We start from the raw sequence: 57,671 nt of genomic DNA, 5'->3' as shown, positions 1-57,671 counted from the left end.
AATAAAAATAAGGCTGCCAATGTAATATGGAAGGTCAGTACAATAAATTTATCGAATCCTTTGTTAATACGCTGACTAACTAAATACGAAGCATAAGTAGAACCAATGACAATACTAAAAACCATGTCCATAATATTGGCATAGGATAAAAGCAAACAGCCGGAAACGCTTAATCCTACAGCCATCCATTGTGTTTTGCTTAGTTTTTCGTTCAAAATAAAGTACGCCAGTAAGGTGGTTAAAATTGGACACACTAAGTACGCCAAAGAAGTTGCTTTTACACTAACATGATTCATTACATAAATAAAGGTAAACCAGTTAGCCATTAAAAAGACACTTCCTCCAATATTCAGTAAAAGCGATCTGCGTCTCTCTAAGGCAGGTAATGCTTTAAAAGTCCCGATGGTTTCTTTGATTCTTTTTCTTTTAAAAATAAAAGCAATCAGTAACATGAGAATACTACAGCTGAAAACACGATAGAATAAAATATCTAAAGAAGGATACTCGTGAATAGGCTTTAACGCCAGGCTAAAAAATCCCCAGATGACGAAACAGGTAATGGCTGCTGCATAATATTTTGTTGTTTTCACAAGTAATTCTTTTTAGGTTCGTTATTGAATAAAGCAAATTTCTAAAAAATAAAACAGCAATACAGATACAGTTTTTGTAAATTGCACCATAACAGTTTCTTTTTTATGAAAAATTCCAACTACTTGTATCTACAGTTTGCTGACCGAATTGAAAAGCAGATAAAATCGGGGGTTTTAAATGTGGGCGATAAGCTGCCCTCAATACGGGAAGTCTGTGCCGAAACGGGTTACAGCATGAGTACGGTAAGTAAAGCCTATTATGAAATTGAAAGCAGGTCTCTTATCGAATCCAGACCGCAATCCGGTTATTATGTGACAAACATTTCGGCCAGAACCATTCCTGAGCCCACGCCCAGCAGTCCTGTTTTAAAATGCGTGAACATTGACCGGGAAGATTTAATTGATCAGGTTTACAAAAACATGACCGATCCGAGTATTACGATGCTTTCTCTGGGGTTTCCTTCGAACGAATTGCTTCCTATTGCTAAATTAAATAAGGGAATGATTCAGGCCATGCGTCAGCTTCCTAATAGCGGTACCAGTTATGAACAGGTACAGGGTAATCTTAATCTAAGAAAAGAAATTGCACGATGGTCTTTCACTTGGGGAGGTTCTTTAACGGAAAGAGACATTATTACCATGCCGGGCTGTACAAGTGCCATATCACATTGTTTGATGACACTAACCAAACCCGGAGACACCATTATTACCGAAAGTCCCGCTTATTTTGGCATACTCCAATTGGCTAAATCTCTGGGTTTATATATCATGGAACTGCCTACCAATATGACTACGGGAATAGAACTGGATGCGCTGAAAAAAGCACTTTCTACTAAAAAAGTAAAGCTCTGTTTACTGATGAGTAACTTCAGTAATCCGTCGGGAAGTATGATGCCCGTTGAACATAAAAAGGAAGTGGTGCGATTAATGGAGTTTTACAACGTTCCATTGATTGAAGACGATATTCACGGTGATTTGTACTTTGGCTCAAGCCGTCCAACCAATTGCAAAACCTATGACGAAAGCGGCATTGTACTTTGCTGCAGTTCGGTTTCAAAAACTTTGGCACCGGGATATCGTGTGGGCTGGGTTTCTCCGGGGAAATTCAAAAAAGAGATTCTACGCAACAAAATCTATCATACCCTCTCCACTCCTACTATCACACATCAGGTAGTTGGTGACTTTTTGAAAAATGGCCGATATGAAAATCATCTTCGAAAAATACGTCAGATATTGAATCACAACTGTACCAATTATATCAATACGGTTTTAGAGTCATTTCCCAAAGGAACTAAGGTAAGTCAGCCACAAGGAGGTTTTTTTCTTTGGATTGAATTGGATAAAAATATAGATACGGCCGCTTTTTATCAGTTAGCCATGCAACACAAAATCAGTTTTGCTCCTGGCAGAATTTTTACTTTTCAGAATCAGTTTTCAAATTGTATGCGATTGAGTTTTGGACTGCCGTGGACCAATGAATTAAGAGGGTCTATACAAACCTTGGGAAAATTGATTGGCCAATAAAACCAAGTCGCAGTTTGCAGTCACATCTCACATTTAACATCTCACATTTCACACCCAACTGGTCAAAGTACATAAAAAAACTGGACAGCCGCATTAACAAAGCGCTGTCCAGTTAACAAATTGAGAAACCAAAATCAATTCACATAATTATAAAACAAAATAAGCGTTGTTTTCCGCTTTCTTTAAATCGGGTTGAAGATCGAATTCTTTGATGATGTCAAACTCGCTTTGGTACTCGTTTAACATTTGCATCAAGTTCTTTTCGATGGTATTCGAAATTGCCGTAACAGGTGTATCTGTTGGTCTGTTTTCGAATGGATCCTGCAAATGGATGGCCATTTTTTCAATTAAGAAGAACGTTCCTCCGATAATTGTAATTAACGGAACGGCAAACCAGCTTAATAAACTGATCAATCCGAAAGGCAGCAATAGAATAAACAAACACAGCGTCATTCTGATGTACATGCTGTAAGTGGTTGGAAAAATGGTGTTTTTAATACGTTCGCATTTCCCCATTGCATCACATAATCTTGACAAAGTATTGTCTATTTCAACCTGTTGGTAAGGATTTAATCGTTTTTCTTTCTTGGCAATTCTAAGATCTCTACCATGAAGCAGTAATATGGCATTTGGAATATTCTGATGGTTTTTCACAAAATTCAGCTCTTCTTCACTGATCAAATCTTTAATTGGTTTTATTGCATCTTTATTACGCAGCGCCTGTCCTAAACTGTAACACCATGCGATTTGTCTTTTGGTGAAGTTTTCTTTGAACTCGTTTGCTTCTACAGAAAACCCCGGATCTTTATAAAAAGTAAGCATTTGTCGCACCAAAGTTCTGGACTCATTTACAATTGATCCCCAAATAATGCGTGCTTCCCACCATCTGTCATAAGCCTGATTGGACTTAAAAGCCAGTAATAAGGATATAATTGTACCTACCATGGTAGGAATTGCGATTGGTATTTCGATCGCAACATTGATGAAATAATGATGAAAAATTTCAAATAAAATGGTATAAGTCATTACAAGCGCCAATTCCACCTTAATTTTCCCGAGAACGTACCTCATTGGAATTCTTTTCTTTAATAACATATCTTTCCGTTTAAATTAAACTTGTTTTTTTTTTAGAAATTGGTTTTACACCAACTCTTCGTAGAGCGAAAGCACCGGTAGACCAGTTTTATCGTTTATACTCTCTTTTTTATTTTTCTTGAATTGAATTTTCTCTCCTTTGCGGGTTTCTACCAGCAAATCGATATCGTATTTTGAAATCGCTTCTGATAAGTAAGGAGCAAAATTCTCGTAGTTGTCTTCAAAACTGGAAGTCTGGCTTACAATTTCAAATGAAAAATTGTTGTTCAAAAACTGCTGAACATCTTTTACATGCATGTTGGCACGTCCGTTTTCAATATAAAGCGCTTTGTTGAAGTCTTCTTTGTATTGCTCTGAACCTAAATGCAGAATCGGGCATCTTTGATTTCCGGCTAATTGTACCAGGTATTGGTGAATTCGTTTTGTTTCCTGTTTGTACGAATTGGTAAGCACTACCAGTTTTATAGCAAAAACATCAATAATACGTTTAAAAATAGGAGAAGAAAGTCCGTATTGATTGTGTACCTTTATTTTACAATTGGGTGTATGTTCAATAATGTATCGGCAAGTGTCCAGCACTTCTTCCTGACTTGCAGTAAGTCCGGTGCGCATTTCACGTAAAAAATTAGAGGATGAAAAGGCATCAGGAGTCTCTGATACCATCATAAGAATAATTTCGCAATCTGAATCTTTTGCCTGACCAACAGCTGATTTTACAGCACAAATTGTATCGTCTTTTAAAGTAGTAGGTATAAGGAAATTTTTCATAAGTATACTCTTTTAGTTTATACTTACAAAGTAACTCCCGCCAAATTAGAAGGGTCTTAATATGAAATTAGAATTTTCTAAGATTCAACATTAGAAGTCTTAATGTTGCTTTTCCTTGAACTTGTTTTATTGAAGACAATGGTTACAATGGTACCTTTATTTTGCTCCGACTGTACCTGAATCTCTCCGTCGTGCATGCGGATGATTTTGGAAGCCAATGGAAGTCCCAAGCCGTATCCTATATATTTAGTCGCAATTTTACCCCTAAAGAAAGGCTCATACAAATGCGGGATATCTTCCGGTGGAATCCCGATTCCGATATCGTTGATGGCTACTTTTATCCAGTCCTGATTGGCGGAAAGGGTTACAAAAACCTCATTGTTATCAGAATATTTTACACCATTGGTAATAATATTATTGATAGCAAGCTCCAAAAGCGGTTTGTTACATGGAATTAAAAGCAAATTTGAATCTTTAGGTGCAAAGTTCAGCTTGATACTTACCCTGTTGTCCGGATAAATTTTGTCTAAATCCGACTTTACATCCATTAATACTTCGTCGATTCTGGCAATATCCAAAACTTGTTTTTTACCATCATAACCTGTTTGCGTAAGTTTCAGTAGACTTTCGGTCAAGTTTCCTAATCGGGAAGCCTGACTGTAAATATTTTCAAGGGACTGAATGTATTCCGGAACTTCTCTTTCTTTCAAAAGCATAATTTCGGATTCCGCAATGATTGTCGTTATAGGTGTTTTTAGTTCGTGTGAAGCATTATTGATAAAATTAGCCTGTATCTCGAATGAGGTTTCCAAGCGATCCAACATATCATTGAAGGTTTCCGTAAGATCGGAAATTTCATCTGAGTTTTTGACTTCCGGTAAACGATTGTGAAGGTTGGAAGCACTAATTCTGTTTACTTCTTTGGTAATTCTTGCCACAGGATTAATGACTCTTTTGGCCAGGAAACGTCCTAAAAAGAAGGCCAGAAATATGAAACCTATACCACCGAACAGCATGATTTTTAAAATATAAATGGTGGTGGTTGGCCCTTTTCGGTCACGAGCTCCCACAATTACAATATATTTTTGATTGTTCTCTGTAAAAACCTGTCCTAAATAATACTTGTTTTCGACCTCAAAATAGTCATTTCCGGTCCTTAAAACATTAGTATAAAACTCATTCGGTAAATTCAGCTTTGTATTGTAATCAAAGCTATTGGCACTGTTTATCTTAAGAACGAACTCTTCTTCTTCGATAAGTTCTTCCAGTCCGTTTTTTTTAAGATTACTGTAGTATTTTATTTTCTCCGGATCGTTCTGAAAATGAATAGATGCGACGATTTTAGCTCTGTCTCCCAGCCTTTTTAAGAAATGGTAACGATTATTTTCTTTGAATAGAACAAAAACAACAATACATAGAAGTAATGTACTAAAAGACGACAAGGCTACATAAGTATATGTTATTTTTTTTCTTATATCCATTTTATGGCTGTATCACATAACCCAGACCTTTCATGGTATGGATGAGTTTGGTTTCAAAAGGTTTATCGATTTTTTTTCTTAAATAAGTAATGTACACATCGACAACATTGGTATTCATATCAAAATTAATATCCCAGACGTTATCTAAAATCTGATCGCGGGAAACAATGCGGCCGCTGTTTTTAGCCAGATAGTACAACAGTTTAAACTCTTTTGCGGTCAGGACAATCGATTCTCCATCCCTTTTCACTGTCTTTGCCCGACCGTTTATTTCTAAGTCACCAATGGTTATGGTGTCTACTTTTTCGGTGTCCTGGTGGGCTCTACGGTGCAGTGCATTGACTCTGGCGTCCAATTCTCCAAACTTAAAAGGTTTTACCAGATAATCATCGGCTCCGGCATTAAGTCCGGTCACAATATTTTCTGACGTTCCAAGAGCGGTTAACAATAACACCGGAACAAAATTCTTACCGGCACGAAGTCTTCTGCAAATCTCAATTCCGTTAATATCCGGAAGCATTACATCCAAAACAACAACATCAAAATTGTAATTGTGAATCATCTCCAGAGCAGTTCTGCCATCCAGAGCCACACTAACTTCATTATTATTTTCGGCAAATCCTTTCCGCAAAATGGACAATAGATTTGGTTCGTCTTCGACTATAAGTAATTTCATCTTAGTTCAGGTATGAATAGCAAAAATAGGGATTGACTTTAAAAATATAAATCACACTCGTTATAAATTATGATTTAATTATGAACAATAAATCCGTTTCCATAAAAAAAGCCGACACTAAAAATAATGTCGGCTTTCTGTAAATAGAGAGTAACTCTCCTATTTTGTGATGAATTTTGGGTTGATTAAATTATCCAGTGAATAAATTTCGTCCCATTTTTCCTGTGTGATTAATTTTCTTTCGATCACCGCAATCTGGTGTACACTTTTGTTCAGTTTCAAAGCTTCACCTGCAATACTGGCACTTTCTTCATACCCTAAAATTGGGTTTAACTGAGTCACGATTCCAATACTGTTCATGACCATATTGTAGCAATGATCTTCATTTGCAGTGATTCCAATGATACATTTATCAATTAAAGTCTGAATTGCATTTGAAAGGTAATCTAATGAAGTAAACATGGCGAAAGCAATTACCGGCTCCATTACGTTCAATTGCAATTGTCCTGCTTCGGCTGCCATAGTTACAGTCAAATCCTGTCCGATTACATAAAAACAAGTCTGGTTTACCACTTCCGGAATTACCGGGTTTACTTTCCCCGGCATGATAGAAGATCCCGGCTGACGTGCAGGCAGATTGATTTCGTTGAAACCTGTTCTTGGCCCTGAGCTCAACAATCTTAAATCGTTACAGATTTTAGAAATTTTAACGGCTGTTCTTTTCAATGTTCCCATAATTTGAACATAAGCGCCGGTATCTACTGTAGCTTCAATTAAATCAGGAGAAAGAGTTAACGGAATTCCAACTTCTTTCGCTAAATAGTCTACACAGATTTCAGGATATCCTTCCGGTGCATTTACTCTTGTTCCGATAGCTGTTGCTCCCATGTTGATCTCTAAAACCAAACTCTGAGCATCTCTTAATCTTCTAACGTCCTCTCCAATAGTAGTAGCGTAAGAGTTAAATTCCTGCCCTAAAGTCATAGGAACTGCATCCTGCAGCTGTGTTCTACCCATTTTCAGAACATTCTTGAATTCTTCCCCTTTTGCAGCAAATGCCACTTCAAGACCTTCAAGAGTTTTAATGAAACTCTCCATTTTCAGGTAAAGTGCAATTCTAAAAGCTGATGGATAAGCGTCATTAGTAGACTGAGAACAGTTTACGTGATTGTTTGGGTGTAAGAAGTTGTAATCTCCTTTTTTATGTCCTAAATATTCTAAACCAATATTAGCGATTACTTCGTTAGCGTTCATGTTCACCGAAGTTCCGGCTCCACCCTGAATCAAATCGCTCACAAATTCCTGATCAAATTTACCGGCAATTACCTGGTCACTTCCATAGCAAATTGCTTCGGCTATTTTAGCGTCTAATGCACCGCAGTCTTTGTTGGCCAAAGCTGCCGCTTTTTTTACATAACCTAATGCTTTGATGAATAAAGGTTCTTTTGAAATAGGAATTCCTGTGATATTAAAATTCTCTACTGCTCTGAAGGTTTGGATACCATAATATAGATGATTTGGAATGTCTAATTCCCCTAAAAAATCATGCTCTTTTCTTGTTGATCCCATATAATTTAGATTGTTACGTTTTAACTTTAAAAAACAGTGTAAATCTACATCAAATTACCCTCATAGGAAAATATTTCAAATCAAATACTGCTAAGATTTTCTTAAATTTTACCTCTAAAATTAAGTACTTAACATTTTAAGGATCAAAAAATATCAAATTCACAAAAAAGAACCTTAAACAGAAATCCTTAACTCTATCAGACAAAAGGTCTTAAGTTTCTTTTTTATTCGATCCTAAAGTTATTCCTGAAATCGTAAATTATCTTTATTTCTCCTCTGCTTGTACTCCTATAATTAGTATCTTTTCACTCTGAAAATTATCCTTAAAAATCACCTTGAAAAAAGAATCTCAATATTTCCTTGATAAAGAATACGATACCATTATTTATGGTAAAGATGACGTCAATTTTAAAGATTTTGAGTGTTGTGTTTTTAACAATTGTAATTTTTCTGCCTGCACCTTTTTAGCGGTTACTTTTATCGATTGCACCTTTAATGATTGTATTTTCAATGAAGCCAAAATCAATTATGTTGCCTTTCGAACCGCCACTTTTAATCGCTGCGAAATTAAAGAGGTTAATTTTGCCATGTGCGACAAGCTGATCTTCGAAATTCATTTTTACGATTGCATTTTGGATTTTTCAAAATTCTACACCCTGAAGATTAAGGGGACTACTTTTACCAATTGCAGTTTAATTGCTGTAGATTTTATGGCTGCTGACCTCACCAGTGTCCTCTTTGACAATTGCGATTTGTTCCGCTCTGAGTTTGACAAGGCCATCGCCAATAAAGCTGATTTTAAGACGAGCTACAATTACACGATTGATCCCTCAAAAACTAAACTGAAAAAAGCCATTTTTACTTTGCCGGAACTGAAAGGCCTGTTATTCAAACATGATATTGTTGTGAGTTAAATATCAAAAGAGGCTTAAAACAACAAGAGAACATAGAAAACTCCTAATTAGATACTACTAAAGAATAACTCTTTTTCTAAAATTGTATGTAATATATTCTTTGTGGTTAGGCTTTCGCCCTTACAGGGCTAAACTTATACTCGATATTTTTCTCATAGCGCTTTGCACTATGCTGGTACTGGCGCTCTTTCAGAGCTTTACTTTTTTTATGCAGCTTCATTCTAAAGTTTTGACTGCATACTTTTTTAGATAATGATTACTTTTCTATAACAACTCACTAAATTTTCGAACAAATCCAAAAAAAAGCCGGTCAAAAAACCAGCTTATTCCTTACTATATTCTAATCCATATTGTCTAACTGAAAATAGTGTATCACTTTTAGTAAAACAGAATATCATAAAATAGAACATGTTTCTCTTACATCTACTTCACACATTTCACATTTCACAATTTACACTTCACTTCCTGGCTCTATGTCTTATTCTAATTATAATCAACAGTGGGTTCCGTTTTAGAACTTCTTCTCCATTACAAAATCTTCCATCAAATAACCGTTTCCAATATCAAGATCAGATTCTCCAATAACTTCGAAACCTATCTTTTTATAGAAACCAATAGCCGGATTGAATCGGTTTACATTTAAAGACAGTGCATTAGAATTGTTCTCAGCACCTAATCTTTCAATCTCTTCCATCACTTTTTTTCCAATTCCTTTTCCCTGAGTTTCCGGTAAAAGATAAATTTTATGAATTTTTGTTATCGCTTGTCCTTTATATTGATGTTCGATCCCGATAAACCCCACAGTAGATGCTCCTTCATCAACTCTGTAAAATAATTGTTCTCCTTTAGCAAACTGTTCGGTTAAAGCTTCTTCCGAGTAAAAAAGCGCTAACATATAGTCTAATTGTTCCTTACTTAAAATTTCACCGTATGTAATCGGCCATGTGATATCTACTATGTGCTGAATTTGTTTAATATCGCTAACTGTAGCTTCTGAAATTGCAATCATATTCTATTTTAAAATACTTTTATTACTTTGTAAAAACTTGATTTTCCTGTTCACTTACCCTAATAAACGTAGTTCGTTTGGTAAGCTCCTTTAGACGTGAAGCCCCCACATAGGTGCAGGTACTTCGCAAACCGCCTAAAATATCTAATATTGTATTGATAACCTCACCTTTAAAAGGTACCTGCACTGTTTTACCTTCACTTGCTCTGTACTCAGCCACTCCTCCAACATGTTTCTCCATGGCTGTTTTAGAACTCATTCCGTAAAACTGCTTGAATTTTTCTCCTTCTATTTCTATCACTTCTCCACCACTCTCTGTATGTCCGGCGAGCATTCCGCCTAACATTACAAAATCTGATCCCGCACCGAATGCTTTTGCAACATCTCCCGGTGTCTGACAGCCGCCATCACTAATAATATGTCCGCCTAAACCGTGAGCAGCGTCGGCACATTCAATAATAGCCGAAAGCTGCGGATATCCTACACCTGTTTTTACACGAGTAGTACAAACAGAACCACCGCCAATTCCTACTTTTACAATGTCGGCACCAGCCAAAAGCAATTCCTCAACCATTTCTCCCGTAACTACGTTTCCGGCAATGATAACCTTATCGGAATATTGTTTGCGGGTTTGCTTCAAAAACTGCACAAAATGCTCTGAATAGCCATTTGCAACATCGATACAAATGAATTTAAGCAATGGATTCTCTGCAATAATCCGGCTTATTTTTTCAAAATCTTCTACTCCTGTTCCCGTACTGATCGCAATATGATTATAAAAATCAGCTGTCTTATCTTTTAAAAACACCTTCCATTCTTGTGGCGAATAGTGTTTATGAATGGCTGTAAAGAGTTTTTCTTTCGCTAAAACTCTGGCCATTTCAAAAGTTCCTACCGTATCCATATTGGCCGCCATAATCGGAACTCCGGACCAGGTTGAAGTACTGTGCAAAAACTTAAAATCTTGCTTTAAAGAGACTTCTGATCTGCTTTTTAGCGTTGATCTCTTTGGACGAATCATTACATCTTTAAATCCCAGTTTCAAATCAGTTTCTATTCTCATAGGTTTCCGTTTTTGTGGCTCTCAAATATAATGAATTGTGAGTTGTGAAATGTGAAATGTTAGATGTAAACTGTTAAATATGAAATGCAAACTAAAAACTGTTCACTGAATACTGTAGACTGTAAACTTACCCGTGAATAGTTTCTCCTTTTCCGTAATTGGTAATAATCGATTCTTCGAAAGCTAACCACTCTCTCCAACGTTTTTCTACGTCAATTCCAACGCCGTACTTTCGGGCATAGGTGATAAAAGTAGTGTAATGTCCCGCTTCGCTTTCCATTAACTCTCTGTAAAAAACAGCCAGTTCTTCGTCCTGAATATTTTCAGATAATACCTTGAAACGCTCACAGCTTCTAGCCTCGATCATTGCAGAAAAAAGCAATCTTTCCACCAATCCGGAAACACGGCTTCCGTCTCCGCTTTTCTTCATGTACTGATACAATTCGTTTACGTAATCGTCTTTACGCTCACGTCCAAGTTTCAATCCTCTCTTAATGATGATATTATGAACCTGCTCAAAATGATCGATTTCTTCTTTGGCTAAAGCCAATAAATCCTGCACTAAATCCTGATGCTCAGAATTATTAGTGATAATCGTAATCGCATTTGTTGCTGCTTTTTGCTCACACCAAGCATGATCCGTCAGGATTTCTTCAATATTTTTCTCTACGATATTCACCCATCTCGGGTCTGTTGGCAGTTGTAATCTTAATACGCCCATATCTCTTTTAGTTTATTTTGTTTCAGGTTTTTCTTGTTTCAGGTTCCTTTAGGAACGAAAAAAAAGTTTAAAGTTCTGGCTCACGTTATTTCCGCATTACAAAACTTTAAACTTGAAACTTTAAACCTGAAACAATTAAGTTTCAAATTTTATTTTTAGTAAACGAAAATTGGTCTTTCGCTCATCATTTCATTTACTTCATCTGCTACCTCTTCGATAACCGCTTCATTTGTATGATCTGTAAGCACTTTATCGATTAAAGCAACAATCTTTTCCATATCTTCTTCCACTAAACCACGAGTAGTGATAGCAGCTGTTCCAATACGGATTCCTGAAGTTACAAATGGTGATTTATCATCAAATGGAACCATGTTTTTATTTACTGTAATTTCTGCTTTTACTAATGCATTTTCAGCTTCTTTACCAGAAATACCTTTATTTCTTAAGTCGATAAGCATCATGTGGTTATCTGTTCCGCCAGAGATAATGTTGTATCCTCTTTTTACGAAAGCATCAGCCATAGCGTTTGCATTTTTCTGCAATTGCATAGCATAAGTAAAGAAATCATCTTTAAGCGCTTCACCAAAAGCTACTGCTTTAGCAGCAATGATATGCATTAATGGTCCACCTTGATTTCCAGGGAAAACAGCAAGATCTAATAAAGAAGACATCATTCTGATTTCTCCTTTTGGAGTTTTTAAACCTTGTGGGTTTTCGAAATCTTTCCCCATTAAAATCAAACCTCCACGTGGTCCGCGTAATGTTTTATGAGTAGTAGTAGAAACAATATGACAATGTGGAATCGGGTCATTCATTAATCCTTTAGCAATAAGACCTGCAGGATGAGAAATATCAGCAAATAAGATCGCTCCTACGCTGTCAGCAATTTGTCTGAAACGAGCAAAATCCATATCACGTGAATAAGCCGAAGCTCCGGCGATGATTAATTTTGGCTGTTCTTTAGTGGCGATCTCCTGAATTTTATCATAGTCTAAACGACCCGTTTCAGCATCTACACCATAAAAAACAGGACGGTACAAACGACCTGAGAAATTCACGGGAGAACCGTGAGTTAAGTGACCTCCGTGAGATAAGTCGAAACCTAAAATAGTGTCTCCAGGATTTAAACATGCATGGTAAACTGATGTATTAGCCTGAGATCCAGAGTGTGGCTGAACGTTTGCATATTCAGCTCCAAATAATTCTTTGGCTCTGTCAATAGCAATCTGCTCAATTACGTCTACTACTTCGCATCCTCCGTAGTATCTTTTGCCAGGGTACCCCTCAGCATATTTGTTAGTTAAAACAGAACCAGCTGCTTTCATTACCTCATCACTTACAAAATTTTCTGAAGCGATAAGTTCTAATCCGTGAATTTGTCTGTCCTTTTCTTCTAGTATAAGGTCAAAAATTTGTTCGTCGCGTTGCATTTTTTCGTTTTTCGTTAATTTCCTGCAAAAATACAAAAAAACGTTTGTCAAACTGTTAGATTATGATATATTTGACATAGAATTTTTCAACAAATAATTAACATTCACATGCCAATAACCGCTAACGATACTAAGAGAAAATCATGGTTAGAAGTACCAGAAAATAGTGATTTCCCTATTCAAAATATTCCATTCGGTGTATTTCTTACCAAAGAAAATGTTGTTACTGTAGGAACGAGAATTGGCGACTATGCTATAGACTTAGGGGCTCTACAACAATTAAACTATTTTGCAGGAATTGATCTGACTGATGATATGTTCATGCAGGACACTCTTAATGATTTCATTTCTTATGGAAAAATAACCTGGAGACTAGTCCGCAACCGAATCGCTGATATTTTCGACGAGACCAATCCGCAATTAAGAGATTCCAAAAAAGACCGCGATATTGTTATTTTCAATATTGATGATGTCGAAATGCAATTGCCAGTTTTAATTGGTGATTATACGGATTTCTATTCCAGTAAAGAACACGCAACGAACGTTGGAAAAATGTTCCGTGATCCTGAAAATGCTTTATTACCAAACTGGTTACACATTCCGGTAGGATACCACGGAAGAAGTTCTACCATTGTTCCTTCAGGAATTCCGGTACACCGCCCGATGGGACAAACTTTACCTGCCGGTCATGATACCCCGGTATTTGGCGCGTCCCGTTTAGTAGACTTTGAATTAGAAACCGCTTTCATCACTACAGATGTAAATGTAATGGGCGAAAACATTTCAACTTACGAAGCGGAAGACTATATCTTCGGAATGGTTTTATTAAACGACTGGAGTGCGCGTGACATTCAAAAATGGGAATATGTACCACTTGGACCATTTTTAGCGAAAAACTTTGCTTCTTCAATCTCTCCATGGATTATTACAATGGATGCTTTGGAACCTTTTAGAACTAAAGGTCCTAAACAAGATCCTACCCCGCTTCCTTATTTACAAACAAAAGGAAAAAAGGCTTACGATATTCATTTAGAGGTTGCTTTAAAACCTGAAAATCAGGAAGAAACCGTAGTTTCAAAATCAAACTTCAAATACATGTACTGGTCTATGGCACAGCAGTTAACACATCATACCTCAAACGGATGTCGTGTAAACTCAGGTGACATGATGGGTTCAGGAACTATTTCCGGTCCAACTGAAGACAGCTTTGGTTCGATGTTAGAGCTAACATGGGGAGGAAAAAACCCAATAGCCTTAAATGGCGGAGGTGAACGTAAATTTATAGAAGATGGTGATACAGTAATCATCAGAGGTTACTGCGAAAGCAATGAAGTACGTATTGGTTTTGGAGAAGTTTCAAGCCAATTGTTACCTCCTTTTGTGAGACAATGAAGAGATCCTGCCATATCGGAAGATATATAAGTAAAAAACCTTGTTAGACAGCTAACAAGGTTTTTTTTTATTTGTTTTTTTTCACTACCGATTAATAGGATTCTCATGGATTTTTTAATCATTTCAATCCTATTAATCAGTGGCAAAAAATTATAACTATATAACTCGAAAATTAAGCCGGAATTTGCTGGCTCAAACAATGTAATGTTCCAAATCCCCAGATAAAATCAATACAGCTGATACCGATTACTTCTCTGTCAGGGAAACATTCTGCAAGTATATTCAAAGCCACACGATCGTTACTATCATTAAAAGTAGGAACCAGAACACAATTGTTCAGAATTAAGAAATTCGCATAGCTGGCCGGTAATCTTAACGTATCAAAATCTACACGTTTTGGCATTGGCAATGCGACAATAGTTGGCGACTTTCCATCTTCCAGTTTTGCATTTTGCAAACGTTTCAAATTGTCCTGTAATGGCTTATAATTAGAATCGTTTTTATCTGTTTCCACAATCGTTACAATCGTATCTTCGTTTACAAATCGACATAAATCGTCGATATGTCCGTGTGTATCATCTCCTTCTATTCCATCACCCAGCCATATTACATTGGTAACTCCTAAGTATTCCTTAAAAACAGCTTCGTAATCTTCTTTGGTGAAACCTGCGTTTCTAACCTGAATAGTCGGATGCATCAAGCACTCTTCAGAAGTCAGTAAAGTTCCTTTTCCGTTTACATCAATTGCACCGCCTTCTACAATTACCGGTTTTCCTTTGTACATTACCTGTGTAAGCGGAACATCAATAAAATCGGCAATTTTAGCAGGAACAAATTTATCCAGCTGATAGTTTTTATACTTTGCCCAACCGTTGAAATTAAAGTTCAAAGCTTCTCTTTTTGAACCATTTTGTACAATAATCGGTCCCGAATCACGCATCCAGCTTCTATTGGTCTTGTGAACAATAAAAGAAATATTCGCCAGATTCACACGTCCCATTTCCAGCATTCCACTTACTTTTTCTTTTAGTTTTTCATCGGCTACGACCAAAAAAACAGTTTCAAAAGTGGCTACTTTTTTAATAAATTCTACAAAAGCCCATTGAACAGCTTCGTATTTTCCCGGCCAGTCGTTTCCGTTATGCGGAAAACACAATACAATTCCTTGTTGTTTCTCCCATTCCGCCGGAAATCTTCTATTATTTGTTGACATAAAATGATTCTAAATTTGAAAGTGCACAAAGATAATGAGATAATGTGATAATTAGACAATGTGCTAATTGGATAATTAGATAATTAGATCATCTAACAATATAATGACCTGGCAATTATCTAATTGACTGATTTTCCAATTGACAGATTAAGTTAAAGATTAAATAATAAAGCCTTAATACTAGACCATAATCTGCTAATTACATTTGGCAAAACTAAAAAACACAAAAATGAAAAATGTAAGCCTTTCATTATTAGCTGCTTTATTTGTTATGGCAAGCTGTAATAATGATGAAACCTCAAAAAATCAGGAATCCGAAGTAGTAGTCAACGAAAATCCGGGCTCTTTTAAAGAAATCGGTTCTATTACCATTGGCGGAGAGGCAGCCGCTGAAATTTCGGCTTATGATGAAAAAACAAAAAGGCTTTTTATCGTAAACAATAGCGGAACGAATCAAATTGATGTCGTTGATATTTCCGATCCTACAAAACCCATTAAAATTGGTAAAATCGATCTGACTCCATACGAAGGCGCTTCTAACAGTGTTGCAGTTTACGATGGAAAACTGGCGGTTGCTTTAGAATCAACTCTTAACAAACAAGGAAATGGAAAGGTGGTTGTTTTTAATACCAGCGATTACAGCTTAATTAAACAAGTTACTGTTGGTGCACTACCTGATATGATTACGTTTTCACCGGATGGAAAATACATCATGACGGCTAACGAAGGAGAGCCTAACACTGATTATACGCAGGATCCAAACGGAACCATTTCTATTATTGAAACGGCTACCTATGCTGTGACTACTTTAGATTTCAGTTCTTTCAGCGGTCAGGCCGAAGCTTTGAAAAAAGAAGGGTTTAGAATTTCAAAATTTGCCAAGAGTTTTACTCAGGACATTGAACCTGAATACATAACGATATCTGATGATTCTAAAACTGCCTGGGTTACTTTACAGGAAAACAACGGTGTTGCCAAAGTAGATTTGACCTCTAAAACCATTACAGCTCTTTATCCTCTGGGCTTTAAAAACTTCAATACCGCCGAAAATGCTATTGATGTTAGTGACAAAGACGATAAAATTGCTTTTAATCCATGGAAAGTAAAAGGAATGTACATGCCGGATGCCATTAGTCATTTTTCAGTTAACAACACTCCTTATTTTGTTACTGCCAACGAAGGTGATGCCAGAGAATATGCAGCCTATGCAGATATTAAAAGAATGAAAGACATGAAACTTGATGCTACCGCTTTTCCTGATGCTGCTGCTTTGAAACTGGAAACCAATCTAGGAAGACTGAATCTTATCGCAGATATGGGAGATACAGATGGTGATGGCGATTTAGATGAACTGGTAGCTTTTGGAGCCCGCTCCTTCTCTATCTGGAACGGAAATACCGGAAAAATTGTTTATGACAGTAAAAATGATGCAGACAAAAAAACAAATGATCTTGGAACTTATGATGATAAACGAAGTGACGACAAAGGTTCTGAACCGGAAGCAGTTGTTTCTGCTAAAATGGGATCTCAGAATATTTTATTTGTAGGTTTAGAAAGATCAGATGCTTTTATGACTTATGATGTAACCAATCCTGCTTCACCGCAATATTTGCAAACGGTAAAAACCGGAGACGCTCCGGAAGGAATACTCTTCATTCCAGCTTCTAAAAGTCCAACCAAAAGAAGTTTGTTAGTCGTTAGCAGTGAAGGAGATGGAACTGTAAAAATATACCAACCGGATTTAAAATAACCTTCATATTTACAATTTCAAAAAGGGGCTAAAATTTAAATTTAGCCCCTTTTTTTGACCAAATATTTTGATTTCATTAACATATTTGCATAATTAAAACCCAAAAGATGGGAATTATGTAAGACCAAATAGAACACTATCTAAATTTCGTACTATAAATTTGTCCTGAGTTTAAAAGTTAAGGCTCAAAAATAATATTAAATAAAAATTTGGATATCATGAAAAAGAAATTAGCTTCAGTATCACTTTTACTACTATCAATCGCTGCCAGTGCGCAAAACACTACAACGACATCGACCCAGTCTTCAATTGACAAACCTGCTTATAATAAATGGTCTATAGAATTAAACGGAGGTTTAAACAAACCGATGAGAGCCATGACACCTGGCTATTCAACAGAGTCACTTAGTGCATTTCATGCCGATTTAGGTGCCAGATATATGTTTAATCCTAAATTTGGTTTGAAACTGGATGTTGGATACGATCAATTTCAGGAACGTAAAGACACTCCGGAGTTTGACAGTAAATATTACAGAGCAAGTTTACAAGGGGTTATTAACCTTGGAAGAGCTTTAAACTTTGAAACCTGGACAAATACTTTTGGTTTATTGGCCCATGGAGGTTTTGGTGTTTCTCAATTAAGCAGCGATAAAGGTTTTGACGGGAAAGATTATATGGCTCACGGAATTATGGGATTAACCGGACAAGTAAGACTTAGCAACAGAGTTGCTTTAACCGGAGATCTTACCGGAATTGTTAACGGAAGACAAAACCACAACTTTGACGGAAAAGGTGTTCCTACTACCGGTTCATTAGACGGTGTGTTACTAAATGCATCTGTTGGTTTGACGTTTTACTTAGGTAAAAACACAAAACATGCTGACTGGTATTCTGAAGAAAATGAAAGACTAAACAAATTAGAAGACCGAGTGAATACAATTGAGACTAATCTTATTGATACCGATAAAGATGGTGTTGCTGATTTGTATGATTTAGAGCCAAACACGATTTCAGGAGTGGCTGTAAATACTAAAGGACAATCTATTGACAACAATCAAAATGGTGTGCCGGATGAATTAGAAAGCTACTTAGATAAAACTTATGCTAAAAAAGGAAGTGAAGTAGCTCCAACAAACCGTACTGTTGAAGAACTAATCAACGGAGGATATGTAAATGTATACTTTGATTTCAATTCTTCTAAACCAACCAATACTTCTCTATCTGGTGTTGATTTCTTAGTGAAATACCTGAAAAACAATCCTGGTAAATCAGCAGATATTATTGGATACGCAGACGAAATTGGAAACTCTAGTTACAATACTGAATTATCAAGAAAAAGAGCTGAAGCAGTTAAAAAGATTGCAACAAATGCAGGAATCGATGCTTCAAGGCTAAATGTAATTGCTAACGGTGAAGACACTTCTGTGAACAAAAACTCAAAAGAAGCGCGTCAAATCGTAAGAAGAGTTACTTTCCAGGTGAAATAAACAATTCTAAGCTAGTATAAAAAGAGACTGTTTAAATTTTTAAACAGTCTCTTTTGCATATAAATACTTAAAAGTGGCTTTAACATTCTACATCTTACTTCAACGCGGATAAAAACAGATCTTAAAAATTGTAAACTCTTTATAAGGAGAAAAAAATCTGTCTTTATCCGTGTTTTTACGAAGTAAATCCGTTTTATCAGCGTCGAATTAAAGCTAAAATTTAAAACAATATTGTTTGTGCTGAAAAACAAAAGAGGCTGTTTAAAATTAAACAGCCTCTACTTCTTTGCCTTTATGTAAAAGTTTTTTTACTTATTGATCAATCGCTCTTTTAGTAATATCTCCAAAAGCATCAATTCTTCTGTCTCTGAAAAACGGCCAGTTCTGACGTACGTTTTCCTGTAGATCCAAATCAACTTCAGCAATTAAAATTTCTTCCTGATCGTGAGAAGCCTGAGCTAAGATCTCACCCTGAGGCCCTGCGATAAACGAAGCCCCCCAAAACTGAATTCCTTCTGTTCCTTCAATATATTTTTCTAATCCAATACGGTTTGCAGCGGCAACAAAAACACCATTCGCAACAGCATGACCTTTCATTACGTTCATCCATGCACCATATTGATTATCTCCGTATTCTTCTTTTTCTTTTGGATGCCATCCAATTGCTGTTGGATAAAATAAAACCTCAGCCCCTTTTAAAGCAGTAATACGTGCTGCTTCCGGATACCATTGGTCCCAGCAAATAAGTGTTCCCACTTTTCCTTTTTTAGTCTCAATAGCCTGAAAACCTAAGTCACCCGGCGTGAAATAGAATTTTTCATAAAAATGCGGATCGTCCGGAATGTGCATTTTACGGTATAATCCTGCTTCTGTTCCATCCGTATCAATGATGTAAGCACTATTGTGATAAATTCCTGCCATTCTCTTCTCAAAGAAAGGAACAATAATTACTACTCCCAATTCCTTTGCCAAAGCACTAAAAGCAATAAATGAAGTGCTGTACAATGGTTCGGCTAATGCAAAATTATCTACATCTTCGCTTTGGCAAAAATAATGACTGCTGTACAATTCCGGAAGCAATATTACTTCAGCTCCCTTAGTAGCTGCGTCTCTTACCCAGCTGATACATTTTTTAAGATTATTCTCGGCAACATCATTCAGATTTAACTGAATAACGGCTATTTTATACTTTCTTTTCGGCATGACATAAAATTTAGAGTGCAAAAATAGTGTTTTTTGAAAGAATGACAAAGAACACCTATACTCCAGTTCTTATAAAAAGAAAACCATCTTACAAATATCTTATTCTATTAAAGAGTCAAATAATTGCAAAATGGTTTCGTTACCTAAAATTTATCGTCTAAGAACTTAATTATTCAATAACCACTTTTGTCGTGATAAACTCCGTTTCTGATTTTTTGAATTTAATTTCAAAAGTTCCTTTGGTTGCAGACTTAAATTTGTAAACTGTCTTTTTAGGATCCGGTACCTGAGTGGTACAAACTCCTGTTGGATATTTAACTTCAACTTGCAATCCTTTTACTCCCCCAATGGTCACTTCACCAATTTTACTAAATTCTCCACAAGCGTTATCGACAGCAAAAGTAACATCATAGCTTAATTCTTCATTAACCTTCCCGGTTGCCGGACCTTTCACTTCGGTCACTAAAGCAGCTTTAGTAATTGATTCAGGAATACTTGGCGCATCATTATCGTTACTGCAGGAAGTTAACCCTATAGCTAAAAATAATACTACAAAAACTGATTTTAATTTAAACCTTTTCATATAAAATAATAATTAATTGTTAATTACTATGAAGATGCTGTTCGATTACAATGGTTGCTTTTCAAATTTGTTAATTCTTTCGACAAAACAAACAAATCATTAAAAATCAAATACTTAATCCATTAAAATACTTTTAAAAAAATACCCTTTACTTATGAAAAACCAAAATTTATCGCATAGCCCCGATAGAAACGGCATCCTTTTTCCTGCTTCTTTAGCAGGGAAAAGATAGAGTGAATAGCGGGACAAAAGTGCTTTTAAAAATGAGTTACTGTGCTTCAAAAAAAAACACCAGCCTTTCGACTGGTGTTTGTTGTATTTATGATGTTATTTCTTTTAAACAGTTTCTTTTTTACCGAATACTTTTTTAAACAGACTTATTACAGCCAATACTGCAAAACCTAACACTAAACCTGTAACAAATTCTTTTAGAATAGAAGGCACATTAATTTCTTCCATTAAATGATGTATGAACGGGATATAATGTACAAAAATTCCGCCTGCTACCAAAATCAAAGCAATTGTACCAATTACGGTTAAACTTTTAATGACCAAAGGCAATGCTTTTACTAGTATGTTTCCAATAAATTTCGAGATACTTTTCTCTTTTTTACTGAATTTAATTAGCTTATACCCTGCTTCATCCATTCTGACAATAAGTGCCACGATACCATAAACCCCAACAGTTGCAACTAAGGCAATTATTGACGTTACGATGATTTGCTGGCTAAGTGGCTGACCAATTACGGTACCTAAAGCAATAATCACAATTTCGACAGATAAGATAAAATCGGTCACGATTGCTGATTTTATTTTTCCTTTCTCAGCTTCTAAAATTTCTTCTTCTGTAAACGTTTCGTCTGTGATTCCTTCAGATTCTTCATGTTTGTGTGGAAATACAAATTCGTAGATTTTCTCCGCTCCTTCATAAGCCAAAAACAAACCTCCAAGTACCAGAATTATAATGATGGCTACTGGTAAAAAAGCACTTAACAAAAAAGCAATGGGTAAAATAATCACTTTATTCAACAACGAACCTTTGCTGATTGCCCATAATACCGGAAGCTCTCTCGAGGATGCGAACCCTGAAGCTTTCTCAGCATTTACGGCTAAATCATCGCCCAAAATACCTGCTGTTTTCTTTGCTGCAACTTTACTCATTACTGCAACATCATCCATGATTGCTGCGATATCGTCTAATAGTACGAAAAAACCTGATGCCATTATACTTATTTTGTTTTAGAAAAATCACTTAATTAACTGGTTTTAAATACGCCAAATTAATACATGATCCTGGTTGTTTATTGCTGCGAATCTAAGACTTTTTTGTTGATTTTTCTAGCCAAAAATTAACTGCATTGCCCTAAAAGCACCCAAATAATAATAAACACGAAAATAGTTCCAAAACAACCGCCACCTAATTTTTTCGCACCGTAACCTGCTATTAACCCTCTAAAAATATTGTTCATGATATTTCGATTAAGATTATTCCTCTTTTCATTTGATTTTCAAATTACTACCGTAAAGTTCTATACTTTACTCATAATTATTTTATAGTACTTTTAGAAAAGATTATATTATTTATGAATCGAAATTCTTAAACTAAATAAAAAGCCAACCTTACGGCTGGCATTTTTATAAATCCTATGATTTAATAGTAAACTTAATCGGTTGTAACACTTGCGCCTCTGCCAATTAAAGTGGCTTTGTCTACAATACCTTGCCCCGTAGGAGGAGCTGGTGGTTTTTGATTGTCTAATCTAACTCCCTTAAAGGAAGATAAATTTAAAAGCCTGCTTAAAATCAGATTAACCTGAGAACTTGGAAGTGCATTACTGGTAAAATCAAGTGTGGTGTCTTTATCTGCAATTGTGGACAAAGAAGGCAATTCGATAGAAGTAAGAAGTATATTACTGTGAAAATACAATCCTTTACTTGACGTTAACACAGGAAACGCAATAAACGTTAAAGATGGATTATTTAGAATCCCTGTATCGTATCCCTGTATTATTTTCAATGCAGGAAATACAATCGATCCTAATTTATTGTTATTATCGACATCTAAATCATCGTAAACCTCAATAAGATTGCTCAAGTTTACATTAGTCAACTTTGAATTATTCTGAATCTTTAAGGTTACCAGTTTTTTCACTGCGCTCAAATCTATATTGGTCAAATTTGTTGTGCTTGTAACATAAATATTTTCTGTATAGGGTCCAAACTCGGCATCTATTTGCGCCATTGCCTGTACATCTGTAACATCTCCGGTTATTATTATACTTGTTTTTCCCTTGTTCTGAGTACTTCCCGCATATAAAGCATAAGGCACACTCAACAACTGACTTGTACCGCTGATGGTGTAATTACTTCCTCCGGTTGGATCGATTTCCGTTTTGATAAAGTGTGATCCTGCTCCCCAGTTTATCCCTGAGAAAGTTCCTGTAGTTGGTGTACCGCCTCCTATTTCTATAGTGGCCAATCCATTACTGTTTGTTGTGGTGGTTTGGGTTTCTACATAAGAGGCTGTACCACTCGTTGATCCGAGTAAAATACTTGTTTTGATACCCACTAAAGTACCTGCAACCAACGTCCCGTCCGTTTTTCGAATAACCGACTGGTAACTCATTTTTTGCGGAGCCTGCGCAAATAAAAAGGTAAAAGAACTTAATAATAGTAAGGCAAGAGTAATTTTTTTCATATATCTGTCTGCTGTTTTATTTTTTTATGATTTTAAACGTTTTTATGCTTTTGTTTCCTTTATTTACCGTCAGAAAATAAATTCCGTGATTTAATTGCTGCATTGGCACGCTCGTTTCGGAACCCGCAATTTTTAAGTTCTCAGATACAATCTTTCCAGTTGTATCAAAAAGCCTGTAAGACAAATCTTTCCACTCTTCTTTGGTAATGACTAAAGTAAGCACATCAACAGTGGGATTTGGATAAGCGGTCATGACAAGATCAATACCTTTAAAATCATCATTGCCCAGAGTGGTTACCTCATAAGGCTGTTGAACACCTTGCAAAACAGATTCGTTAGCACCAGATAAGCTCACATATGAGATCTGTCCAACCGAATAACTGGAGCTACCACCGCTTCCGGTAGCATTTCCTCCTGCAACTACCACACTCTGTTGAGAATAAGCACTGCTCATAAATGAAATGCAGGTAACTAATAAACCTAAAAAAGTCCGTCGTTTTTCTTTCATACAATTGTTTTTGATCGTTAATAATTCAAATATATAATAATTCCTACGCAGATTTTCATGCCTCAAAAATGATTATACAAAAAAACACCGGCATATTTTACCGGTGTCTTCCTGAAAATGAGAAATGATCTCTGATGTATTTCTCTTATAAATTATTCTTCTTTATGCGTTTGATTTCTAAAAACCAATTGTCCGTCAAAAGCATCTAATAGGATGATACTGTCCGTAGTAATCTTTCCTGCCAGAATCTCTTTTGACAACTGGTTCAATACTTCTCTCTGAACTACTCTTTTTACAGGTCTAGCACCAAACTGAGGGTCATATCCTTTATCAGATAAGTAAGCAATTGCTTCCGGTGTTGCGTCCATTGTAATACCTTGTAAAGCCAGCATTTTTGTAACACTCTTCAACTGTAAACCTACAATTTTAGAAATATTATCTACTGTTAAAGGCGTAAACATCACGATCTCATCGATACGGTTGATAAATTCCGGACGAACAGTTTGTTTCAGTAATCCTAAAACTTCAACCTTTGCAGATTCGGTAGCCGATTCAATACTTCCTTTTAAGTTTTCAAACTTATCCTGTATAATCTGACTTCCCATATTAGAAGTCATAATGATAATGGTATTTTTAAAATCGGCCAGACGTCCTTTGTTATCCGTCAAACGACCTTCATCTAAAACCTGAAGCAGGATATTAAACGTGTCCGGATGCGCTTTTTCAATCTCGTCTAACAGAATAACAGAATAGGGTTTTCTACGAACTGCTTCTGTCAGCTGTCCTCCTTCGTCATAACCTACGTATCCGGGAGGCGCACCTACTAAACGGCTCACACTGTGACGTTCCTGATACTCACTCATATCGATACGGGTCATGGCATTTTCGTCGTCAAAAAGATATTCCGCCAAAGCTTTAGCCAACTCCGTTTTACCTACTCCGGTAGTTCCTAAAAACAAGAACGTTCCAACGGGCTTTTTCAAATCCTGCAAACCGGCACGGCTTCTACGCACAGCATCACTCACCGCTTCAATTGCTTCTTCCTGACCTACCACACGTTTATGTAATTCGTCTTCCAGATGCAAAAGTTTTTCTCTTTCGGTCTGAAGCATTTTCATCACCGGAATCCCGGTCCATTTTGCAACCACCTCGGCAATATCTTCACGGGTTACTTCTTCTTTAATCAAAGAATTACCGGATTGAAACTCCAGCAATTGTTTTTGCAAAACATCCTGACGTTCCTGCGCTTCCTTTATTTTACCGTAACGAATTTCGGCCACTTTTCCATAATCCCCGTCACGTTCCGCACGTTCCGCTTCATATTTAAAGCCTTCAATTTCGAGTTTTACCGCCTGAATTCCGTCTACAATATCTTTTTCGGATTTCCATCTTGCATAAATCTCATTGCGTTCTTCTTTTAAGTTCGCAAGATCCATACGCAGGATTTTCAGTTTGCTTTCTTCTTTTTCACGTTTAATGGCCTCAATTTCAATCTCCAGCTGCATGATCTTACGATCTAAAACATCCAGTTCTTCCGGTTTTGAATTGATTTCCATACGCAGTTTCGAAGCCGCTTCATCCATCAAGTCGATAGCTTTGTCCGGTAAAAAACGATTGGTAATGTAGCGTTGTGACAATTCTACCGCAGCAATAATCGCCTCATCTTTAATCTGAACTTTATGGTGGGTTTCATACTTTTCTTTGATCCCGCGCAAAATTGAAATAGCACTTTCAGTATCCGGCTCATCGATTAAAACTTTTTGGAAACGACGCTCCAATGCTTTATCCTTTTCAAAATACTTTTGATATTCATCTAAAGTTGTTGCTCCAATGGCTCTTAACTCACCACGAGCCAAAGCCGGTTTCAGAATATTAGCCGCATCCATAGCACCTTCTCCTCCACCCGCACCTACAAGCGTGTGAATTTCGTCAATGAATAAAACGATATCTCCTTCGGCAGAAGTTACTTCTTTTACTACTGCTTTTAAACGTTCTTCAAATTCTCCTTTGAACTTAGCACCGGCAATCAATGCCCCCATATCCAATGAGAAAACGATTTTATCTTTTAAATTTTCCGGCACGTCACCATCTACAATTCGATGCGCCAGTCCCTCGGCAATAGCCGTTTTACCAACTCCCGGTTCTCCGATTAACATTGGGTTGTTTTTGGTTCTTCGCGTCAAAATCTGTAACACACGACGGATTTCCTCGTCACGTCCGATAACAGGGTCTAGTTTTCCGGTACGAGCCAGTTCGTTTAGATTTTTGGCGTATTTATTTAACGAATTATAGGTTTCCTCAGCTGAAGCCGATGTTACTCGTTCTCCTTTTCGAAGTTCTTCAATGGCAGCTTTAAGCCCTTTTCCCGTAACACCCTGGTCCTTTAAAATTTGAGAAACTTTGCTTTTTGAATCGAAAATAGCCAAAATTAAATGTTCGATAGAAACGTATTCATCATTCATTTTTTGAGCAATAATTTCTGCTTCATTCAATGCTTTGTTTGCGTCTCTGGAAAGCAATATATCTCCTCCCGAAACTTTTGGAAAGCTTGCAATAGTACTGTCTAATATTTGTAAAAACAACGGTACATTTACATTCAGTTTTTTCAAAATAAACGGTGCAACATTTTCATCTACTTCAAAAATAGCTTTAAAAATGTGTTCGTTTTCAATCTGTTGCTGTCCGTTGCGTTGTGCCAGCTGCTGTGACAACTGTATGGCTTCCTGCGACTTTATTGTAAATTTATTTATATTCATATCTATACGATTTAGGATTGATTATTAGTGATATAGTTCGAGGTCTTTAAAATTACAATTTATTGGATTAAATTTTTAACTTTAAATATTCTAACTTTGCTATCTGAACGTTCAAATTATATTCCATACTAAAAATACAGACAAAATGACACTTTTTATTGGTTTTCAATCCATTTAAAATGCCAAAAAGTCACAAAACAAGTCAAATATGAGTTTTTTTAATTCAATCTTCGGGAATTCGGAGTCAGCAGATACCCCAAAAAGCAATGTAAATTGGACGGAATTAACCGATGTTGCCCAATTAATGGAAATCGAAGCGATATCCAACGAAAAACCGGTAGTCATTTTTAAACACAGCACAAGATGTAGCATTAGCCGTATGGCTTTGAAGCAATTTGAACGTGAATATGCTTTAGAAGATACTGTGAATCCTTATTTTTTGGATTTAATAGCACATCGTGATGTCTCAAACGAAATTGCATCGCGATTCAATGTTTATCATGAATCTCCACAATTAATCCTGATCAGAAACGGGAAAGCTGTTTATGATGTTTCCCATAGCGATATTGATGCGGAAGCATTGAAAAGTAAAATCTAGATTTTTTTTATTGTGAAAAGTGAGATGCAAAAATATGAAAAGTTACTATTATAGTTTCGCATCTCACATTTTACATCTTACATCTTACAATTAACATTTCATTTAAAAAGTTCCTTCTGAGCCTCCTCCGCTGAAACCACCACCTCCAAAATCCATTGGAGAATCTTCGGGTTTTGCTTCGGGTTTTACTCCAAAAGCTGAAGCGACAATTAAGGTCTCCATATTTAAAAATGGATTTGACGAATTCAATCGATCCGGTTTAAATGTTAAACCACTTTCTCTGTCTTTTAATTTCTTAATTGAAAAATAAGCTATAGCAAACAAAACTATCCCAGCAAGTGTTAATGCTGTTTCGATTGGCAAAACCGAATGATAAAATCGAATCGTATAAATTGAAAAACCTATGGCTAAAAAACTAATCCATAGTAAGATTCGATCTTTAGTTTTCAAAGCCTGAACTAAATATAGAGGGGGGACAATCAATGTAAAAGCATAGAAGAAAAAAGCAAATGGTATGTCCTTTTCTATGGCTATTGGATTGTCCATAAGTGTTACCGAAAGCTCACGAACCACTAAGTAATTGCACGAAAGATAAAACAGTACTAAACAAAAACTATTAGCAAATAAAAGTCCATTATAGTGATAAGTTTCCGTTAGTTTTTCAATATTTTTTTTAGTAAAAAAGTAGAATCCTGCCGAAAATAGCAGCGTGACAAACGGTAAAATCATTTTTCCAATTTCTCCTAATTCTAATAAACCGAAGAATAAAATAGCAGCCGAAGCCGCGCAAAACACCAATAATGCCGGTAAATTCAAATATCTTCTATAAAGCAGAAACGATTTAAACGCCACAAAAATGGCAATTATTAGTTCGTATCCTTCGGTAGTGATTGCTACAGCAATTCCAATATTCAAAATTGATCCTAAAACAAAAGCATCGTCTAAACCATGTCGGTAATACCTCATATTAGCCAAAAATTCTGCTCCAACAAAACCAACCAAAGCAAAAATATAACAGCAGATGCTAAAAAAGAATTGTTCATTGCTAAGTCCCAATAACGTAATGGCTCCACAAATGGAGAGATACAAAAATGATCCCAGCAGAAAAAATCCCAGTCGAACCAGAATATTGTTCTGTATTCTAAAAACACCCAGCTCTCTTTTAATTCTATCTTTTTGATTTTTATCGATAAAACCAGCTGCATACAGAGAAGCAGCTTCTTCTATTAAAGTCAAATCGTCTAATTCCTCTTTATCGTATGCTGTCATGCTGCTATTTCTTTATTGAATTTCTTAATTAACTTAATAAACAATATTATCGAACCTATAAAATATAACGGAAGAATTAAAATAAATAATTCCCAGATATCTGAAAAATTAATATTCTCAAAAACTCTAAAGATGAATATATTGAGACCTATATAGGCATAAATAATCATAAACACATACAGTGAAATAGCTTTAAGCCTGTAACTTGCTTTATAAAAATAATACGTTGAAGCAGCCAAAACAATTGCAAAAAGCAGCCAAATACCATCCGCATAAGTATCCGTCAAGTTGTGAATTAATGCAATACTGGCAATGTGCAGGGCAAAAGTGTGATAAATAATATTGAAATGTATTTTTAACTGGATTCGGGAGCTGTAAACCGTCCATAAAATAAGTAAAGCAGCAAGTAAAATTGCAGAATAACTTAAACTTGGATCCTGGTAGAAATTACTATTATTCACCAAATCCTGTGGTGTAACGGAAAGCCCTACGTAAGCCGCCAAACCGGTAATTGCAATTGTCAAAACACTTTTATTGTCGAAATAATACGCACAAAAGAAACTTACCAGCGTTGGAATTAAAGTTGCCAGTCCGTAATGCGTACCGAAGGTCTGGTACTGGAACTGTAAATATCCAATAAAAATACAAGTAAGTATATTAGCGGCCAGGACCAAATATTCTAAAACCGGATGCTCAAAGGTGGTTTCTGATTTTTGAAATCCTTTGGCATTTTTAAAACAGAAGTAAAAGCAAATTCCAATAACGACCAACAGCAGCGATAGAATTGCAATGTGACCTATTGAATCAATATTTTTGTAAATTAAAATCCCGATTCCTGAAGTAAACAATAATACGGACAAGTACAGGGCTAATTTAAGTTCAGCATTTAGTGAAAAAATATGCAATCTGCGATAGGATGTAATTTCCTCATACTTATCTTTACTCAATAATCCCCTCTCCCAAAGGCCTTTGGTGGCCTGATCATCAAACTTATTCATACTTTAATTTTGAAACTAAAAATCAAAAATAAACTTTTTTTACCAAGAACAAATATATTAAGTAAAAAAAAACCTACTAAACTTAATTATTCACACAAAAAGCTTTAATACTTTTAAACTGCAATAAACAAAAAAACCGATTCATATCAGATACAAATCGGTTCTTTTAATGGGTCTGCTTGCTTTATAAAGCTGCTTTCATTTTATCTTTAATAGCATTCAGGCATAAATTATTGATACTGCCTTCATGGCTGTGTTTTGTTTCTTTAGGCGATTGGTACGTTCCGGCCTCCAACTGTTCTGCAACTTCCTTATAGGCGTCTCTGAAAGGTATACCGGCCACTACCATTTCATTTAAAGTATCTACTGTAAACAAATAATCGTATTTTTTATCTTTCAGTATGTTGTCTTTCACAGTAATGTCCTTTACGGAGAAAATAGCAATGTCCAGACACGCTTTTAAGTTTTGAATCGCAGGAAACAAGCCTTCTTTTAAAAGCTGAAAATCTCTGTGATAGCCACTTGGTAAATTATTAGTGATTAAAGTTATTTCGTAAGGAAGGGCCTGAATCTTATTGCATTTTCCTCTGATCAATTCGAAAACATCCGGGTTTTTCTTGTGAGGCATAATACTGGAACCTGTTGTAAGATGCGATGGTAAACTTATAAAATCAAAGTTCTGACTCATATACAAACAAACGTCCATGGCAAATTTTGACAAGGTTGCCGCAACACTGCTCATAGCAAAAGCTACAGTTTTCTCGGCTTTTCCACGACTCATTTGGGCTGCAACGGCATTAAACTTTAACGTTTCAAATCCTAATTCCTGAGTCGTAAAAGTTCTGTTGATTGGGAATGAGCTTCCGTACCCTGCGGCAGATCCCAGCGGATTCTGGTCGACTACTTTCGAGGCTGCATTTAACATGGTGATATCATCAATTAAGCTTTCGGCATAGGCTGAAAACCACATTCCGAAAGACGATGGCATTGCGATCTGTAAATGTGTATATCCGGGCAGCAAAACGTTCTGATGTTTCTCTGCAGATTCCATCAACAAATCAAAAAGTGTTTTTACCTGCTCTTTTATCGCTTTTAACTCGTCTTTTAAATACAAATGAACGTCTACCAAAACCTGATCGTTACGGGAACGCGCTGTGTGGATTTTTTTTCCGGCGTCTCCCAGTTTTACGGTGAGCAAATACTCTATTTTGGAGTGTACATCCTCAAAACTGTTTTCTATTTCGAAATTTCCAACAGCAACATCAGCAATAATCTCATGTAAAGCGTCCACTAAAGAAGTGGTTTCTTCCTGAGTTAATAAACCTATCTGTCCAAGCATTTTGGCATGTGCAATTGACCCTAATGCATCGTATTTTGCAAGAACTAAATCGAGTTCACGATCGTTTCCAACGGTAAATTGCTCGATTTGTTTGTCTGTTGGTATTCCTTTTTCCCAAAGTTTCATAACTTAGATTTTTAGACTTCTTAGATCGTTAGATTGTTAGACTTCTTTCTTTGTCTTTATTTTCTAATCACACCAATATGCCTGTTTATATTACAAACCCGACAGGTTTTTGAAACCTGTCGGGTTTAATTTCGTTTCAATTATAATTTAAAGAACCCGTTGAGTATTTTGATATACAAATCAATTCCTTCTTCAATTTCATTTACAAAAATAAATTCGTCTGCAGAATGTGAACGCAGGGTTTCTCCCGGTCCTAATTTTAAAGACTGGCAGCTTAAAACGGACTGATCTGAAAGTGTAGGCGAGCCATAAGTGGTTCTTCCTAAAGTGATCCCGGCTTGTACCAAACCATGTGCCACCGGAATTGACGAAGCATTCAGGTGCATTGATCTTGGCGTTACTTCGGCGTTTATATTGGCTTTTACTACTTCGAGTATCTCCGTATTCGAATAACAATCGGTCACGCGAATATCGACTACTAAATCACATTCTGACGGCACTACATTGTGCTGTTTTCCTGCACTGATTTGTGTTACGGTCATTTTCACAGGACCCAAAACTTCCGAAATTTTATCGAATTTATAATTTTTAAACCATTCCATTACGGGAATTGATTTATAGATGGCATTATCGTCGTTTTGATGTGCGGCATGACTTGCGGTTCCTTTGACTTTTACGTCTAAAACTAACAATCCTTTTTCGGCAACCGCCAACTGCATTAAGGTAGGTTCGCCCACAATAGCGCAATCTAATTCTGGTAAGTGCTTTAAAACGCTGTTTAAACCATTCTTTCCGCTGCTTTCTTCTTCGGCAGAAGCTACAATAACGATATTATGTGATAAATCTTGGTTTTCGTAGAAGTGCACAAATGTTGCCAGTAACGAAACCAGACAACCTCCTGCATCATTACTTCCTAACCCAAATAATTTTCCCTCTTTTTCAATGGCTTTAAACGGATCGTTAGTATAAGCCTGATTAGGTTTTACGGTATCGTGGTGTGAGTTTAATAATAGTGTTGGTTTATTTTCGTCGAAATGTTTGTTGAAAGCCCACACATTATTATTTTCTCTTTGAAAAGGAATTTCGTTTTGATTGAACCAATTTTCGATTAAAAGGGCTGTTTGTTCTTCTTCACTTGAAAAGGAAGGGGTTTCGATAAGACTTTTTAATAAACTAATTGCTTCCTGGGTAAGCGTTGCAATATTTTTCATTTTCTATTAGGTGCTGATATGCTAAGATTCTAAGGTTCTAAGTTTTTCTAAACTTATATTGCTATACTAAATCTTAACCTAAATTTTATTGGCGCAAATTTCTTAAAATAATATTTAATACGCCTCGCGCATTTCTATTTTTTTGCCACTAATTTCACTAATCTACACTAATTGTTTAACCAAATATAATTCGTGAAAATTCGTGTAATTTGTGGCGATATCTTTTATAACGTAATGGTTGTATGCGGAATCTCTGAATTCTGAAGCATTTTGTGGTGTCCGATTTTAATTTGCTGTACTCCTCTTGACAAACTATTGAAGCAGTTATCCAGTTTTGGAATCATTCCGGAATGGATTACTTTTTCTTCTTTAAGTTTGTTATATAAAGCCTCGTTGATTTCTGTTATTACAGATGTATCGTCTTCTGAATCCTGCAAAACTCCCTGCTTTTCAAAACAATAGGTCAATGTCACCTCAAAAACTTTAGAGAGCGCAATGGAAAGCTCACTTGCAATAGTATCGGCATTGGTATTTAACAATTGTCCGTTCTTGTCGTGTGTAATGGCACAGAAAACAGGAACAATTCCGGTTTCTAATAACGTAGCCAATAACTTCGTGTTAACTTGTTTTACATCTCCGACAAAGCCATAATCAATCGTAGGATGATTTCGTTTTACAGACTGAATTAAATTCCCGTCGGCTCCCGAAAATCCTATCGTATTATTGTCTTTTGCCTGTAATTGCGCTACAATGTGTTTGTTGATTTGGCCTGCGTAAATCATGACCACAACATCAAGCATTGCGGCATCTGTAATACGGCGTCCATCGACCATTTGCGGCACTAGTCCGATACTCTGAGCCATTTTCGTAGCCGATTTTCCTCCACCATGAACCAGTACTTTATGACCTTCTATTTTAGAAAAATCAGTTAAGAATTGCTCTAATTCTATCGGGTTGTCTATGATGTTTCCGCCTATTTTTATTATTGTAACTTTTTTCATGAGGTTCTAAGGGACTAAGGTTCTAAGGGACTAAGGTTTTTATTCGGCCGTTTCTTAGCATCTTAGAAACTTAGAACCTTAGTACCTCAAAAAAATTATATTTTTTTGAGAATCTTCTGTAAAACTAACTGCGCTGAATACGTTCTGTTGTTCGCCTGCTGAATTACGATTGAATTCTTGCCGTCAAGTACTTCATCGCTTACAATAACATTACGACGAACAGGCAGACAGTGCATGAATTTTCCGTTGTTGGTTAAAGCCATTTTCTCGGCTGTAACCGTCCAGCTTGAATCTGTATTGGTTACTTTTCCGTAGTCGTTAAAATTACTCCAGTTTTTTACGTAAACGAAGTCAGCATTTTCAAACGCTTTGTTTTGATCGTATTCAATTGTACAGTCTTTCGTGATTTCGGGACTTAATTCGTAACCTTCCGGGTGTGTGATTACAAAATCCATGTCTTTTTGCATTTGCATCATTTCTACGAATGAATTCGCAACGGCCTGAGGCAAAGCTTTTGGATGTGGCGCCCACGAAAGTACGACTTTGGGTTTATGCTTGGTTTTGTATTCTTCCATGGTAATAGCATCTGCCAAAGACTGCATCGGATGACGAACGGCACTTTCCATGTTTACGATGGGTACGGTTGCGTGTTTCAAGAATCCCGAAATTACGGTTTCTGCATAATCTTTCTCTTTATCCACAAGACCTGCGAAAGCACGAATCGCAATAATATCACAATACTGAGATACTACTTCAGCTGCTTCTTTAATGTGCTCTGAAGCACCGGAATCCATAATGGCTCCGTCTTCAAATTCTAACGTCCAGCCTTCATTAGTGAAGTTCATTACCATAACATTCATCCCTAAGTTCATTGCCGCTTTCTGAGTACTCAGACGCGTTCTTAAACTTGGGTTAAAAAATAACATCCCTAAGGTTTTATTTTTTCCTAAACTTTGATTTTTAAGTGGGTTCTTTTTGATTTTTAACGCACTTTTTACCCATTTTGATAATGAGTCGATATCTTGAATTGAAATATAGTTCATCTCTTTCTGTTTAATCGGTTAATCGTTAATTTGTTTATTTGATAAAACATATTAACTTTTATTTTTTTCTGGTGATATTACTTCGATTAACCAAATTAACGGTTAAACAAATAAACATCTTTACACAATCCTGGTAAATGGGATTTCCTCTTTTAGCGCCCGCAGAATAAAATTATCATCTAATCCATTTACGATCCAGGTTTCAATATTGGCTGCTTTTGCAATTGCGGCTGCTTCTATCTTCGACTGCATCCCTCCAGTTCCATGTGATGATTTTGATTCTCCAATTTCTTTTTCCAATATTTTTAAATCCTCTACCAGTTTGATCGTTTCAGGAACTTCATCGTGAATAGAATCTTTGGTATAAATCCCGTTGGTATTGGTCGCAATAATCAGAATATCAACATTTAAAAGAACTGCTGTCAATGCTGCCAGTTTATCATTGTCTCCAAACCGAATTTCATCTGTAGCAACCGTATCATTTTCATTAATAATCGGAATGTAATTGTTCTCTACCAAAACGTTTATCGTATTGACAATATTGACTTTAGACTGTTCTTTCTCGAAATCAGAATAAGACAATAAACATTGAGAAGTCAATAATCCCAAATCACTGAAATTCTCGTGGAAAATCCGCATCAAATGTGGCTGACCTATTGAAGCTAATGCCTGCTTAACGACAATTTCTTTTCCTTTACTTTCGAGCTTTACAAATTGCTTTGCCGCTGCGATTGCTCCGGAACTCACAATTACAAACTCGTAATCTTTGTTTAAAGCTGCAATCTGCATTCCGAGATCTTCAATTTTTCCCCGCGAAATATGATTGGTTTCTTTGGTTAAAGTGTTACTTCCTATTTTTAATAAAATCCTTTTTTTGCTCATTTTTTAAAGATGCTAAGGTTCTAAGATACTGAGATTCTAAGATTTTTATCCAGAACTGACTAATTATCTAATTCCCTCAATTTTCGTATTATCTAATTTGCACATTGTGTTATTTAACCGCAAAGGGCGCAAGCTTTTTTCTTTGTCTAGATTAACGCTAGGTTCGCAAAGCTTTGTTTTTTTGATAAATTACAATTTTTAAAATTCCAAATTCCAATAATTTACAATCTAAGAAAATCCAACTATCTAATTGTCTAATTTCCTCAATTACCTAATTTGACCTTCTCCGTACACATACCATTTATTGGTTACGAGATGCTGAAGTCCGATAGGACCCCGCTGATGCAATTTATCGGTACTTATCGCTAATTCACCTCCCAGACCAAACTGACCTCCATCTGTAAAACGTGTTGAGGCATTTTGATACACAGCTGCAGTATCTACGGCATCCATAAATTCCTGTGCTGCCTTATCATCTCTTGTAATAATTACTGCCGAGTGTCCTCCGCAATATTTATTTATTTTTTCGATTGCATTTTCTTCAGAATCAATAGCTCCAATTACGATTTTATAATCCAGGAATTCTTCGTACCAAATGTCTTCGTTCTGGAGTGTTTTGGTGTCTTCAAAACTTTTTAGTGACTCATCAACAATTACTTCTACTTTATATTGCTTTAACTCTTCAATTAAAATAGCTGTAAATCCTTCAAAATTAGGCAGCTTTGAATCTATCAAAACCTTATCGACCGCATTACACGCTGAAATTTTAGAGGTTTTGGCATTTATAATGATTTTTAGAGCCAAATCTGTGTCAGCTTTTTCATGAACGTAGACAAAATTATTTCCTCGTCCGCTTACAATAACGGGGCAAGTGGCGTGTGCTTTGACAAACTCAATTAATTTTTCTCCTCCTCTTGGAACAATTAAATCCACTTTTTGAGTTGGTTTTTCTAAAAAAGCCTGAGTTTCGGCACGATTAAAATTCAAATATTCCACCCAGTCTTTCGAAACGCCGTTTTTCTCTAAAGCCTGATGCCACAGACTCACAATTTTCAAATTCGATTTTAAAGCTTCTTTTCCTCCTTTCAATAAAATCTTATTTCCGGATTTAAAAGCTATTCCCCCGGCTTCAATAGTAACATCGGGACGGGATTCGTAAATGATTAAAATCGTCCCGAAAGCGGCAGTCTTATTAATCACCTTTATACCATTATCATGAACAAAATGAAAACGTTCTACTCCAACCGGATCTTCTTGCGAAGCCAGTTGATTGAGTGATAAAATCATTTCATCCACTTTTTTATCATCTACCTTTAAACGCTCTTCCATGGCTAAGTCTGAGCCGTCATAATCAACAAGATCTTCCTGATTGGTTAAGATAATCTGGTTCCGCTCCTGCTCGACCAGCTGTGCCATAGCACGCAAAACCAGATTACGTTTTTCAATTGATAATGGGTTCATTTTTTTGGTTTAATTGGTTAGTTGTTAATCCGTTTAAACGATTAAACGAATTAACAGTATATGGTAAACTTTAATTTTTAAGTTCTTCCAAACTCTCTTTTAAAGCTGCAATGAAAGTATCAATATCTGATTTCTTCACTGTTAAGGGAGGAAGAATTCTTAACAGATTTTTATTGTTGGCACTTCCTGTGAAAATATGTTTTTCGATGATTAGTTTTTTTCTTAATGCAGCTACATCAAAATCAAATTCTACTCCAAGCATCAAACCTTTCCCTTTTACTTTTTTAATTCCTGGAACTTCTTTAATTTTTTCTAAGAAATAAGCCGAAACTTCGTTTACATTCTTCTGTAAATCCAATTTTTCAATTACATCCAGTACCGCAATACCGGCAGCACACGATAAATGACTACCTCCGAAAGTGGTCCCCAACAATCCGAAACTTGCTTCAAATTTTGGAGAGATTAAAATAGCTCCAACTGGAAAACCATTCCCCATTCCTTTTGCTACTGAAATAATATCAGCATTGATTCCGTGATGCTGAAAGGCGAAAAACTTTCCGCTTCTTCCATATCCTGACTGTACTTCGTCTAAAATTAAAATCACATCGTGCTTTTTGCAGACTTTTTCTAAAGCCTGAAAAAATTCAGTTGTTCCCTCGTCTAAACCTCCTACTCCTTGAATTCCTTCGATAATTACTGAAGAAACATCTCCTTTTGCAAGTTCTGCTTCAACTAATTCGATTTGATTTAAGGGTAAAAAAGTAACTTCCTGCTGTGCATTGATTGGCGCTACAATTTTTTTATTATCGGTAACAGCAACGGCTGCAGAGGTTCTTCCGTGAAAAGAATTATCAAAAGCTACAACTCTTGATTTCCCGTTATGAAAAGAAGCTAGTTTTAATGCATTTTCGTTGGCTTCTGCACCTGAACTGCATAAAAACAACTCATAATCTTCTAATCCTGAAAGCTTTCCTAGTTTTTGAGCCAGCTCTACCTGCAATGGGTTCTGAATCGCATTGGAATAAAATCCTAAGTGATCCAATTGGTTCTTTAATTTGGCTACGTAATCCGGTTGTGTATGTCCAATAGAAATCACACCATGTCCGCTGTATAAATCTAAGTATTCTACTCCTTTGTCATCTACAATTGTACAATCTATAGCTTTAACCGGAGTGATGTCGTATAATGGGTAAACGTTGAATAAGTTCATGTTTTTTGTTTGTTTTGTTTCAGGTTTAAAGTTTCAAGTTGCTCATAGCACGCAAAAACTGAAACTTTAAACTTAAAACTGATTTCAGTTTCATGTTGAGAGTTTCAAATTACGTATCAAACGTGAAACTTGAAACTTTAAACTTGAAACAAATTTTTCTAAAATCCGCTTGGTTTCAATTTTAAACCGGTGGTTTCTTCTAATCCGAACATTAAATTCATGTTTTGAATGGCTTGGCCTGAAGCACCTTTGGTTAAATTGTCAATAATTGAAGTGATCAATATCCGGTTTCCTTTTTTCATTAAACTGATGATACATTTGTTGGTTTGAACGACTTGTTTCATATTGATGTTTGTCGTTGTCACTGTAACAAAAGGCTCATTTTTATAGAATTCTTCGTATCTGGCTACCGTTTGTTCCAGGCTTTCATCCGAAATGGTATAAAGTGTGGCAAAAATTCCTCTTGGAAAATCTCCTCTATTTGGAATAAAAAGCAATTCACTTTCAAAATCATCCTGTAACTGCACCAAACTTTCTCCGATTTCTCCCAAATGCTGGTGTTCAAAAGCTTTATAATGTGACATATTATTGTTTCTCCAGCTAAAATGAGACGTTTCTGAAAGTCCCACTCCTGCTCCGGTACTTCCGGTTGTTGCATTAATATGAACATCATTAAGCAACAAATCACTGTTTGCTAAAGGCAACAAAGCCAATTGGATCGCTGTAGCAAAACAACCCGGATTTGCAATATAATTTGCTTTTTTGATCGCTGATTTATTCAATTCCGGAAGACCGTAAACAAAATCTTTTCCATCAAAATGAGCATCTTTGTTCAATCTGAAATCATTCCCCAAATCGATGATTTTGGTGTGGCTTGCAAACTGATTCTCTTTCAAAAACGAAATAGATTTTCCGTGACCAAGACATAGAAACACTACATTTACATTCGGGTTAACAATATCTGTAAAATTCATTTCGATATCTCCCATCAAATCCTGATGTGCCACAGAAAGTGGTTTTCCCGAATTGGTTGTACTGTAAACAAAATCAATGTTTACCTTGGGATGATACATTAAGATTCTGATGAGCTCTCCGGCTGTGTAGCCTGAACCACCAATTATTCCGACATTAATCATGATCTAAATGGTTTACAGATGAAAATATGTTTTGAGCATTACCTAAAATCTTAATAAATCCTTTTGCATCTTCAGATGTCCACGCATTATTCATTTCTCCATACTGACCAAAACCTGTATTCATTAAATCATTTTTAGATTCAATTCCGTCAAGTGAAAAATGGTATGGTTTTAATGAAACTGTTACAGTTCCATTCACTGTTTTCTGTGTGTCCTGCAAAAAGGTTTCGATATTACGCATTACCGGATCTAAAAACTGACCTTCATGGAATAACATTCCGTACCAGTTTCCTAACTGTTCTTTCCAGTATTGCTGCCATTTACCAAGTGTATGTTTCTCTAATAAATGGTGGGCTTTGATGATAATTAATGGTGCAGCGGCTTCAAAACCAACTCTTCCTTTAATTCCGATAATGGTATCACCTACGTGAATATCTCTCCCGATAGCATAAGCATTTGCCAGCTTTTCAAGTTTGACAATATTTTTCTCAGGAACATCTTTTTTACCGTTTAAGGCTACTAATTCTCCTTGCTCAAAATGCAAAGTCACTTTTTCTTCACCTTCTTTTTGCAATTGCGAAGGATAGGCTTCACTCGGCAGAGGTTCACTTGACGTTAGGGTTTCTTTACCACCTACACTAGTTCCCCAAAGTCCTTTATTAATTGAATATTGTGCTTTTTCCCAAGAATAATGTACTCCATTTTTAGACAAATAATCTACTTCTTCTTGTCTTGAAAGCTTTAAATCTCTAATTGGAGTAATGATTTCAATTTCAGGAGCAATAGTCTGGAAAATCAAATCGAAACGGATTTGGTCATTTCCTGCACCTGTACTTCCATGTGCAATGGCACTTGCTCCTACTTTTTTAGCATATTTGATTGCTTCAATTGCCTGAAAAACACGTTCAGCGCTCACTGATAAGGGATACGTATTGTTTTTTAACACATTTCCGAAAATCAAATATTTTATAGCTTTGTCATAATATTTGTCTACAATTGTAAGGTTCGCGTGTTGTGCGCTCCCTAACTCATACGCTCTCTTTTCGATAGCTGACAATTCTTCTTCGTCAAATCCTCCTGTATCTACCAGAACCGTATGAACTTCGTACCCTTTTTCATTTTTTAAATATTTCAAACAATACGAGGTATCTAATCCTCCACTATAAGCTAATACAACTTTTTTCATTTTTTATAATTTAAGCTAATACTTTCGTATTTAGCACGTTTGAGATTCTAATTTTTAGTTTAATTTTTTAAGATAAGAACCCGAAAAACAATGTTTTATTCAGGAACAAAGCTTGTTTGATTTTTTTCAGTCTGCTTAAAACAGCTACATTAAATGGGTGTTTTGGCGGATCTTTCTGTTTGTCTTTTGGATCATACAGCATCCCTGTACAAAGACACATTTTGTTTTCTTTGCTTTTTAAAATTTCGTAGTTCGTACAGGTTTTACAGCCTGCCCAAAAACTTGGATCGGTAGTCAGTTCAGAAAAAGGTACAGGTTTGTATCCTAAATCAGAGTTTATTTTCATTACAGCCAAACCTGTTGTAATACCAAATATCTTAGCATCAGGGTATCTTTCCAGAGAATAATCGAAAACTTTTGACTTGATTTTTTTGGCTAAACCTAAACTTCTGTAATCCGGATGTACAATTAAACCGGAATGGGCAACAAACTTTCCGTGCTCCCAACTTTCGATGTAACAAAAACCTGCAAATTTTCCGTCTGCCAAAGCAATCATCGCATCACCATTCGACATTTTTTTCTGAATGTATTCAGGTGTTCTTTTAGCAATCCCGGTGCCTCTTAATAAGGCTGATGATTCTATTGTATCGCAAATTTCCTGTGCGAATTTGAAGTGTTCTTCCTGAGTAACAACAATAGAGATTTTCATTTCAATAGTTGAAGTTAGAGTTAAAAATTAAAACGTATTGTTTAGTTTGAAATCCTGAATTCAATCCAATAAAAATAAGCAAAATAGAAGTAACATTCTCAAAATCAAAAACTTGATTAAGAAAATTCAAAAAATAATATATACTTTTAGGATATGTTTGTCCAATGGACAAATGATGTGATTTCAAGATGAAAAATGAATATAAATAAATACGCGGCGAAAAACTCGGTGAACACTATAGGGATAGTGTCCGTACTTCGGGAGAAGTTACAGTTGAGTTTGTCCGTGACAAAGAAGTTATATGTAAACTTATTTTATTCATTGACTGCAAAAGTACACTATTTTTTTATTTACAAAACAAAAAAGTAAAATTCTAACATTTTTTTTACAGAATGTTAATATTGGTCCATAAAAAACCCGATAGCTAAAAATAACTATCGGGCTATCAATAAATTAAAAATTTATGTTTTAATTTTTAGTAAACGGGATTGTATCTCCGCTGCTCAAAATAATCATGTCAAAACCACTTTTAGCCTCATTAAATTTGAATTTTAATCCGGCTTCAGCTGATTGAAAGACATCTTTTTCATTTTCTACCGCCTTAACTGTAAACTTAGGATAGTTTGTTATTTGAACACTCAATGCACTATTTTTTTCTGTAAAATCAATTTTCAAAGGAGCTCTTGAAGTTGAATATGTTCCTACATAGCCATCTAAAACTATATCTTTTTCTATTTTACCATTTCCTGCTGTCCAAACGTTATTTGTTACATTATTATCAGGGAAAACATGATCAGGATCAAGTGTTATACTTTCAATTTCTTCAGTAGAATTGTGTTTGAAAGTCCATACCTTATTTCGTTGCCAAATTTCCACCGGTAATTTCACTCTTGTAACTTTCCCGCTTTTTGTTTTCACATCTAAAATAACCGGCATTGGCATCTTGTCAAAATTTTCGACCGTGATTGCAACCCCTTTAGACGGATCATTTTTTATGTATTTAATTGAATTAATCCCTTGATTAAAACGCCAGTTGTTCACAAACCAGCTTCTCCAGAACCAGCTTAAATCTTCACCCGCCACATTCTCCATCGATCTGAAGAAATCATCCGGTTGTGGATGCTTATAAGCCCATCTTTCTATATAAGTACGGAAAGCAAGATCAAAACGCTCTTTTCCTAAGATTTGTTCTCTTAAAATTACCAGACCGGAACCTGGTTTAAAGTAGCACAACATACCAATATTAGCTTCCTTCATATTATCAGGTGAACTCATTATCGTCTCTAAATCGGGTCTTGTAAATGGCTCCGCTAATTTATTTAAATCTGATGGTGCTTCTTTATATTCACCTTTGTTAAACTCGGCAGTACTAATTGAGTTAATAAAAGTATTAAATCCTTCATCCATCCAGCCAAATAATCTTTCGTTTGAACCTACAATCATAGGAAACCAAATATGTCCAAATTCATGATCGGTTACCCCCCATAAATCCTGTCCTTTTGATTCCCAACTGCAAAAAACAATTCCCGGATATTCCATTCCGCCTTCATTTCCTGCCACGTTTGTTGCTACAGGATAAGGATATTCAAACCATTGTTTAGAATAATGTTCAATTGATGCTTTTACATATTCCGTAGAACGTCCGTAAGCTTCATTCCCACCACTTTCTACCGGATAAGCTGATAAAGCCAATGCTTTTTTACCACTTGGTAAATTAATCTTTGCGCCGTCTAAAACAAAAGCTGCTGAGGAAGCCCAGGAAAAATCACGAGCATTTTTTATCTGATAATGCCATGTTTTCTCTCCTGTTGCTTTAGAATTTGCCGTTGCGGTCACTTCTTCAGCAGAACGAATTGTAACAGTTTTATCACTTTGACCCGCTTCTTTATAACGTTTAAGCTGTTCTGCCGGTAATACTTCTGCACCGTTTATCAATTCTCCTGATCCTACCACATAATGGTTTGAAGGTACCGTTAATTTCACATCAAAATTCCCATATTCTAAGTAAAACTCTGATGCTCCTAAATATGGTGCAGTATTCCATCCTTTTATATCATCGTACACACACATACGTGGATACCACTGTGCAATCGTAAAAATTTTACCATTTTTCGTTTCTAAAACTCCCATTCTGTCCGATCCTTCAAAAGGCGCAATGAATGAGAACTCTATTTTTATTTTTACAGCTCCTCCTTTTGACGCTAATGTTTCCGGAAGAAATATCTGCATTCTGGTGTCTGTAATTACATATTTAGCCTCAACTTCAGTCTTTTTCTTTCCGCCTGAAATTACTTTTACCGATTTAATTTTATTACCTCCGTCAAAAACCTGTCCCTGAGCACCATTACGACTTCCTGTAAGTGGCACTACCGCGTTTCCTCTTGAATCATTTTTGAATAAATTTTGATCTAGATTCAGCCACACAAATGACATTTTATCTGGACTATTATTGGTATAAGTGATCACATCTGTACCAATAATTTCATTCGTAGTTCCATTTAATTTTGCCGTTATCTGATAATCGGCTCTGTTTTGCCAATATTCAACTCCCGGCTGACCGTTTGCAGAACGCGTTGGAGTTCCATTTTTGGTATAAAAATTTGGTCCAAACGCATCGTGATAATCGTAATTGTTAACAGGATTTACTACTGTTGCAGGAGGTGTTTGCTGTGCCCAGACAGAAGAAACTCCAACAAACAAAGCCATGGTTAATAAGGCTTTTGAGGATTGTTTTTTCATAATTTTTAGCTGTTTATGTAGCAAATTAATGAAAAAAAAAGCTATTTTCAGAGAAATTATAAAAGGTAAATCCAATTTTGGCAAAATTTTATGCAAAAAATATTTTAAGCCATTTTCCTAAAAAAATAAAATTTATAAAATATATTTACATCAGTATATCACTAATCTTTTTCAATTTCAAACACTTTGAATACAACTATCTACAATTCAGCGATAAGCGTCTCAATAAAACATTCCGGAGCAGAATTATTTTCATTAAAAGACAATCAAAATAAAGAATACATTTGGGAAGGTAATCCAGACTTTTGGGGCAAACATTCTCCGGTACTTTTTCCTATTGTAGGCACCCTTAAAAACAATACTTATACAATAGATGGAAAAGAGTATCAATTGTCTAGACACGGTTTTGCACGTGACATGAACTTTGAATTGATCGAAAAGACTGAAAATACAGCAATCTTCTCTTTAAAATCAAATGCCGAAACATTGCAAAAATATCCTTTTGATTTTGAACTACAGCTTACTTACAGCGTTGAAAACACCACTTTGAATATTGGATATAAAGTGATCAACACAGGAAAAAGCAAAATGCCATTTTCGATTGGAGCTCACCCTGCGATAGCATTACCGGGAGATTTTAAAAATTATGCTTTCCAATTCGAAAAACAAGAAGTTTTAAAATATTACCTTTTAGAAAATGATTTGATTTCTAATCAAACAGAAACTTTGAGAAGTGAAAATGGATTAATTCCGTTTGACTACCAATTATTCGAAAACGACGCATTAATTTTTAAAACCCTGGAATCAAAATCGTTAACACTCCTTCAAAACTCCAAACCCTATGTCAAAGTTGATTTTGAGGACTTTCCAAGTTTAGGAATCTGGACAAAACCACAAGCTCCTTTTATTTGCATCGAGCCCTGGCTTGGGTACTCTGACACTGCTGAAAATTCTGGAGATTTATTCGAAAAAGAAGGGGTTTTGGTTTTGGAAGCTAATCAAATCTTCAATTCAAAATTTAGTATATCAATATTATAATCTACAAAAAAATGCTGGAATTTAATTTTACTCCATTTCCTGTAATCGAAACAGAACGTTTGCTTTTACGAAGAATTACAACTGATGATGTTAATGAAGTTTTCGAATTGCGTTCGAATCCTGAAACGATGAAATTCATCCCGCGTCCCCTGGTTAAAAATTCTGAAGAGGCTTTGGAACACATTGCCATGATCGAAGATAAAATTGTGACTAATGTTGGAATCAATTGGGGAATTACTCTAAAAGATAGTCCTAAATTACTAGGAATCATTGGCTATTACAGAATGCAGCCGGAACATCACCGTGCTGAAATTGGATATATTTTACTACCGGAATTTCACGGAAAAGGGATCATACCTGAATCCGTAAACCGACTGATCACTTATGGATTTGAAGAACTGAAACTACATTCTATCGAGGCTGTGATAGATCCTGAAAATTATGCTTCTGAAAAAGTGTTGCAAAAGTGCGGCTTTGTTAAAGAAGGACATTTTAAAGAATGTGAACTTTATGACGGAAAGTTTATAGACAGCGTAATCTACTCATTAGTAAACAATAAGAAATCATAAATCTAGTTGACAAAAAAATATTCCTGTTAAATTAATTATTTCGAATAATAGAAAGACCTGCTTTGCGTTATATTTGCAGTCGAAATAAGAAAAAAGAACTTATTTCAACATCTCCAAAGTCTATTTTTATGAAAAAAATTTTTATTGCCCTAGTTCTTTTCTTTTCAGTTCAGTCTCAAAGTCAAACTTTTATCAAGTTTAATGCAGCAACCGCCTTATTAGCAGTGCCAAATGTTGGCGTTGAAACCAGCATAGGCAAAAATCTAACTTTTAGTGTTGACGTAATGGCATCATTTTGGGAATCTTTTGATGGAAAAAATCCAATGCAATTCTACACACTAACGCCTGAACTCCGTTATCATTTTAAAGAAAACTATAAAGGTTTTTATGTAGGCGGGCACGCTGGACCGGACGTCTACAAAATTCAAAAATGGAATTACTGGAACACTAACATGTACGAACATGGTTTTGGGTATCGCTTAGGAGTTACTGTTGGATATAACATAAAATTAAATGATAAACTTTTACTCGATATTTTCGCAGGAGGTGGCTGGCACCAAGGTTTTTATCACGGGTATTACAACGATGGAACTCCCGGAAGATATGAAAAAGCACAAAACTGGAACAAAAGCGGCGAATGGCTTCCCTACCGTGGAGGTGTTATGATTTCTTATAAATTGTAAACTACTTTGCCAATTTAGGCAATGTTTTAATATATAAATTTTCAACTTTCTTTCTTGCCCAATCGGTTTTTCTTAAAAAAGTTAAGCTTGATTTTATACTTGGATTTGACATGAAACATTTAATTGGAATTAATTCCGCCAAAGTATCAAAACCATAGTATTCCACTAATGTTTCGACTATTTTCTGAAGCGTTATACCATGTAAAGGATCTTTTGATTGATTTTGCATTTTATACTTTTAAATAATCTTAATAAAAGACCGTACTTTCAATAGCATGGTCTTTCTTTTTTTACAAAACTAAAAAATTTAATTCTTTTAGAATTTATAAAAGTTTTTCATTTTTGTTTTACATTTGTACACTATGTTAAAAACAGTCAATATACTTAATAAAAGAGCCCGATTTGATTACGAAATAATCGATACTTATACTGCTGGAATTGTTTTGTCGGGTACTGAAATCAAATCCATACGACTAGGTAAAGCCAATATTACCGAAAGCTTTTGTGAGTTTAACAATATGGAACTCTTCGCAATCAATACCTATATTGAAGAGTATTCTTTTGGAAATCAATTCAATCATAAATCCAGAAGCGAGAGAAAATTACTTCTAAACAAAAAAGAACTTAAAACCTTGCATAAAAATGTTCAGGCAAAAGGACTTACTATTGTTCCGTTGAAATTATTTACCAACGAAAAAGGACTTGCCAAACTGCAAATAGGCCTTTGTAAAGGAAAGAAAAACTACGACAAGCGTGAATCTTTAAAAGAACAAGATACGAAACGCGATCTGGACCGAATTAAAAAAGCATACAACTAAAAACAATCCCCTTATAAAACACTCATAAACAAGTGCTTATTAATATTTTATCGTTATTTTTACTAGAAACCATTTAACCTTAAAATATGAAAAAGTACCTAATTTTATTCATGACTGTTGCTATTTTGTCAAATTGTGGTAGTAATACATCCATTGTCAGCAGTTGGAGAGATCCTCAAACAACCGTAGCTCAAGAGCATTTTAAAAAAGTTTTAGTTGTTGCTTTGGTAAAAGATGAAGCATCAAGAAGAACTGCTGAAAACAGAATTGCCGCTGGAAATCCTATTTTTAAAACGTCATATCAATACCTGAACGAAACGACCTCTCAACTAACCAAAGAACAGAAATTGAAAATTTTACAAGACGAAAATTTTGATGGTGTTATTACAATGCGTTTAGTTAGTAAAGAAAAAGAAACCAATTATGTTCCCGGAACTTATACGGGAATGTATTATGGTGGTTTTGATGGTTTATACAGTGGAGTGTATGGCTATGGATTTGGCAACTGGTACGGAATGTACTCACCTCATTTTTACACCCCTGGATATTATCAGGAAACTACCGCTTATATGGTAGAAACAAGTATTTTTTCATTGAAAGACAATAAACTAATCTGGACAGGTACAACTAAATCAGATTATGTTACCGATCTTGGTCAAACCATTGATGCAATTATGCAAGCAGTCGTAAAAGAAATGAAAAAAGACGGTTCGCTTCCTCTTAAATAATATCTTGAAAAGCAATATTTTGATATTGCTTTTTTTTCTCGAAATTTATGACTAAATTTGTCAAGACAATTTGAATAACAAGAAAAATGAAATCGCTTCTTAAAAATGCAAGAGAACAAAAAGGTCTAAAAACTAGAGAAGTAGCACAACTACTCGGTATCGATCAGGCTTTAATAAGTAAATTTGAAAGCGGTTCGCGAAAACCAACCAAAGATCAAATTGTTAAGTTATCTCAACTTCTAGAGATAGACTACGAAACTCTAATGATCGCATGGCTTAAGGAAAAAATTCTCTATGAAATTGGTGATGATGAATTTGCTTTAAAAGCACTTGAAGTCGCAGAGAAAGAAATCAAATACAACAAAACAGTCTCCAAATTAAAACTGTCAACCACTTTAGAAAAAATTCTAAGTGAGATAGATGTTTTAAAAGAAAAACTGGATACTTACAGACAATTTGATAGCTATAAAATCAGTCAGGCACTTGAACTCGAATATACATTTGAAAGTAACAGAATTGAAGGAAATACCATGACGCTTCGCGAAACCGATATGGTTATCAACGAAGGTTTGACTATTTCAGGAAAAAGTATGAGAGAACATCTTGAGACCATTAATCATCAGGAAGCAATAGGTTTTATCAAAGATTTGATGCAAAAAAGCAACAGCTTAAATGAACGCGATCTTTTATCTATCCATAATTTAATTTTAAGAGGTATAATTCCTGAAGATGCAGGCCGTTACCGAAAAGTACAGGTGATGATTCAGGGAAGCAGTCACATGCCTCCACAACCTTTTTTAGTTGCCAAAGAAATGGAAGAGTATTTTATTTGGTATGAGATCAATAAAAATAAATTACATCCGGTTATTCTTGCCGCCGAAATGCACGAAAGATTAGTTACAATTCATCCTTTTATTGATGGAAACGGCAGAACCTCCAGATTAGTCATGAATTTAATTTTAATGCAAAAAGGTTATCTAATCGCCAATATAAAAGGAGATTATGAAAATAGAATGCAGTACTATCAGTCTCTGGAAACCGCCCAGACAACAAAAAACAAAGAAGATTTTTTATTCTTTATTGCCAGAATTGAAAAAGAAAGCCTGGAGCGCTATATTAGTATTATAGGTCAATAAAAAACGAGAGCCCACTATCTTTAGTGGGCTCTTACTTTAATTTTTATCTTCCAATAAAGGAACGAATCGAAATTCTCCAAACTCATGTTTTTCAAATTGTGTTTCATTCTTCCGAATCAATAAAGTCATAATCTGAACATCTTCTCCTAACGGAATAACGAGCCTTCCTCCTATTTTAAGCTGCGCCATTAAAGGCTGTGGAATAAATGGAGCTCCAGCGGTTACAATAATACTATCAAAAGGAGCGTAACTTGGTAATCCTTTATAACCGTCACCAAAAGATAAATGTTTTGGACGAATGTTTAATTTTGGAAACAAATTAGAAGTCGTTCTAAACAATTCCCCTTGTCTTTCAACACTGTACACTTTTGCTCCTAACATAAACAAAACAGCTGTTTGATATCCTGATCCGGTACCAATTTCTAAAATCTTATGATCTTTTTTAACCTCTAATAATTGCGATTGAAATGCAACCGTGTATGGCTGCGAAATAGTTTGTCCCGCACCTATAGGAAATGCCTTATCCTGATATGCATAATCTTCAAAACTTGAATTCAAAAAAAGGTGTCTCGGGATTTTTTTTATCGCATCCAAAACTGCTCTATCAGTAATTCCTTTTTGCTCTAAAGTGCTTACTAATTGATTGCGAAGTCCTTGATGTTTGGCAGTATCTTTCAAAATGGGTTGGTTTTATTTTTGCAAAAATAGGAAAGTAAATCAATTTTAAATGCTTTCATACAGAATGTTTTCAACTCAGAAACTTCTTTCAAATTAATATAATCCGAACCATTTACCATTCAAATGCTTGTATCAACCGTTCGTCATTTTTTTTAAAATTTTCAACTGATGTGTTGCTACTTTTGAAACATCAAACAGGAACTAATAATTTAAAAACCAAAAATTATGAACACAATAAATTTTAAAAACCCAACCAAAATTCTAAAACCATAAGCAATAACATTAGTTTTTAAATTCACTTGTAAAAAATCAATCAATCAATCAATCAATCAATCAATCAATCAATCAGTAAAATTAACTAATCATTAAAACCAAAATTATGGAAAACCAGAAAGAAGTAAATGTTTACAAAATTGCTAAATCATTAATCGTAGGATTTATAGTCGGATTTGTACTTTATAAATTTATCACTGTAATCGTACTCAATTAATCTAATTCTCAATCAAAAAACATCAATCATGAAAACCAATACATTTATAAAGATCACAGTTCTATCTCTTGGAATTATTTCTACCGGAAATTTATTTGCACAAAACAAACCCGAAAAAGCACCATCAGTTCCCGCTAAGGATACTTATTTTGGAATTACAGTGGAAGACAAATACAGAAACCTTGAGGATTTAAAAAATGAACAAACATTAAGCTGGTTAAAGGCTCAGGCAGATTACACAAACAATATTTTAAACTCAATTCCGGGAAAACAAACTCTTATTGATGAGCTGACTTCTATAAATAACAGAGTTGCCGAAGCGATCAGTGGAACGCAAATTATGGAAGACGGAACTTATTTTTACCAAAAGACCACTCCAAAAGATCAGGTAGCAAAACTATATAAAAGAGATGGTTTAAAAGGAAAAGAAACCTTAATCTTTGACCCGCAAACTCTAAAAGGTGAAACAAAAGATGTATTTACTATTAGTTCCTTTTCTCCAAATAAGAGCGGAAAACTAATTGCTATAAATGTTTCAAAGAATGGCGGTGAGATGAGCGACATGTTTTTAATAAATGTAGCAGATAATAAAATTTTAACCGATAAAATTGACAAATTAAGATTTGGAACTGCTAACTGGTTAAGTGATGACAAATCGTTTTTGTACACGCAATCACCAACAGCCGATATCCACGATGCAAAAGCACAATTGAATATCGTAACAAAACTACACGTTGTGGGTAATGATACTGCTCAGGATAAAGTAATTTTTTCAAAAGCAATGTATCCTGAATTAAAAATAGCTGATGAAGAAATTCCTTTTATGGGTTATGACGTAGACAGTAAGATCCTTTTTCTGATGCCTTATTCTGTAAATCCGAACATGAAAATGTTTATTGCCAAAGGTTCTGAGTTGAATAATTCCAAAATTAACTGGAAATTATTGACGGACAGAAAAGATGAAATTAAAAATTTTGCTTTCAGTGATAAAGACATTTATTTTTTCACGAGTCTAAATGCTCCAAAATTTAAAGTAACAAAAACCAGTATAGCCAATCCAAATTTAGCAACCGCAACACTAGTGATCCCTGAAGACAAAGAATCCAATTTGAACCCTATCACAATTACTAAAGATGGAATTTTTTATACCAAAACAAAAAACGGAATCGAAAGTAAATTATTCTTTACTGATTTTGACGGAAAAAATCACAGAGAAATTAAAACACCAAAAAAATCCGCTACTATTGTTTTAACTTCAAGAGGAAGTAAATATTCAGACCTATGGGTTAGAACAACAGGATGGACAACTAAAGGAGAGCGTTATAAATACGATGTGAAGAAAAACAATTTTATCAGAGAAGAACTCTCTACGATTACTGAGTACCCGGAATTTGAAAATTTTGAAATTGAAGAATTAATGGTAAAATCGCATGATGGTGTCGAAGTTCCACTATCCATTATTTATAAAAAAGGAATCAAAAAAGATTCAAACAATCCTGTCTTATTCTATGGTTACGGTGCATACGGAATGTCTATGTCTCCTAGTTTTAACCCTAGTTTACTTTTATGGGTAGAAAGAGGCGGAATACTTGCTGTTGCTCACGTAAGAGGCGGTGGAGAATTAGGCGAAAAATGGCATTTGGAAGGTCAAAAAAGCACAAAACCAAATACCTGGAAAGACGTAATTGCCTGCACCGAATACATGATTAAAGAAGGATATACTAATCCGACAAAAACGGCAATCTACAGCAGAAGCGCCGGCGGAATTTTTGTAGGAAGAGCCATTACTGAAAGACCTGATTTATATGCGGTAGCCATTCCCGGAGTAGGAAGCATGAATACCGTTAGAGGCGAAAATGCACCAAACGGACCTGCAAACACACCTGAGTTTGGAACCATGAAAGTAGAAGATGAAGCTAAAGCCCTTATAGAAATGGACTCTTATTTACAACTAAAAGAAGGTGTTAAATATCCCGCAACCTTAACAACTGCAGGATTCAACGACCCTAGAATTATTGTTTGGTCTCCTGCTAAATTTGCCGCCCGATTGCTTGAAGTAAATGCATCTAAAAAACCTACTTTATTAAAAGTAGATTATGAAGCAGGTCATTTTGGAGGAGCTTCAAAAGCAAAATCTTATGAAGAAACTGCAGATGTTTTAAGCTTTGCGTTATGGCAGGTCGGACATCCTGATTTTCAACCTAAAAATTAGTTATTTAAAATGTAACTTTGGCAATGCTGGCATTGCCAAAGTTTTTAAAACTTAAAATTATGATCAAAATAATTATAGTTTTGACTATTGAAATAGGCCATTGTTTACTTAAAATTTTATCTTAATGAAATTATCTGTAAAAATTCTAATTACTTTAGTCGTTATATTCTGCCTGCTCTTTTTGAGCGCTTTTATTGCAGGAATGATTTATGGATACCACGCACCACTTAAAGTAAAATAGCTTATAAAAATGTTTCAAAAAAAGGATCACGTTTTCATTTTAGTTCAGATCATTATATGGACTATCTACGCAGGAATAATTTTTATTCCCCAAATTATAATTCCGGAATTTAATATATTAAAATACAAAAACTGGCAACTACTTTTAGACTTCGTTGTTAGTGTTTGTGTACTTACTTTCGTCTCGATAGTTTTAAAACATTTTTATGACCGGTACATAAAACTGGACGATTTTAAACTCTGGGAAATCATTAAAATGCTTTTTTTAATTTTCGCAGCTGCTCTCCTTTTCTTCGGGATACTAACGGCGTATAATTATGTAATGCTCAGTTATGTTTATGAAAACCCTGAAGTTTTTGATCATCCGTCTCAATCCGCAAAAAGACAGGTTTTATTTATTTTTGTGATGGGTTTTCTTTTCTTCCTTTGGATCGTTGTATATACCATTTACAAAACGACCTCACAAATCAAGAATAATAAAATGGATCGAATGGAAATTGAAAACACTTTAAAAGATTCGCAATTGAATGCTTTAAAGGGGCAAATCAATCCGCATTTTATGTTTAACAGCTTGAATAATATTCGTGGACTAATTTTAGAAAATCCCGAAAAATCAAGAGAAATGATAACCAGATTGTCTGAAATGCTTCGATATTCCTTAACCAAAAACGAAATCACTACAATTGCACTGGAAGAAGAAATTGAAATGGTAGAAAACTTTATTGAAATTTCAAAAATTCAAATGGAAGAACGTTTGAATTTTACTTCTCAAATAGACAAAACCACTTTAAAGCTGCAAATCCCTCCTATGATCATTCAAATGCTGATCGAAAATGCGGTTAAACATGGAATAGCAAAATTAAAAGACGGAGGCCAAATTTCATTAGAGATCAAAATGGAAAATAACAATTTGACTCTTTTAGTTATCAATACCGGAATACTTACCATTGAAAAAGATTCCACACAATTAGGAATCAAAAATATCGAGAAAAGATTGCATTTAATTTATGGCGAGAAAGCTAGTTTTAAATTGCAGGAAATAGAAAATAAAGTAATTGCAAAAATAACTATACCAATACTTTAAGTATGAAAAAAATAAAAGCTGTTATTGTTGAAGATTCCCGTCTGGCCAGGAATGAGCTTAAAGAACTAATTAAAAATCACCCGGAAATTGAAGTTATCGGAGAAGCAGAAAATGTAGATTCAGGCTTTAAATTAATACAGGAAACCCAACCCGACTTGCTTTTTCTGGATATCAATATGCCCGAAAAAGATGGTTTTGAATTGTTGGAAATGCTCGACAAAGTCCCTATTACAATTTTCACAACGGCTTTTGACGAGTACGCGATCAAATCTTTCGAATACAATGCTTTAGACTACTTACTAAAACCAATAAATCCAAAAAGATTTGCTCATTCAATCGAAAAAGTAAGTCAAAATCTAATTGAAAAAGAAGAAAAAAGCAATAAGAAACTAACGCTAAACAATCAGATTTTTATTCGCGATGGCGAAAAATGCTGGCTTGTGAAAATTGCCGATATCTTTCTGTTTGAAGTAGATGGCAATTATACCAAAGTATTCTTTCAGGATGAAAAAGCAGTACTTAATAAATCATTAAACCATATTGAAGAGAAACTTCCTGATGATTATTTTTTTAGGGCCAATCGAAACCAGATTATCAATATAGAATACATACTCAAAATAGACCCTTGGTTTAGTGGTAATCTGCTCGTACAACTTCCAAAAGAAATAAAAGTAGAAATATCACGAAGACAAACCAACAACTTTAAAGAGAAGTTAAGTATGTAAATACATTTAAAATTGTTCAAATAATTTCGACTTTGTCATAACTAAACTTTTACTTTCAACAAATAAATTATATTTTTGTTTAAAATACATTCTCATGTTAAAAGTAGGAGTTTTAGGTGCAGGTCATCTTGGTAAAATACATTTACGCTTATTACAACAATCTGACCAATACGAATTAGTTGGATTTTACGACGAAAATCAGGAAAATGCCGAAAGAATCTCAAAAGAGTTTGGCTATAAAAACTTCAACACAATTGCAAAATTAATTCACGCTGTGGATGTTATCGACATTGTGACTCCAACTCTTTCACACTACAAATGTGCTAAGGTAGCCATCAAATCAGGAAAACATATCTTTATAGAAAAGCCAATTGCCAATACGGTTGAAGAAGCCGAAGAAATTATTGCTTTGGCTGCGGAATATAATGTAAAAGGTCAGGTAGGTCATGTTGAACGCTTTAACCCTGCGTTCATTGCTACAAAAAACATGATCGAAAATCCAATGTTTATAGAAACGCACCGTCTGGCCGAGTTCAATCCTCGTGGTACAGACGTTCCTGTAGTTTTGGATTTAATGATTCATGATATTGATGCTATTTTGAGCGTTGTAAACTCAAAAGTAAAAAACATCAATGCAAGCGGTGTTTCCGTGATTAGTGAAACTCCGGATATTGCCAATGCCAGAATCGAATTCGAAAATGGATGTGTAGCCAATTTAACGGCAAGCAGAATTTCGATGAAAAACATGCGTAAAACAAGATTCTTTCAAAAAGATGCCTACATTTCTGTAGATTTTCTGGAGAAAAAATGTGAAGTAGTCCGAATGAAAGACGCTCCGGAAATTCCGGGTGATTTTGATATGATTTTACAAAATGCAGAAGGTGTAAAAAAACAAATTTATTTTACAAATCCTGATGTAGAACAAAATAATGCGATTTTAGATGAGCTGGAATCATTTGCCAATTCTATAAACACAAATACAACTCCGGTTGTAACCCTGGAACAGGCAACAGATGCATTGCGTGTGGCCTATCAGATAATTGATTGTTTCGATAAATAATTTGGAAGTTTTAAAAAATAAATTAGCCACGAGTCCATAAATTAATTTGTGAGCTCGTGGCTAAAATCATAAATATAATATCAAAATTAAATGAAAACTATAGCTGTAATTGGTGCAGGAACAATGGGTAACGGAATTGCTCATACATTTGCACAAAGTGGTTTTGTGGTAAAACTAATTGACGTTTCTGAAAAATCATTAGACAAAGGAATGGCAACTATTGCTGCCAATTTAGACCGAATGCTTTCTAAAGGAACCATCACTCAGGAAGAAGTTACCAAAACGATCACCAATATTATTACCTATACCGATATTAAAGACGGTGTTGTTGGTGTAGATTTAGTAGTTGAAGCTGCTACTGAAAATGTAGAGTTAAAACTCAATATTTTCAAACAATTAAACGAAGCTTGCTCTCACAATACCATCCTGGCAACTAATACTTCTTCGATATCTATTACTCAAATTGGAGCAGTTGTAGCACATCCTGAAAGAGTTATCGGAATGCACTTTATGAATCCGGTGCCGATTATGAAATTGGTCGAAATCATCCGTGGATACAACACCAGCGATGAAGTTACTAAAACGATCATGGACTTATCTGTAAAATTAGGCAAAGTTCCAGTTGAAGTAAACGATTACCCTGGTTTTGTGGCAAACAGAATATTAATGCCAATGTTAAACGAAGCCATTGAAACATTATACAACAAAGTGGCGGGAGTTTACGAAATTGATACCGTAATGAAATTAGGAATGGGACACCCAATGGGACCTCTTCAATTAGCTGATTTTATTGGTCTTGATGTTTGTCTTGCTATTTTAAATGTAATGTACGACGGTTTCAAAAATCCGAAATATGCCCCTTGCCCACTCTTGGTTAATATGGTGAGAGCCGGAAAATTAGGAGTAAAATCCGGTGAAGGTTTTTATGATTATAGCGAAAGTAAAAAAGCAGAGAAAATCTCTAAGCAATTTATCCTTTCCTAAAAAAGAAGTACCATGTCGATAGCATCGAATTTAAACACAATTAAGGCAGGTTTACCGGAAAATGTAACTTTAGTTGCCGTTTCTAAAACAAAACCTGTTTCCGATCTAATGCAGGCTTATGATGCCGGTCAGCGTATTTTTGGTGAAAACAAAATCCAGGAAATGACTGAAAAATGGGAACAAATGCCAAAAGACATTCAATGGCACATGATTGGTCATGTACAAACCAATAAAGTCAAATTTATGGCGCCTTTTGTAAGTTTGATTCATGGTGTTGACAGCTTAAAATTGTTGCAGGAAATCAATAAACAAGCATTGAAAAACAATCGGATTATTGATTGCCTGCTTCAAATACATATTGCAGAAGAAGAAACTAAATTTGGATTAGACGAAAACGAATTAAAAGCGCTTGTCACTTCCTTTGATTTTACAGAGTTGAAAAACATAAAGATCTTAGGAGTAATGGGAATGGCAACTTTTACAGAAGATCAAAATCAAATTAAAAAGGAATTTACACATTTAAAATCTATTTTTGATTCCATAAAAGAACTGAAAGCTGAAAACTGCAATCTGACTACTGTCTCTATGGGAATGTCCGGAGATTATCAACTTGCAATTGAATGCGGCAGCACCATGGTTCGCATTGGAAGCAGCATTTTTGGAGGAAGATAAGTCCTAATTGTTAATTGTTAATTGTTAATTGTTAATTGTCAATTGTAGATTAAAACTGATTACTAAAAACTGAGACTGAATACTAATTTGTACGCAATACTAGACATAGAAACCACTGGAGGCCAGTTTAATGAAGAAGGAATTACCGAAATTGCCATTTACAAATTTGATGGCCACGAGGTAATTGACCAGTTCATCAGCCTTGTCAATCCTGAAATTCCGATTCAGCCCTTCGTGGTGAAATTAACTGGAATCAATAATGCTATGTTGCGGTCTGCTCCTAAATTTTTTGAAGTTGCTAAACGAATTATAGAAATCACTACAGATTGTATAATTGTAGCACACAATGCTTCTTTTGATTACCGAATTTTACGCACAGAATTCAGACGTTTGGGTTACAATTTTGAAGCCAAAACCCTTTGTACAGTCGAACTTGCCAAAAAATTAATTCCGGATCAACCTTCCTATAGTTTAGGAAAACTGGTACGAGCCCTTGGAATTCCAATGGCAGACAGACATCGTGCCAGCGGAGATGCAATGGCAACAACCAAGCTGTTTAAAATGCTTCTGGAAAAAGACTTGAAAAAAACTATTGTAAAAGATTTTATCAAACTGGAAGTAGAAAAAGGAATTGCTCCGAAATTTCTGGACATTCTGGCACAAATGCCTGCTAAAACTGGTGTGTATTACATTTACAATGAAGACGGAACTCTAATCTACATTGGAAAAAGTCAAAACATTAAAAAGAGAGTCAATCAGCATTTTACAGGAATTACCACCAAAAGCAAAAAAATTCAGGCCGAAGTTTTTACCATCACCTATGATGAAACCGGAAGCGAATTAATTGCACTCTTAAAAGAAAGCGAAGAAATAAAAATAAATCGTCCCAGATATAATCGTTCACAACGAAAAACGATCTTTCAGTATGCTTTATATGCAGAGAAAGACACTAATGGTTATATCAATTTAAAACTTGAAAAAGCGGACGGCCGTAAAAAAGAGATTACCTCATTTGCAACTTTGCAGGAAGGTAAAAATGCGCTGTTCAGATATACGTCAAAATACCAGTTATGCCAAAAGCTAACAGGACTTTATCAAACCAAAAAAGAGTGTTTCCAGTATAAAATCAAAGAATGTGATGGCGCCTGTATTGAAGAAGTAACACCTGAAGTTTACAATGCCCGTGTACAACAATTTATCGCGGAAAACAGTTTCG

51 protein-coding genes (2 of these 51 only partly in view) are annotated in these 57,671 nt (G+C 35.3%); 19 read left to right on the top strand and 32 right to left on the bottom strand.

Going from position 1 to position 57,671, the window contains the following annotated elements; genetic code table 11:
• On the bottom strand, window positions 1-590 hold the 5' portion of the coding sequence (locus ACAM30_RS17230) for an EamA family transporter (protein ID WP_369615808.1). It extends 328 nt beyond the left edge of the window; the window shows 590 of its 918 coding nt (coding positions 1-590); it begins with the start codon at window positions 588-590; the stop codon falls past the left edge of the window.
• 105 nt (window positions 591-695) lie between these two features.
• Between ACAM30_RS17230 and ACAM30_RS17225 the strand changes: the two genes are divergently transcribed.
• Window positions 696-2,114 carry a PLP-dependent aminotransferase family protein gene (locus tag ACAM30_RS17225; RefSeq protein WP_369615807.1) on the top strand — a complete coding sequence of 473 codons (1,419 nt, stop codon included), beginning with the start codon at window positions 696-698 and terminating at the stop codon, window positions 2,112-2,114.
• A 147-nt stretch (window positions 2,115-2,261) separates the two neighbouring features.
• On the opposite strand, the gene ACAM30_RS17220 is transcribed toward ACAM30_RS17225, so the two are convergent.
• The 5 genes from ACAM30_RS17220 to aspA all read right to left on the bottom strand — a co-directional run bounded on the left by ACAM30_RS17220 (window position 2,262) and on the right by aspA (window position 7,703).
• Window positions 2,262-3,209 carry a bestrophin family protein gene (locus tag ACAM30_RS17220; RefSeq protein ID WP_369615806.1) on the bottom strand — a complete coding sequence of 316 codons (948 nt, stop codon included), beginning with the start codon at window positions 3,207-3,209 and terminating at the stop codon, window positions 2,262-2,264.
• Window positions 3,210-3,254: 45 nt separating this feature from the next.
• Window positions 3,255-3,977, bottom strand: a complete 723-nt coding sequence (locus tag ACAM30_RS17215) for a hypothetical protein (protein WP_369615805.1) — start codon at window positions 3,975-3,977, stop codon at window positions 3,255-3,257.
• 77 nt (window positions 3,978-4,054) lie between these two features.
• Entirely contained in the window at window positions 4,055-5,458 is a 1,404-nt protein-coding gene (locus ACAM30_RS17210; protein WP_369615804.1) for an ATP-binding protein, read from the bottom strand.
• A gap of 1 nt (window position 5,459) precedes the next feature.
• Window positions 5,460-6,134, bottom strand: a complete 675-nt coding sequence (locus tag ACAM30_RS17205; RefSeq protein WP_369615803.1) for a response regulator transcription factor — start codon at window positions 6,132-6,134, stop codon at window positions 5,460-5,462.
• A gap of 159 nt (window positions 6,135-6,293) precedes the next feature.
• Window positions 6,294-7,703: an aspartate ammonia-lyase gene (aspA, locus tag ACAM30_RS17200; RefSeq protein ID WP_369615802.1), complete on the bottom strand. Its 1,410-nt coding sequence runs from the start codon at window positions 7,701-7,703 to the stop codon at window positions 6,294-6,296.
• Between the two features lie 335 nt (window positions 7,704-8,038).
• On the opposite strand from aspA, the gene ACAM30_RS17195 reads away from it, so the two are divergent.
• A complete protein-coding gene (locus ACAM30_RS17195) occupies window positions 8,039-8,617 on the top strand; it encodes a pentapeptide repeat-containing protein (protein WP_369615801.1) in 579 nt (192 codons plus the stop codon).
• A 511-nt stretch (window positions 8,618-9,128) separates the two neighbouring features.
• On the opposite strand, the gene ACAM30_RS17190 is transcribed toward ACAM30_RS17195, so the two are convergent.
• The 4 genes from ACAM30_RS17190 to glyA form a co-directional block, all read right to left on the bottom strand.
• Window positions 9,129-9,626: a GNAT family N-acetyltransferase gene (locus tag ACAM30_RS17190; protein ID WP_369615800.1), complete on the bottom strand. Its 498-nt coding sequence runs from the start codon at window positions 9,624-9,626 to the stop codon at window positions 9,129-9,131.
• Window positions 9,627-9,648: 22 nt separating this feature from the next.
• Entirely contained in the window at window positions 9,649-10,689 is a 1,041-nt protein-coding gene (locus ACAM30_RS17185) for a GMP reductase (protein WP_369615799.1), read from the bottom strand.
• Window positions 10,690-10,816: 127 nt separating this feature from the next.
• On the bottom strand, window positions 10,817-11,410 hold the full coding sequence (locus ACAM30_RS17180) for a tRNA-(ms[2]io[6]A)-hydroxylase (protein WP_017497075.1): 594 nt from the start codon (window positions 11,408-11,410) through the stop codon (window positions 10,817-10,819).
• A gap of 155 nt (window positions 11,411-11,565) precedes the next feature.
• Complete coding sequence (gene glyA / locus ACAM30_RS17175) at window positions 11,566-12,840, bottom strand: serine hydroxymethyltransferase (RefSeq protein WP_089077965.1); 1,275 nt, start codon at window positions 12,838-12,840, stop codon at window positions 11,566-11,568.
• A gap of 108 nt (window positions 12,841-12,948) precedes the next feature.
• Between glyA and fahA the strand changes: the two genes are divergently transcribed.
• Complete coding sequence (gene fahA / locus ACAM30_RS17170; protein WP_369615798.1) at window positions 12,949-14,232, top strand: fumarylacetoacetase; 1,284 nt, start codon at window positions 12,949-12,951, stop codon at window positions 14,230-14,232.
• Between the two features lie 172 nt (window positions 14,233-14,404).
• On the opposite strand, the gene ACAM30_RS17165 is transcribed toward fahA, so the two are convergent.
• Window positions 14,405-15,445 (bottom strand): agmatine/peptidylarginine deiminase, encoded by a 1,041-nt coding sequence (locus ACAM30_RS17165; protein WP_369615797.1) that lies wholly within the window; start codon window positions 15,443-15,445, stop codon window positions 14,405-14,407.
• Between the two features lie 229 nt (window positions 15,446-15,674).
• Between ACAM30_RS17165 and ACAM30_RS17160 the strand changes: the two genes are divergently transcribed.
• Window positions 15,675-17,195, top strand: coding sequence for a choice-of-anchor I family protein (locus ACAM30_RS17160; RefSeq protein WP_369615796.1), 1,521 nt, complete (start codon window positions 15,675-15,677; stop codon window positions 17,193-17,195).
• A gap of 218 nt (window positions 17,196-17,413) precedes the next feature.
• Window positions 17,414-18,682: an OmpA family protein gene (locus tag ACAM30_RS17155; RefSeq protein ID WP_369615795.1), complete on the top strand. Its 1,269-nt coding sequence runs from the start codon at window positions 17,414-17,416 to the stop codon at window positions 18,680-18,682.
• Window positions 18,683-18,994: 312 nt separating this feature from the next.
• On the opposite strand, the gene ACAM30_RS17150 is transcribed toward ACAM30_RS17155, so the two are convergent.
• From ACAM30_RS17150 to clpB, 6 genes are all read right to left on the bottom strand, one after another.
• Window positions 18,995-19,885, bottom strand: a complete 891-nt coding sequence (locus tag ACAM30_RS17150) for a carbon-nitrogen hydrolase (RefSeq protein ID WP_369615794.1) — start codon at window positions 19,883-19,885, stop codon at window positions 18,995-18,997.
• Between the two features lie 169 nt (window positions 19,886-20,054).
• Entirely contained in the window at window positions 20,055-20,468 is a 414-nt protein-coding gene (locus ACAM30_RS17145) for a hypothetical protein (RefSeq protein ID WP_369615793.1), read from the bottom strand.
• Window positions 20,469-20,804: 336 nt separating this feature from the next.
• The gene (locus ACAM30_RS17140; protein WP_369615792.1) at window positions 20,805-21,692 is read right to left on the bottom strand and encodes a DUF808 domain-containing protein; all 888 of its coding nucleotides are present in this window, start codon (window positions 21,690-21,692) and stop codon (window positions 20,805-20,807) included.
• A gap of 439 nt (window positions 21,693-22,131) precedes the next feature.
• Window positions 22,132-23,166: a hypothetical protein gene (locus ACAM30_RS17135; RefSeq protein WP_369615791.1), complete on the bottom strand. Its 1,035-nt coding sequence runs from the start codon at window positions 23,164-23,166 to the stop codon at window positions 22,132-22,134.
• A 16-nt stretch (window positions 23,167-23,182) separates the two neighbouring features.
• Window positions 23,183-23,674: a T9SS type A sorting domain-containing protein gene (locus ACAM30_RS17130; RefSeq protein ID WP_369615790.1), complete on the bottom strand. Its 492-nt coding sequence runs from the start codon at window positions 23,672-23,674 to the stop codon at window positions 23,183-23,185.
• Between the two features lie 152 nt (window positions 23,675-23,826).
• On the bottom strand, window positions 23,827-26,430 hold the full coding sequence (clpB, locus tag ACAM30_RS17125) for an ATP-dependent chaperone ClpB (protein WP_369615789.1): 2,604 nt from the start codon (window positions 26,428-26,430) through the stop codon (window positions 23,827-23,829).
• Window positions 26,431-26,638: 208 nt separating this feature from the next.
• On the opposite strand from clpB, the gene ytxJ reads away from it, so the two are divergent.
• Window positions 26,639-27,028 carry a bacillithiol system redox-active protein YtxJ gene (ytxJ, locus tag ACAM30_RS17120; RefSeq protein WP_369615788.1) on the top strand — a complete coding sequence of 130 codons (390 nt, stop codon included), beginning with the start codon at window positions 26,639-26,641 and terminating at the stop codon, window positions 27,026-27,028.
• A gap of 102 nt (window positions 27,029-27,130) precedes the next feature.
• Here ytxJ and ACAM30_RS17115 read toward each other — a convergent pair whose 3' ends face one another.
• From ACAM30_RS17115 to ACAM30_RS17055, 13 genes are all read right to left on the bottom strand, one after another.
• Window positions 27,131-28,297, bottom strand: coding sequence for a hypothetical protein (locus tag ACAM30_RS17115; RefSeq protein ID WP_369615787.1), 1,167 nt, complete (start codon window positions 28,295-28,297; stop codon window positions 27,131-27,133).
• Window positions 28,294-29,295 carry a DUF2157 domain-containing protein gene (locus tag ACAM30_RS17110; RefSeq protein ID WP_369615786.1) on the bottom strand — a complete coding sequence of 334 codons (1,002 nt, stop codon included), beginning with the start codon at window positions 29,293-29,295 and terminating at the stop codon, window positions 28,294-28,296. Before ACAM30_RS17110 ends, ACAM30_RS17115 begins: the two co-directional genes overlap by 4 nt.
• A gap of 184 nt (window positions 29,296-29,479) precedes the next feature.
• Window positions 29,480-30,760: an argininosuccinate lyase gene (gene argH / locus ACAM30_RS17105; RefSeq protein ID WP_369615785.1), complete on the bottom strand. Its 1,281-nt coding sequence runs from the start codon at window positions 30,758-30,760 to the stop codon at window positions 29,480-29,482.
• A 140-nt stretch (window positions 30,761-30,900) separates the two neighbouring features.
• Window positions 30,901-31,971, bottom strand: a complete 1,071-nt coding sequence (locus ACAM30_RS17100) for a M20 family metallo-hydrolase (protein ID WP_369615784.1) — start codon at window positions 31,969-31,971, stop codon at window positions 30,901-30,903.
• A 224-nt stretch (window positions 31,972-32,195) separates the two neighbouring features.
• Window positions 32,196-32,972 carry an acetylglutamate kinase gene (gene argB / locus ACAM30_RS17095; protein WP_369615783.1) on the bottom strand — a complete coding sequence of 259 codons (777 nt, stop codon included), beginning with the start codon at window positions 32,970-32,972 and terminating at the stop codon, window positions 32,196-32,198.
• A gap of 95 nt (window positions 32,973-33,067) precedes the next feature.
• The gene (locus ACAM30_RS17090; protein ID WP_369615782.1) at window positions 33,068-34,015 is read right to left on the bottom strand and encodes an N-acetylornithine carbamoyltransferase; all 948 of its coding nucleotides are present in this window, start codon (window positions 34,013-34,015) and stop codon (window positions 33,068-33,070) included.
• 120 nt (window positions 34,016-34,135) lie between these two features.
• On the bottom strand, window positions 34,136-34,897 hold the full coding sequence (proB, locus tag ACAM30_RS17085; protein WP_369615781.1) for a glutamate 5-kinase: 762 nt from the start codon (window positions 34,895-34,897) through the stop codon (window positions 34,136-34,138).
• 267 nt (window positions 34,898-35,164) lie between these two features.
• The gene (locus ACAM30_RS17080) at window positions 35,165-36,358 is read right to left on the bottom strand and encodes a glutamate-5-semialdehyde dehydrogenase (protein ID WP_369615780.1); all 1,194 of its coding nucleotides are present in this window, start codon (window positions 36,356-36,358) and stop codon (window positions 35,165-35,167) included.
• Window positions 36,359-36,428: 70 nt separating this feature from the next.
• Window positions 36,429-37,568 carry an aspartate aminotransferase family protein gene (locus ACAM30_RS17075; RefSeq protein ID WP_369615779.1) on the bottom strand — a complete coding sequence of 380 codons (1,140 nt, stop codon included), beginning with the start codon at window positions 37,566-37,568 and terminating at the stop codon, window positions 36,429-36,431.
• Between the two features lie 158 nt (window positions 37,569-37,726).
• A complete protein-coding gene (gene argC, locus ACAM30_RS17070; RefSeq protein WP_369615778.1) occupies window positions 37,727-38,704 on the bottom strand; it encodes an N-acetyl-gamma-glutamyl-phosphate reductase in 978 nt (325 codons plus the stop codon).
• Window positions 38,697-39,890, bottom strand: a complete 1,194-nt coding sequence (locus tag ACAM30_RS17065) for an argininosuccinate synthase (protein ID WP_369615777.1) — start codon at window positions 39,888-39,890, stop codon at window positions 38,697-38,699. The genes argC and ACAM30_RS17065 overlap by 8 nt, the downstream gene beginning before the upstream one ends.
• A gap of 67 nt (window positions 39,891-39,957) precedes the next feature.
• Window positions 39,958-40,599, bottom strand: a complete 642-nt coding sequence (locus tag ACAM30_RS17060) for a GNAT family N-acetyltransferase (protein WP_369615776.1) — start codon at window positions 40,597-40,599, stop codon at window positions 39,958-39,960.
• Window positions 40,600-41,067: 468 nt separating this feature from the next.
• Complete coding sequence (locus ACAM30_RS17055) at window positions 41,068-43,338, bottom strand: M1 family metallopeptidase (protein WP_369615775.1); 2,271 nt, start codon at window positions 43,336-43,338, stop codon at window positions 41,068-41,070.
• 186 nt (window positions 43,339-43,524) lie between these two features.
• Here ACAM30_RS17055 and ACAM30_RS17050 point away from each other — a divergent pair, with 186 nt between their 5' ends.
• The 3 genes from ACAM30_RS17050 (at window position 43,525) to ACAM30_RS17040 (ending at window position 45,628) form a co-directional block, all read left to right on the top strand.
• Window positions 43,525-44,376, top strand: a complete 852-nt coding sequence (locus ACAM30_RS17050) for an aldose 1-epimerase family protein (protein WP_369615774.1) — start codon at window positions 43,525-43,527, stop codon at window positions 44,374-44,376.
• Window positions 44,377-44,387: 11 nt separating this feature from the next.
• A complete protein-coding gene (locus tag ACAM30_RS17045) occupies window positions 44,388-44,945 on the top strand; it encodes a GNAT family N-acetyltransferase (RefSeq protein WP_369615773.1) in 558 nt (185 codons plus the stop codon).
• A gap of 128 nt (window positions 44,946-45,073) precedes the next feature.
• Window positions 45,074-45,628, top strand: a complete 555-nt coding sequence (locus tag ACAM30_RS17040) for a DUF3575 domain-containing protein (protein ID WP_369615772.1) — start codon at window positions 45,074-45,076, stop codon at window positions 45,626-45,628.
• A 1-nt stretch (window position 45,629) separates the two neighbouring features.
• Here ACAM30_RS17040 and ACAM30_RS17035 read toward each other — a convergent pair whose 3' ends face one another.
• The gene (locus tag ACAM30_RS17035) at window positions 45,630-45,857 is read right to left on the bottom strand and encodes a VF530 family DNA-binding protein (RefSeq protein ID WP_369615771.1); all 228 of its coding nucleotides are present in this window, start codon (window positions 45,855-45,857) and stop codon (window positions 45,630-45,632) included.
• A gap of 133 nt (window positions 45,858-45,990) precedes the next feature.
• Between ACAM30_RS17035 and smpB the strand changes: the two genes are divergently transcribed.
• The 3 genes from smpB to ACAM30_RS17020 all read left to right on the top strand — a co-directional run bounded on the left by smpB (window position 45,991) and on the right by ACAM30_RS17020 (window position 48,310).
• The gene (gene smpB / locus ACAM30_RS17030; RefSeq protein ID WP_017497111.1) at window positions 45,991-46,446 is read left to right on the top strand and encodes an SsrA-binding protein SmpB; all 456 of its coding nucleotides are present in this window, start codon (window positions 45,991-45,993) and stop codon (window positions 46,444-46,446) included.
• Between the two features lie 86 nt (window positions 46,447-46,532).
• The gene (locus tag ACAM30_RS17025; protein WP_369615770.1) at window positions 46,533-47,174 is read left to right on the top strand and encodes a hypothetical protein; all 642 of its coding nucleotides are present in this window, start codon (window positions 46,533-46,535) and stop codon (window positions 47,172-47,174) included.
• An 86-nt stretch (window positions 47,175-47,260) separates the two neighbouring features.
• A complete protein-coding gene (locus ACAM30_RS17020; protein WP_369615769.1) occupies window positions 47,261-48,310 on the top strand; it encodes a Fic family protein in 1,050 nt (349 codons plus the stop codon).
• Between the two features lie 36 nt (window positions 48,311-48,346).
• On the opposite strand, the gene ACAM30_RS17015 is transcribed toward ACAM30_RS17020, so the two are convergent.
• Complete coding sequence (locus ACAM30_RS17015) at window positions 48,347-48,988, bottom strand: protein-L-isoaspartate(D-aspartate) O-methyltransferase (RefSeq protein ID WP_369615768.1); 642 nt, start codon at window positions 48,986-48,988, stop codon at window positions 48,347-48,349.
• A 518-nt stretch (window positions 48,989-49,506) separates the two neighbouring features.
• Here ACAM30_RS17015 and ACAM30_RS17010 point away from each other — a divergent pair.
• The 7 genes from ACAM30_RS17010 to ACAM30_RS16980 form a co-directional block, all read left to right on the top strand.
• Window positions 49,507-51,690 carry a prolyl oligopeptidase family serine peptidase gene (locus ACAM30_RS17010; RefSeq protein ID WP_369615767.1) on the top strand — a complete coding sequence of 728 codons (2,184 nt, stop codon included), beginning with the start codon at window positions 49,507-49,509 and terminating at the stop codon, window positions 51,688-51,690.
• Between the two features lie 250 nt (window positions 51,691-51,940).
• The gene (locus tag ACAM30_RS17005) at window positions 51,941-53,014 is read left to right on the top strand and encodes a sensor histidine kinase (RefSeq protein ID WP_369615766.1); all 1,074 of its coding nucleotides are present in this window, start codon (window positions 51,941-51,943) and stop codon (window positions 53,012-53,014) included.
• 2 nt (window positions 53,015-53,016) lie between these two features.
• Window positions 53,017-53,739 carry a LytR/AlgR family response regulator transcription factor gene (locus tag ACAM30_RS17000; RefSeq protein WP_369615765.1) on the top strand — a complete coding sequence of 241 codons (723 nt, stop codon included), beginning with the start codon at window positions 53,017-53,019 and terminating at the stop codon, window positions 53,737-53,739.
• A gap of 94 nt (window positions 53,740-53,833) precedes the next feature.
• Complete coding sequence (locus ACAM30_RS16995) at window positions 53,834-54,799, top strand: Gfo/Idh/MocA family protein (protein ID WP_369615764.1); 966 nt, start codon at window positions 53,834-53,836, stop codon at window positions 54,797-54,799.
• Between the two features lie 90 nt (window positions 54,800-54,889).
• A complete protein-coding gene (locus ACAM30_RS16990; protein ID WP_017497120.1) occupies window positions 54,890-55,783 on the top strand; it encodes a 3-hydroxyacyl-CoA dehydrogenase family protein in 894 nt (297 codons plus the stop codon).
• Window positions 55,784-55,795: 12 nt separating this feature from the next.
• The gene (locus tag ACAM30_RS16985) at window positions 55,796-56,455 is read left to right on the top strand and encodes a YggS family pyridoxal phosphate-dependent enzyme (protein WP_369615763.1); all 660 of its coding nucleotides are present in this window, start codon (window positions 55,796-55,798) and stop codon (window positions 56,453-56,455) included.
• Between the two features lie 87 nt (window positions 56,456-56,542).
• On the top strand, window positions 56,543-57,671 hold the 5' portion of the coding sequence (locus tag ACAM30_RS16980) for an exonuclease domain-containing protein (protein ID WP_369615762.1). It continues 233 nt past the right edge of the window; 1,129 of the gene's 1,362 nt are visible here — the first part of the coding sequence; its start codon is at window positions 56,543-56,545; the stop codon falls past the right edge of the window.

The sequence above is a fragment of the Flavobacterium sp. CFS9 genome (assembly GCF_041154745.1).
GTDB lineage: Bacteria > Bacteroidota > Bacteroidia > Flavobacteriales > Flavobacteriaceae > Flavobacterium.
The sequence above is the reverse complement of the archived record's forward strand: the minus strand, read 5'-3'. Positions and strand labels throughout refer to the sequence as shown.

Bases quoted from the DNA above. Each gene is read 5' to 3' on its own strand.
- ACAM30_RS17225 (WP_369615807.1), top strand. From the start codon at position 696: ATGAAAAATTCCAACTACTTGTATCTACAGTTTGCTGACCGAATTGAA.
- ACAM30_RS17220 (WP_369615806.1), bottom strand. From the start codon at position 3,209: ATGTTATTAAAGAAAAGAATTCCAATGAGGTACGTTCTCGGGAAAATT.
- ACAM30_RS17215 (WP_369615805.1), bottom strand. From the start codon at position 3,977: ATGAAAAATTTCCTTATACCTACTACTTTAAAAGACGATACAATTTGT.
- ACAM30_RS17210 (WP_369615804.1), bottom strand. From the start codon at position 5,458: ATGGATATAAGAAAAAAAATAACATATACTTATGTAGCCTTGTCGTCT.
- ACAM30_RS17205 (WP_369615803.1), bottom strand. From the start codon at position 6,134: ATGAAATTACTTATAGTCGAAGACGAACCAAATCTATTGTCCATTTTG.
- aspA (WP_369615802.1), bottom strand. From the start codon at position 7,703: ATGGGATCAACAAGAAAAGAGCATGATTTTTTAGGGGAATTAGACATT.
- ACAM30_RS17190 (WP_369615800.1), bottom strand. From the start codon at position 9,626: ATGATTGCAATTTCAGAAGCTACAGTTAGCGATATTAAACAAATTCAG.
- ACAM30_RS17185 (WP_369615799.1), bottom strand. From the start codon at position 10,689: ATGAGAATAGAAACTGATTTGAAACTGGGATTTAAAGATGTAATGATT.
- ACAM30_RS17180 (WP_017497075.1), bottom strand. From the start codon at position 11,410: ATGGGCGTATTAAGATTACAACTGCCAACAGACCCGAGATGGGTGAAT.
- glyA (WP_089077965.1), bottom strand. From the start codon at position 12,840: ATGCAACGCGACGAACAAATTTTTGACCTTATACTAGAAGAAAAGGAC.
- fahA (WP_369615798.1), top strand. From the start codon at position 12,949: ATGCCAATAACCGCTAACGATACTAAGAGAAAATCATGGTTAGAAGTA.
- ACAM30_RS17165 (WP_369615797.1), bottom strand. From the start codon at position 15,445: ATGTCAACAAATAATAGAAGATTTCCGGCGGAATGGGAGAAACAACAA.
- ACAM30_RS17160 (WP_369615796.1), top strand. From the start codon at position 15,675: ATGAAAAATGTAAGCCTTTCATTATTAGCTGCTTTATTTGTTATGGCA.
- ACAM30_RS17155 (WP_369615795.1), top strand. From the start codon at position 17,414: ATGAAAAAGAAATTAGCTTCAGTATCACTTTTACTACTATCAATCGCT.
- ACAM30_RS17150 (WP_369615794.1), bottom strand. From the start codon at position 19,885: ATGCCGAAAAGAAAGTATAAAATAGCCGTTATTCAGTTAAATCTGAAT.
- ACAM30_RS17145 (WP_369615793.1), bottom strand. From the start codon at position 20,468: ATGAAAAGGTTTAAATTAAAATCAGTTTTTGTAGTATTATTTTTAGCT.
- ACAM30_RS17140 (WP_369615792.1), bottom strand. From the start codon at position 21,692: ATGGCATCAGGTTTTTTCGTACTATTAGACGATATCGCAGCAATCATG.
- ACAM30_RS17135 (WP_369615791.1), bottom strand. From the start codon at position 23,166: ATGAAAAAAATTACTCTTGCCTTACTATTATTAAGTTCTTTTACCTTT.
- ACAM30_RS17130 (WP_369615790.1), bottom strand. From the start codon at position 23,674: ATGAAAGAAAAACGACGGACTTTTTTAGGTTTATTAGTTACCTGCATT.
- clpB (WP_369615789.1), bottom strand. From the start codon at position 26,430: ATGAATATAAATAAATTTACAATAAAGTCGCAGGAAGCCATACAGTTG.
- ytxJ (WP_369615788.1), top strand. From the start codon at position 26,639: ATGAGTTTTTTTAATTCAATCTTCGGGAATTCGGAGTCAGCAGATACC.
- ACAM30_RS17115 (WP_369615787.1), bottom strand. From the start codon at position 28,297: ATGACAGCATACGATAAAGAGGAATTAGACGATTTGACTTTAATAGAA.
- ACAM30_RS17110 (WP_369615786.1), bottom strand. From the start codon at position 29,295: ATGAATAAGTTTGATGATCAGGCCACCAAAGGCCTTTGGGAGAGGGGA.
- argH (WP_369615785.1), bottom strand. From the start codon at position 30,760: ATGAAACTTTGGGAAAAAGGAATACCAACAGACAAACAAATCGAGCAA.
- ACAM30_RS17100 (WP_369615784.1), bottom strand. From the start codon at position 31,971: ATGAAAAATATTGCAACGCTTACCCAGGAAGCAATTAGTTTATTAAAA.
- argB (WP_369615783.1), bottom strand. From the start codon at position 32,972: ATGAAAAAAGTTACAATAATAAAAATAGGCGGAAACATCATAGACAAC.
- ACAM30_RS17090 (WP_369615782.1), bottom strand. From the start codon at position 34,015: ATGAACTATATTTCAATTCAAGATATCGACTCATTATCAAAATGGGTA.
- proB (WP_369615781.1), bottom strand. From the start codon at position 34,897: ATGAGCAAAAAAAGGATTTTATTAAAAATAGGAAGTAACACTTTAACC.
- ACAM30_RS17080 (WP_369615780.1), bottom strand. From the start codon at position 36,358: ATGAACCCATTATCAATTGAAAAACGTAATCTGGTTTTGCGTGCTATG.
- ACAM30_RS17075 (WP_369615779.1), bottom strand. From the start codon at position 37,568: ATGAACTTATTCAACGTTTACCCATTATACGACATCACTCCGGTTAAA.
- argC (WP_369615778.1), bottom strand. From the start codon at position 38,704: ATGATTAATGTCGGAATAATTGGTGGTTCAGGCTACACAGCCGGAGAG.
- ACAM30_RS17065 (WP_369615777.1), bottom strand. From the start codon at position 39,890: ATGAAAAAAGTTGTATTAGCTTATAGTGGAGGATTAGATACCTCGTAT.
- ACAM30_RS17060 (WP_369615776.1), bottom strand. From the start codon at position 40,599: ATGAAAATCTCTATTGTTGTTACTCAGGAAGAACACTTCAAATTCGCA.
- ACAM30_RS17055 (WP_369615775.1), bottom strand. From the start codon at position 43,338: ATGAAAAAACAATCCTCAAAAGCCTTATTAACCATGGCTTTGTTTGTT.
- ACAM30_RS17045 (WP_369615773.1), top strand. From the start codon at position 44,388: ATGCTGGAATTTAATTTTACTCCATTTCCTGTAATCGAAACAGAACGT.
- ACAM30_RS17040 (WP_369615772.1), top strand. From the start codon at position 45,074: ATGAAAAAAATTTTTATTGCCCTAGTTCTTTTCTTTTCAGTTCAGTCT.
- ACAM30_RS17035 (WP_369615771.1), bottom strand. From the start codon at position 45,857: ATGCAAAATCAATCAAAAGATCCTTTACATGGTATAACGCTTCAGAAA.
- smpB (WP_017497111.1), top strand. From the start codon at position 45,991: ATGTTAAAAACAGTCAATATACTTAATAAAAGAGCCCGATTTGATTAC.
- ACAM30_RS17025 (WP_369615770.1), top strand. From the start codon at position 46,533: ATGAAAAAGTACCTAATTTTATTCATGACTGTTGCTATTTTGTCAAAT.
- ACAM30_RS17020 (WP_369615769.1), top strand. From the start codon at position 47,261: ATGAAATCGCTTCTTAAAAATGCAAGAGAACAAAAAGGTCTAAAAACT.
- ACAM30_RS17010 (WP_369615767.1), top strand. From the start codon at position 49,507: ATGAAAACCAATACATTTATAAAGATCACAGTTCTATCTCTTGGAATT.
- ACAM30_RS17005 (WP_369615766.1), top strand. From the start codon at position 51,941: ATGTTTCAAAAAAAGGATCACGTTTTCATTTTAGTTCAGATCATTATA.
- ACAM30_RS17000 (WP_369615765.1), top strand. From the start codon at position 53,017: ATGAAAAAAATAAAAGCTGTTATTGTTGAAGATTCCCGTCTGGCCAGG.
- ACAM30_RS16995 (WP_369615764.1), top strand. From the start codon at position 53,834: ATGTTAAAAGTAGGAGTTTTAGGTGCAGGTCATCTTGGTAAAATACAT.
- ACAM30_RS16990 (WP_017497120.1), top strand. From the start codon at position 54,890: ATGAAAACTATAGCTGTAATTGGTGCAGGAACAATGGGTAACGGAATT.
- ACAM30_RS16985 (WP_369615763.1), top strand. From the start codon at position 55,796: ATGTCGATAGCATCGAATTTAAACACAATTAAGGCAGGTTTACCGGAA.